General features: G+C 60.7%; 59 protein-coding genes and 3 pseudogenes. 22 read left to right on the top strand and 40 right to left on the bottom strand.

What is annotated here, in order from left to right:
* Nucleotides 1–14: 14 nt before the first annotated feature.
* The 22 genes from ARUE_RS23070 to ARUE_RS22970 all read right to left on the bottom strand — a co-directional run bounded on the left by ARUE_RS23070 (nucleotide 15) and on the right by ARUE_RS22970 (nucleotide 14,490).
* On the bottom strand, nucleotides 15–296 hold the full coding sequence (locus tag ARUE_RS23070) for a hypothetical protein (protein WP_011928031.1): 282 nt from the start codon (nucleotides 294–296) through the stop codon (nucleotides 15–17).
* Nucleotides 297–628: 332 nt separating this feature from the next.
* The gene (locus tag ARUE_RS23065) at nucleotides 629–865 is read right to left on the bottom strand and encodes a helix-turn-helix domain-containing protein (RefSeq protein WP_043472081.1); all 237 of its coding nucleotides are present in this window, start codon (nucleotides 863–865) and stop codon (nucleotides 629–631) included.
* 128 nt (nucleotides 866–993) lie between these two features.
* On the bottom strand, nucleotides 994–1,323 hold the full coding sequence (locus tag ARUE_RS23060) for a hypothetical protein (RefSeq protein ID WP_011928029.1): 330 nt from the start codon (nucleotides 1,321–1,323) through the stop codon (nucleotides 994–996).
* Nucleotides 1,324–1,507: 184 nt separating this feature from the next.
* Entirely contained in the window at nucleotides 1,508–1,825 is a 318-nt protein-coding gene (locus ARUE_RS23055; protein ID WP_011928028.1) for a hypothetical protein, read from the bottom strand.
* 30 nt (nucleotides 1,826–1,855) lie between these two features.
* The gene (locus ARUE_RS23050) at nucleotides 1,856–3,154 is read right to left on the bottom strand and encodes a Y-family DNA polymerase (protein WP_011928027.1); all 1,299 of its coding nucleotides are present in this window, start codon (nucleotides 3,152–3,154) and stop codon (nucleotides 1,856–1,858) included.
* A 35-nt stretch (nucleotides 3,155–3,189) separates the two neighbouring features.
* Nucleotides 3,190–3,621 carry a LexA family protein gene (locus ARUE_RS23045; RefSeq protein ID WP_011928026.1) on the bottom strand — a complete coding sequence of 144 codons (432 nt, stop codon included), beginning with the start codon at nucleotides 3,619–3,621 and terminating at the stop codon, nucleotides 3,190–3,192.
* Between the two features lie 72 nt (nucleotides 3,622–3,693).
* Nucleotides 3,694–4,437 carry a hypothetical protein gene (locus ARUE_RS23040; protein ID WP_043472078.1) on the bottom strand — a complete coding sequence of 248 codons (744 nt, stop codon included), beginning with the start codon at nucleotides 4,435–4,437 and terminating at the stop codon, nucleotides 3,694–3,696.
* A 43-nt stretch (nucleotides 4,438–4,480) separates the two neighbouring features.
* Nucleotides 4,481–7,156, bottom strand: coding sequence for an HNH endonuclease (locus ARUE_RS23505; protein WP_011928024.1), 2,676 nt, complete (start codon nucleotides 7,154–7,156; stop codon nucleotides 4,481–4,483).
* Nucleotides 7,157–7,337: 181 nt separating this feature from the next.
* Nucleotides 7,338–8,033: a hypothetical protein gene (locus tag ARUE_RS23030; RefSeq protein ID WP_011928023.1), complete on the bottom strand. Its 696-nt coding sequence runs from the start codon at nucleotides 8,031–8,033 to the stop codon at nucleotides 7,338–7,340.
* 12 nt (nucleotides 8,034–8,045) lie between these two features.
* Nucleotides 8,046–8,375, bottom strand: coding sequence for a hypothetical protein (locus ARUE_RS23025; protein WP_011928022.1), 330 nt, complete (start codon nucleotides 8,373–8,375; stop codon nucleotides 8,046–8,048).
* Nucleotides 8,376–9,159: 784 nt separating this feature from the next.
* Nucleotides 9,160–9,327, bottom strand: a complete 168-nt coding sequence (locus ARUE_RS24390; RefSeq protein WP_162486287.1) for a hypothetical protein — start codon at nucleotides 9,325–9,327, stop codon at nucleotides 9,160–9,162.
* Between the two features lie 102 nt (nucleotides 9,328–9,429).
* Complete coding sequence (locus tag ARUE_RS23500; RefSeq protein ID WP_162486286.1) at nucleotides 9,430–10,194, bottom strand: hypothetical protein; 765 nt, start codon at nucleotides 10,192–10,194, stop codon at nucleotides 9,430–9,432.
* A gap of 164 nt (nucleotides 10,195–10,358) precedes the next feature.
* Nucleotides 10,359–10,823 (bottom strand): HNH endonuclease family protein, encoded by a 465-nt coding sequence (locus ARUE_RS24895; RefSeq protein ID WP_502691488.1) that lies wholly within the window; start codon nucleotides 10,821–10,823, stop codon nucleotides 10,359–10,361.
* A gap of 235 nt (nucleotides 10,824–11,058) precedes the next feature.
* Nucleotides 11,059–11,370, bottom strand: a complete 312-nt coding sequence (locus tag ARUE_RS23495) for a DUF6884 domain-containing protein (protein WP_502691487.1) — start codon at nucleotides 11,368–11,370, stop codon at nucleotides 11,059–11,061.
* 128 nt (nucleotides 11,371–11,498) lie between these two features.
* Nucleotides 11,499–11,906 carry a hypothetical protein gene (locus ARUE_RS23000; protein ID WP_043472075.1) on the bottom strand — a complete coding sequence of 136 codons (408 nt, stop codon included), beginning with the start codon at nucleotides 11,904–11,906 and terminating at the stop codon, nucleotides 11,499–11,501.
* A 68-nt stretch (nucleotides 11,907–11,974) separates the two neighbouring features.
* Nucleotides 11,975–12,328: a single-stranded DNA-binding protein gene (locus tag ARUE_RS22995; protein ID WP_011928016.1), complete on the bottom strand. Its 354-nt coding sequence runs from the start codon at nucleotides 12,326–12,328 to the stop codon at nucleotides 11,975–11,977.
* A complete protein-coding gene (locus ARUE_RS22990; RefSeq protein WP_043472072.1) occupies nucleotides 12,325–12,570 on the bottom strand; it encodes a hypothetical protein in 246 nt (81 codons plus the stop codon). Before ARUE_RS22990 ends, ARUE_RS22995 begins: the two co-directional genes overlap by 4 nt.
* Nucleotides 12,571–12,639: 69 nt before the next feature.
* Nucleotides 12,640–13,113, bottom strand: coding sequence for a hypothetical protein (locus tag ARUE_RS22985; RefSeq protein ID WP_011928015.1), 474 nt, complete (start codon nucleotides 13,111–13,113; stop codon nucleotides 12,640–12,642).
* A gap of 67 nt (nucleotides 13,114–13,180) precedes the next feature.
* A complete protein-coding gene (locus tag ARUE_RS22980) occupies nucleotides 13,181–13,414 on the bottom strand; it encodes a hypothetical protein (RefSeq protein ID WP_043472069.1) in 234 nt (77 codons plus the stop codon).
* 33 nt (nucleotides 13,415–13,447) lie between these two features.
* Entirely contained in the window at nucleotides 13,448–13,612 is a 165-nt protein-coding gene (locus ARUE_RS24385; protein WP_162486284.1) for a hypothetical protein, read from the bottom strand.
* Nucleotides 13,613–13,708: 96 nt separating this feature from the next.
* Nucleotides 13,709–14,119, bottom strand: coding sequence for a DUF6573 family protein (locus tag ARUE_RS22975; RefSeq protein ID WP_011928014.1), 411 nt, complete (start codon nucleotides 14,117–14,119; stop codon nucleotides 13,709–13,711).
* Nucleotides 14,120–14,184: 65 nt separating this feature from the next.
* Nucleotides 14,185–14,490 carry a hypothetical protein gene (locus ARUE_RS22970; RefSeq protein ID WP_011928013.1) on the bottom strand — a complete coding sequence of 102 codons (306 nt, stop codon included), beginning with the start codon at nucleotides 14,488–14,490 and terminating at the stop codon, nucleotides 14,185–14,187.
* Nucleotides 14,491–14,659: 169 nt separating this feature from the next.
* Here ARUE_RS22970 and ARUE_RS24380 point away from each other — a divergent pair, with 169 nt between their 5' ends.
* Both ARUE_RS24380 and ARUE_RS22960 read left to right on the top strand, forming a co-directional pair.
* Nucleotides 14,660–15,040 (top strand): hypothetical protein, encoded by a 381-nt coding sequence (locus ARUE_RS24380; protein WP_043472066.1) that lies wholly within the window; start codon nucleotides 14,660–14,662, stop codon nucleotides 15,038–15,040.
* Nucleotides 15,041–15,533: 493 nt separating this feature from the next.
* Nucleotides 15,534–16,073 carry a hypothetical protein gene (locus ARUE_RS22960; protein WP_043472063.1) on the top strand — a complete coding sequence of 180 codons (540 nt, stop codon included), beginning with the start codon at nucleotides 15,534–15,536 and terminating at the stop codon, nucleotides 16,071–16,073.
* Nucleotides 16,074–16,439: 366 nt separating this feature from the next.
* Here the strand turns inward: ARUE_RS22960 and ARUE_RS24375 are convergent, their stop codons facing one another.
* Both ARUE_RS24375 and ARUE_RS24545 read right to left on the bottom strand, forming a co-directional pair.
* Nucleotides 16,440–16,970: a hypothetical protein gene (locus ARUE_RS24375; RefSeq protein ID WP_043472058.1), complete on the bottom strand. Its 531-nt coding sequence runs from the start codon at nucleotides 16,968–16,970 to the stop codon at nucleotides 16,440–16,442.
* A gap of 184 nt (nucleotides 16,971–17,154) precedes the next feature.
* A complete protein-coding gene (locus ARUE_RS24545) occupies nucleotides 17,155–18,336 on the bottom strand; it encodes a hypothetical protein (RefSeq protein ID WP_011928009.1) in 1,182 nt (393 codons plus the stop codon).
* A 103-nt stretch (nucleotides 18,337–18,439) separates the two neighbouring features.
* On the opposite strand from ARUE_RS24545, the gene ARUE_RS24890 reads away from it, so the two are divergent.
* The 5 genes and pseudogenes from ARUE_RS24890 (at nucleotide 18,440) to ARUE_RS22925 (ending at nucleotide 23,139) form a co-directional block, all read left to right on the top strand.
* Nucleotides 18,440–19,405 (top strand): DUF3560 domain-containing protein, encoded by a 966-nt coding sequence (locus ARUE_RS24890; RefSeq protein ID WP_011928008.1) that lies wholly within the window; start codon nucleotides 18,440–18,442, stop codon nucleotides 19,403–19,405.
* A gap of 133 nt (nucleotides 19,406–19,538) precedes the next feature.
* Entirely contained in the window at nucleotides 19,539–20,210 is a 672-nt protein-coding gene (locus tag ARUE_RS22935; RefSeq protein WP_011928007.1) for a hypothetical protein, read from the top strand.
* 139 nt (nucleotides 20,211–20,349) lie between these two features.
* Nucleotides 20,350–21,707, top strand: a pseudogene (locus ARUE_RS22930) (type IV secretory system conjugative DNA transfer family protein); the annotation flags it as partial.
* A gap of 259 nt (nucleotides 21,708–21,966) precedes the next feature.
* Nucleotides 21,967–22,221 (top strand): annotated as a pseudogene (locus ARUE_RS24885) (DUF4913 domain-containing protein); the annotation flags it as partial.
* A 321-nt stretch (nucleotides 22,222–22,542) separates the two neighbouring features.
* Entirely contained in the window at nucleotides 22,543–23,139 is a 597-nt protein-coding gene (locus ARUE_RS22925; RefSeq protein WP_043472052.1) for a toll/interleukin-1 receptor domain-containing protein, read from the top strand.
* 396 nt (nucleotides 23,140–23,535) lie between these two features.
* On the opposite strand, the gene ARUE_RS24360 is transcribed toward ARUE_RS22925, so the two are convergent.
* Nucleotides 23,536–23,754: a hypothetical protein gene (locus tag ARUE_RS24360; protein ID WP_043472049.1), complete on the bottom strand. Its 219-nt coding sequence runs from the start codon at nucleotides 23,752–23,754 to the stop codon at nucleotides 23,536–23,538.
* Between the two features lie 285 nt (nucleotides 23,755–24,039).
* Nucleotides 24,040–24,474, bottom strand: coding sequence for an acyl-CoA thioesterase (locus ARUE_RS23950; RefSeq protein WP_286140418.1), 435 nt, complete (start codon nucleotides 24,472–24,474; stop codon nucleotides 24,040–24,042).
* A gap of 330 nt (nucleotides 24,475–24,804) precedes the next feature.
* Between ARUE_RS23950 and ARUE_RS22915 the strand changes: the two genes are divergently transcribed.
* Entirely contained in the window at nucleotides 24,805–25,671 is an 867-nt protein-coding gene (locus ARUE_RS22915) for a PaaX family transcriptional regulator (protein WP_011928003.1), read from the top strand.
* A 214-nt stretch (nucleotides 25,672–25,885) separates the two neighbouring features.
* On the opposite strand, the gene ARUE_RS22910 is transcribed toward ARUE_RS22915, so the two are convergent.
* The 5 genes from ARUE_RS22910 to ARUE_RS22890 are packed head-to-tail and all read right to left on the bottom strand — an operon-like array spanning nucleotide 25,886 to nucleotide 32,282.
* Nucleotides 25,886–28,279 (bottom strand): bifunctional salicylyl-CoA 5-hydroxylase/oxidoreductase, encoded by a 2,394-nt coding sequence (locus tag ARUE_RS22910; protein ID WP_011928002.1) that lies wholly within the window; start codon nucleotides 28,277–28,279, stop codon nucleotides 25,886–25,888.
* Between the two features lie 12 nt (nucleotides 28,280–28,291).
* Nucleotides 28,292–29,947 carry an AMP-binding protein gene (locus tag ARUE_RS22905; protein WP_011928001.1) on the bottom strand — a complete coding sequence of 552 codons (1,656 nt, stop codon included), beginning with the start codon at nucleotides 29,945–29,947 and terminating at the stop codon, nucleotides 28,292–28,294.
* Between the two features lie 35 nt (nucleotides 29,948–29,982).
* Nucleotides 29,983–30,888, bottom strand: a complete 906-nt coding sequence (locus ARUE_RS22900; protein ID WP_011928000.1) for an acyl-CoA thioesterase — start codon at nucleotides 30,886–30,888, stop codon at nucleotides 29,983–29,985.
* Nucleotides 30,889–30,893: 5 nt separating this feature from the next.
* Nucleotides 30,894–31,376: a cupin domain-containing protein gene (locus ARUE_RS22895; RefSeq protein ID WP_011927999.1), complete on the bottom strand. Its 483-nt coding sequence runs from the start codon at nucleotides 31,374–31,376 to the stop codon at nucleotides 30,894–30,896.
* A gap of 6 nt (nucleotides 31,377–31,382) precedes the next feature.
* Nucleotides 31,383–32,282 (bottom strand): fumarylacetoacetate hydrolase family protein, encoded by a 900-nt coding sequence (locus ARUE_RS22890; protein WP_011927998.1) that lies wholly within the window; start codon nucleotides 32,280–32,282, stop codon nucleotides 31,383–31,385.
* Between the two features lie 118 nt (nucleotides 32,283–32,400).
* Here ARUE_RS22890 and ARUE_RS22885 point away from each other — a divergent pair, with 118 nt between their 5' ends.
* The 3 genes from ARUE_RS22885 (at nucleotide 32,401) to ARUE_RS22880 (ending at nucleotide 34,199) form a co-directional block, all read left to right on the top strand.
* Entirely contained in the window at nucleotides 32,401–32,799 is a 399-nt protein-coding gene (locus ARUE_RS22885) for a RidA family protein (protein ID WP_011927997.1), read from the top strand.
* 282 nt (nucleotides 32,800–33,081) lie between these two features.
* Nucleotides 33,082–33,222: a hypothetical protein gene (locus ARUE_RS24355; RefSeq protein WP_162486283.1), complete on the top strand. Its 141-nt coding sequence runs from the start codon at nucleotides 33,082–33,084 to the stop codon at nucleotides 33,220–33,222.
* A gap of 113 nt (nucleotides 33,223–33,335) precedes the next feature.
* Nucleotides 33,336–34,199 (top strand): PaaX family transcriptional regulator, encoded by an 864-nt coding sequence (locus ARUE_RS22880; RefSeq protein ID WP_011927995.1) that lies wholly within the window; start codon nucleotides 33,336–33,338, stop codon nucleotides 34,197–34,199.
* Here ARUE_RS22880 and ARUE_RS22875 read toward each other — a convergent pair.
* Nucleotides 34,196–34,855, bottom strand: a complete 660-nt coding sequence (locus ARUE_RS22875) for an adenylate kinase (RefSeq protein WP_011927994.1) — start codon at nucleotides 34,853–34,855, stop codon at nucleotides 34,196–34,198. The two genes, ARUE_RS22880 and ARUE_RS22875, sit on opposite strands and share 4 nt — an antisense overlap.
* A gap of 659 nt (nucleotides 34,856–35,514) precedes the next feature.
* Here ARUE_RS22875 and ARUE_RS22870 point away from each other — a divergent pair.
* Nucleotides 35,515–36,141 carry a superoxide dismutase gene (locus ARUE_RS22870; RefSeq protein WP_011927993.1) on the top strand — a complete coding sequence of 209 codons (627 nt, stop codon included), beginning with the start codon at nucleotides 35,515–35,517 and terminating at the stop codon, nucleotides 36,139–36,141.
* A 223-nt stretch (nucleotides 36,142–36,364) separates the two neighbouring features.
* Here ARUE_RS22870 and ARUE_RS22865 read toward each other — a convergent pair whose 3' ends face one another.
* The gene (locus tag ARUE_RS22865) at nucleotides 36,365–36,847 is read right to left on the bottom strand and encodes a molybdenum cofactor biosynthesis protein MoaE (protein ID WP_011927992.1); all 483 of its coding nucleotides are present in this window, start codon (nucleotides 36,845–36,847) and stop codon (nucleotides 36,365–36,367) included.
* Nucleotides 36,848–37,250: 403 nt separating this feature from the next.
* On the opposite strand from ARUE_RS22865, the gene moaA reads away from it, so the two are divergent.
* Complete coding sequence (gene moaA / locus ARUE_RS22860) at nucleotides 37,251–38,381, top strand: GTP 3',8-cyclase MoaA (RefSeq protein WP_011927991.1); 1,131 nt, start codon at nucleotides 37,251–37,253, stop codon at nucleotides 38,379–38,381.
* A 7-nt stretch (nucleotides 38,382–38,388) separates the two neighbouring features.
* Nucleotides 38,389–38,652: a MoaD/ThiS family protein gene (locus ARUE_RS22855; protein WP_043472133.1), complete on the top strand. Its 264-nt coding sequence runs from the start codon at nucleotides 38,389–38,391 to the stop codon at nucleotides 38,650–38,652.
* 235 nt (nucleotides 38,653–38,887) lie between these two features.
* Here ARUE_RS22855 and nboR read toward each other — a convergent pair whose 3' ends face one another.
* The 5 genes from nboR to ARUE_RS22830 form a co-directional block, all read right to left on the bottom strand.
* Complete coding sequence (gene nboR, locus ARUE_RS22850) at nucleotides 38,888–39,508, bottom strand: nicotine blue oxidoreductase (RefSeq protein ID WP_043472046.1); 621 nt, start codon at nucleotides 39,506–39,508, stop codon at nucleotides 38,888–38,890.
* A gap of 817 nt (nucleotides 39,509–40,325) precedes the next feature.
* Entirely contained in the window at nucleotides 40,326–41,540 is a 1,215-nt protein-coding gene (locus ARUE_RS22845; RefSeq protein WP_162486282.1) for an MFS transporter, read from the bottom strand.
* Between the two features lie 124 nt (nucleotides 41,541–41,664).
* Nucleotides 41,665–42,546, bottom strand: coding sequence for an alpha/beta hydrolase (locus ARUE_RS22840; RefSeq protein WP_011927988.1), 882 nt, complete (start codon nucleotides 42,544–42,546; stop codon nucleotides 41,665–41,667).
* A gap of 7 nt (nucleotides 42,547–42,553) precedes the next feature.
* A complete protein-coding gene (gene meqE, locus ARUE_RS22835) occupies nucleotides 42,554–43,384 on the bottom strand; it encodes a 3-hydroxy-2-methylquinolin-4-one 2,4-dioxygenase (RefSeq protein WP_011927987.1) in 831 nt (276 codons plus the stop codon).
* A 90-nt stretch (nucleotides 43,385–43,474) separates the two neighbouring features.
* Nucleotides 43,475–44,641: an FAD-dependent monooxygenase gene (locus ARUE_RS22830; protein ID WP_011927986.1), complete on the bottom strand. Its 1,167-nt coding sequence runs from the start codon at nucleotides 44,639–44,641 to the stop codon at nucleotides 43,475–43,477.
* Between the two features lie 700 nt (nucleotides 44,642–45,341).
* Between ARUE_RS22830 and ARUE_RS22825 the strand changes: the two genes are divergently transcribed.
* From ARUE_RS22825 to ARUE_RS22810, 4 genes are all read left to right on the top strand, one after another.
* Nucleotides 45,342–47,729, top strand: a complete 2,388-nt coding sequence (locus ARUE_RS22825; RefSeq protein WP_011927985.1) for a xanthine dehydrogenase family protein molybdopterin-binding subunit — start codon at nucleotides 45,342–45,344, stop codon at nucleotides 47,727–47,729.
* Nucleotides 47,726–48,598: an FAD binding domain-containing protein gene (locus ARUE_RS22820; RefSeq protein ID WP_011927984.1), complete on the top strand. Its 873-nt coding sequence runs from the start codon at nucleotides 47,726–47,728 to the stop codon at nucleotides 48,596–48,598. The genes ARUE_RS22825 and ARUE_RS22820 overlap by 4 nt, the downstream gene beginning before the upstream one ends.
* Nucleotides 48,599–48,600: 2 nt before the next feature.
* Nucleotides 48,601–49,125, top strand: coding sequence for a (2Fe-2S)-binding protein (locus ARUE_RS22815; RefSeq protein ID WP_011927983.1), 525 nt, complete (start codon nucleotides 48,601–48,603; stop codon nucleotides 49,123–49,125).
* Nucleotides 49,126–49,698: 573 nt separating this feature from the next.
* On the top strand, nucleotides 49,699–50,856 hold the full coding sequence (locus tag ARUE_RS22810) for an XdhC family protein (RefSeq protein ID WP_011927982.1): 1,158 nt from the start codon (nucleotides 49,699–49,701) through the stop codon (nucleotides 50,854–50,856).
* A gap of 19 nt (nucleotides 50,857–50,875) precedes the next feature.
* Here the strand turns inward: ARUE_RS22810 and ARUE_RS24350 are convergent, their stop codons facing one another.
* Entirely contained in the window at nucleotides 50,876–51,043 is a 168-nt protein-coding gene (locus ARUE_RS24350) for a hypothetical protein (protein WP_162486281.1), read from the bottom strand.
* A gap of 169 nt (nucleotides 51,044–51,212) precedes the next feature.
* Here ARUE_RS24350 and ARUE_RS25055 point away from each other — a divergent pair, with 169 nt between their 5' ends.
* The 3 genes from ARUE_RS25055 to ARUE_RS22795 all read left to right on the top strand — a co-directional run bounded on the left by ARUE_RS25055 (nucleotide 51,213) and on the right by ARUE_RS22795 (nucleotide 52,589).
* On the top strand, nucleotides 51,213–51,509 hold the full coding sequence (locus tag ARUE_RS25055; RefSeq protein WP_353580120.1) for a hypothetical protein: 297 nt from the start codon (nucleotides 51,213–51,215) through the stop codon (nucleotides 51,507–51,509).
* Nucleotides 51,510–51,600: 91 nt separating this feature from the next.
* Complete coding sequence (locus ARUE_RS22800; protein WP_011927981.1) at nucleotides 51,601–51,909, top strand: antibiotic biosynthesis monooxygenase family protein; 309 nt, start codon at nucleotides 51,601–51,603, stop codon at nucleotides 51,907–51,909.
* 71 nt (nucleotides 51,910–51,980) lie between these two features.
* A complete protein-coding gene (locus ARUE_RS22795; protein ID WP_286140415.1) occupies nucleotides 51,981–52,589 on the top strand; it encodes a site-specific integrase in 609 nt (202 codons plus the stop codon).
* A 135-nt stretch (nucleotides 52,590–52,724) separates the two neighbouring features.
* Here the strand turns inward: ARUE_RS22795 and istA are convergent.
* Nucleotides 52,725–53,888, bottom strand: a pseudogene (gene istA / locus ARUE_RS22790) (IS21 family transposase); the annotation flags it as partial.
* 199 nt (nucleotides 53,889–54,087) lie between these two features.
* Here istA and ARUE_RS22785 point away from each other — a divergent pair.
* Nucleotides 54,088–54,336 carry a hypothetical protein gene (locus ARUE_RS22785; protein ID WP_043472038.1) on the top strand — a complete coding sequence of 83 codons (249 nt, stop codon included), beginning with the start codon at nucleotides 54,088–54,090 and terminating at the stop codon, nucleotides 54,334–54,336.
* Nucleotides 54,337–54,934 lie beyond the last annotated feature (598 nt).

Genomic DNA, 54,934 nt, shown 5'->3' with positions numbered 1-54,934 from the left:
GGGATTCGACGCGGTCAGCCTGGCGTTGAATGCCGTCTGTCTCCACGTTTGTCCGTGGTGCGCAGGGAGGTGTCGATCTCGGTGGCGACTTCGAGGCCTGCCCGCTCAAGGCTGGCGATGGTGTGGTTGATGGCGGAGGTCTTAGGCGATCTGTCGCGGGATTGGGGCAGATACCAGCCGCCCAGGTTCCGAGAGAAGCGCCAGCCGCAGGCTTTCAGGACGGTGTCCGGGCCGTCGCCGCGGATGGCGCCTTCGATGAATGTTCCGTTCAAAGCGGAGTGGGTGATTGTGAGCATGGTTGGTCCTAACGTCGTGCCGCCTTGAGGCGGAGGTGAGGGACGGTTGGCGGCTCCGGTAAGAAGTCTGGAAGTGCCTCAATGGGCCGCTACGTCGCGCTAGGAGAGCAATTCATGAACATAGAGGACTCCTCAAGGTATCTATTAGTAGATCTGACATCTATTAATCTAGGAACAAAACACAAGCGTGTCAACTAACTTGGAAAAGTGAATGTGGGCAACTGGCCCGAGCGACAAAAGGCGGCACCCGGGCGGAGGAGAGTGATTGTCAGATCTACTTACCTTGGAGGCCCGGGTGTCGCCTGTCTCATTGTAGGGGAGGGGAGTAGGGGTCAGTGAGAGGGTTTGCCGGTATCCCCGCGCCCGCCGTAGCGGTTCACGATTTGATCTACGGTCTGTCTGGAGACGCCGGCCGCCTCGGCGATCTGAGACTTGCGCACACCTTCGGCGGCTGCAGCAACGATGATCCGCAGGTACTCATTCTCCGCGGCCTGTTTTGCCTGGGAGGCAGCAGTGACTTCAGCAAGTCGTTGAATCGCGGCGCCGCTGGGCTTGCGAAGTCGTGGCATTTCACCTTCCTGGAGTCGCCCCTCAGGGCTCGGGAAATCCCGATCATCTTGTCAGGTCTGCCTGACTTTGGGCAATGCGGCACGCAGCGGGCGTCGGGCCAGAGCGGGGATGGTCTGTGGCAGAGGGCTTAGTGATCCGTCGTGGTCGACATCACCAAGGTGTCCGAAATGAGTCCCGCGGCAAAGCTCTGGATTTGGCCCAGGGCCTCGGTGTCAAGGCTCGATGTTCCCGTCTCAGGATCCACCAGAGTATTCACGCGATGGGCAAGTGCGCCAATGAAATCCAACCCCTGAAGGGGAGCCAAGGAGTTGAGGATGTGGACGAGGTGATGTTCGACCTTGGTGCGTGCGGACGGGGACTTGGCCTCGATGATGTCTGCGAGCGCGAAGCAGTTGATGCGGTCCAGTTCTATGTGGAGTTTGAGCAGAGTGGGGTCGGTGTTGTTGAGGTTGAACATGGCTGTCTCCTCCGTTTGTGAGTAGATCTGACTCATCAAACATTACACGGTGTAATGTTGAAGGTGAAGGCTCAATGGCGTGGAAGGCCGTTTTTCCGTGTGGCGGGGCATGGTTGAATGCCCCATGACCAAGAAGAAAGAAGAAGAACTCAGTGAACCCCGGGCCGCCCGTCTTCGTCGCAGCCTATTCGTCGTCGGTAATGGATTCGAGTTGCCATTGTGTGGACAGCGGGGCCAGCCGGAGCGTGAAAGTCCTTAGTGCGGCGTCGTTGGCGCGTACCTGGACGCGCCAGAACTCAATGTCCACCACGTTCCCGACGCCCAGAGGGGCCGATCGTCTGGTGTCCCACCAAGCATCCCTGGCGAACCAATGCGCGGCATGAACGTCGGGGTCAACGGCCCAGATGCGGCCGTCGTGACGGACGGCCAACGGTGTCCCGTCGGGGCTAAAGCGGACAGCGACTTCTTGGAGGGTATGGGGTGCTTCTGGTGCCAGAGTCATCTGGGGGTCCTTTCGATGCAGGGCGCCGGGTTAGGCGGCTTTGACGAGGGGGAGTTCATCCCAGTGGGTGGTGTATCTGGGGGAGAGCATGTCGCGTTTCATGGTCCAGTCCGGGCCGCCTTTGATGCCGGCGTGGCCCAGGCCGATGGATCCGCGGCCGTAGCGCTTGCTGACGTCTTCCAAGAGGGTTCCGATGCCGCGTTCTTCATGCGCGTTTTCGAAGATTTCCAGGGGTTTCTGGTTGCCGGACGGGCGCAGGTCGGTGACCATGATCCCGGCCCGGACGTACTTGACGCCTTCGTAGACCTGGGGGAGCAGTGCGTGGGCTGCCTTGGTTAACAGCACGGGATCCGCGGTGGGCATCGGCAGGGCAACGCAGACCGAGGGGAAAGATTTCTCATTCGGGTTGTAGTGCGACGTCGCAGCGAACGCTGTAAGCAGTTTTGCTTGGAGATCGTGTTTGGCCAGGCGGGCGCTGGCCATTTGGGCGTAGACGCTCATGACCTGGCGCAGGCCGGCGGCCGTGGTGATCGGGGTCGAGAAGGAGCGGGAGAAGATGAGTTGGTCTCGTCCGATCCGTTCCTCCTCCATGGGGATGCAGGGTGTTCCTTGCAGTTCCAGGACGGTGCGCATCATGACGATGGAGAACTTGTCCCGGATCGCTACGGGATTGGCGCGAGTGAGGTCCAGGATCGAGAAGATCCCCATGGCGTTCAATCGCTTGGTGAGGCGGGTGGCCACGCCCCAGATTTCGATCACTGACAGCCGTTCCATGAGTGCTTCGCGCTGCTCTACGGGTACAGAATCCCATCGGCAGACGCCCTTGAAGGCCGGGTTGTTTTTCGCCCACTTGTTGCAGAGTTTGGCGAGGGTTTTGGTTCTGGCAATGCCGACACAGACGGGTACGCCGACGTGTCGCCGGCACGCCTCCTTCATGGCGCGTCCGAGCTGCAGCAGCTCGTCGGGGCTGCCCTTCACGCCGAGGAATGCCTCATCGATGCTGTAGATCTCAACCCATGCCGAGTACCGGCCCAGGAGCTCCATGACGCGCGAGCTGACATCGCCATAGAGCTCATAGTTGCTGGAGAGGGCAATGAGCCCCCATTCCTTGGCGCGGGGTGCCAGCTTGAACCACGGCTCGCCCATGGCGATGCCCAGGGCCTTGGCCTCGCTCGATCTGGTCACAGCGCAGCCGTCGTTGTTGGACAGCACGATCACCGGTTTGCCCTCCAATGCGGGATTGAAGGCCCGCTCGGCGGACGCGTAGAAGCAATTGACGTCGACGTGCGCGATCTCCTGCATCCGGCGCATCAGTGCCGGCTTAGACATTAGGACCACCCAGGATTCGCAATTCCGGCGCCCCGCTACACATGGTGAAGGCACCTGGTGGCCACGCCCCAGATCGTCAGCTCTGAGAGCGCCGGAACTTTGATGTCGGGAAAGCCTGGGTTGTCAGCCTGCAGGACCACGCCGGATGCGGTGATTCTGAGCCGTTTGATGGTCAGTTCACCATCCAGCACCGCGATAACTACGGATCCGTCCTTGGGCTCCAGGGCACGGTTGACGATCAGCTCGTCGCCGTCGCTGATGCCGGCTTGTTCCATTGACTGTCCGGTAACCCTCACGATGAAGGTGCTGGTCACGTCTTTGATTAGATATTCGTTGAGGTCTATTCGGCCGTCAAAGTAGTCCTGGGCAGGCGACGGGTAGCCTGCTGCCACTGCCACCGGTGCCATCAGCACAGCCACCAGAGAGAGTCCCGCATCTATCACACGGGGGCCAACTATCACGCCCACAACACACCTCTTATTCGAATATATCTTCGAATAAGACTATACGGCTACCCCACGACAAAGTAGCTTTTGGTTCTACGCCCGGTCCTGGAACCACCGGTTGGTAGTGGCGACGTCTGCGAGCGGCTTCGTCCGGTTCCCCTGACGAATGGTCAGCCGATCAATAGCCATCTGGACTAGGTCAGTCGGCCAGTTCCCGGGGTCTGCAAGGATTTCTCCCGCTATCGTCTGGGGCATAGCGGCAAGCGCCGATTCGTCAGCCCATCCTCCTGGAGGGAGGGAACGACGTGCCCCTCTAAAGATTTCGAGCTTGAGCTTTCTGGCGGTCCGAGCGGCGGCTACGGCCTCACGTCCGTCATTAACACCAGCTTTGAAAACATCGTCGAGTTGCGGCTCTAGAAGCGGTCCTACTCGATCTCGGGTTGAGGCTGTTCCGATGATGTGTATGAGCCACAGTGTTCTGCCAGAGAGGTTTATCTGTCGTAGTCGCAGCGCTTCCTGCAGCGCGAGGGGTCGGATGCGACGGGCAGCAACGTCCATCTGCAGGGCGTGTTCCACGGCTAGGTAGCGTTTCGGTTCGAGTTGTTGAACCAGGGTGTCAAAGGCACTGGCAAGAGATATGACCACGCTCGGGTGAGCTTGCTCTAGAAGAGCGACTATGCCGAGCATGAGATCCCGAGGAGTTGCTATTGAGGCAAGATGCTTTTGCCACCATTCCTCGTCCCCACGGTTGCTGCGGAAAGCGGCCTCAGTGGCTGCTGCGGCTGCCAGGGCCGGACTTTTGGCGCGAACCGACGTAGCGATGGCGGAAATCTCCACGTCTGAGGGGATGGTCGAGACGGCACGTCGCAGAATCCACCCGTCACCCCATGTTTCCGCCACAGCTAGCAGTCTCGTTCTGCCATGCCTCCCGAGAGGAGGGGTCGAACGAGCGGTTGGAAAAAGCGGTAGCCCCCCTTCGGATTCGTGCAGTAATGGTGGCCTGTTGCCGATCAATGGGTTGGTTGTGGCCCATGCTTTCGTACAGGGTCGAGCGCCGGATAGCGCCTGTGGCGGCGAGTTCTGCGGATTGGACGATGGTGGCCAGGTTATGGCGGCCAGAGGAAAGTTGGACCTCTCCTGACGCCCCGTCATTAAGATCTTCTACTAGGGCAAGGAGCACGTCCTCGTCATTACCGTCGTATCCACCGCGTGCGAGAAGTGCAGCCTTCCAATCAGTACTCCGATCGTATTCAACGAGCGCCTTGTGGAGCTGGGCAGTGCGCTCAATGCTGAGCGACCTTAGTACTCCAAGAGTCGATGCCACCTCGAACCAGTTTGGTGCCGATTCGAAGCGGGTCCACCACCATGTTGTTACGTCATCTCGGGGAATAGCGTGGCGTGCCAGACATGCGGCTACTGCTTCCTGAACTGCGGTGGATTCACTTTGTTCAAGCCGAGCTTTCAGATGGGCTACAGCCTGCGAACGGCCTGCCCGTTCTCCCAGGCGCAGAGGCGTTCCGGCAGCTTCGAATACGCCGTCCTCGGCGAACACCACGCCTGGACCGTCGAGAACGACGTCAACGACGTCCCGTATCGAAGTGTCGGCGAGTCCGTCGTAAACCCGATCGTTGAGAAGCAGAACAGCCATCAAACGAACCATTGGATGCGGTGAGACTCGTTTGTCAACGTTGTGGAGGTTGTCTTTGAGCGCGCGAATTTCGCCCCTGGCGAGCATCCCGATATAGAAACGGCAGACGTTTGCCCAGTAAGGGCGTTCCATCAGGGCATTCAACCCGTCGTCCCGGGAGTTCCCCACTCCCTTCGGTGTGAGGTTTTCGAAGATGTAGAGGGCTGCAAAGTACTCCCTGAGCGACTGAACTTCGAATTCGAATGCGTCGTCCCGCTCAACCAGACAGAGCACGCGGGTCGTGATTGCTGAATAGAGCTCCTCTGCAAGTGTTAGCTCGTCGGCGTGGCCTTCAAGGTGGTGGCGGAGGAGTTGGCGAAGCTCGCCGCGAGTGATAGATCCTGAGCTCTGGCCCTGCTCGGCCTTGGTCTGAAGGTACCAACCAAGATATGCGTGCGTGTTTTCCACGACGCGCCGCTGTTCTGCGAGGAGAGGCTCTTTGTCCTCTGTCTGTTCGCGGTCGAGGAAGGTCTTGAGGTATTCAGCGTAGAGCTCGGTGCGTTGCTGCGGCAGGAGTTGTCGTCGGTGGAGCAGGTGGAGCAGGATGGCGAGTTGCATAGGGTATGAGGCCAACTCGTTGATATGGGGCACGTGCTGGTTATCCATGAAGGTGGATTGCAGTCTCTCGGCGGACTCCGTTGAGAGTCCCGAGACTTCAACCCAACGCTGGAGGTACTGTAGCCGAAGCCCCTGGGTCAGCCTCTGCAGGTGAAGGACGGGGAAGGCGCCAGTCGCTGTCAGAGGCTGCAGTGAGCTTCCGGGGCGGGTGGCGACCAGGATCACGAGGTCTGCGGCATCCGCATTGAGGCGTCCACGGACGCGCGCGATTTCCTCGGTTACGCGAGCACGCACGGGCAGGCTGGCTACTTCATCCAAGCCATCGAGCGCCAACAGGACTGGCTCAGTGGCGATCAGGACAGCAAGGTCCCGGTTCTTGAACTGGTGCGCCCCAATGTGCCGGCGTATGTCGAGGACGATGTATTCCTCAAGGCTGCGCCATTCGCCCTCATTTTCGGGCTTATGGCCTGACCGTTTCTTCTTGCCAGAGTCGGGCGATGGCTCGATGGCTGCCCACTGTGCGTACTTCCGCAGGTCTACGCGGATAGGAAACCTCGCTGTGGACGTCGCACGTACAAGTTCGGACGTTCCCGCCGAGTAGGCAGTCTCGCCGAGGCGTCTCGCGCGGTGGAACTGACAGACGTACTGGAGCACCGTTGACTTGCCTTGCCCCGGACCTCCCACAAGAACCGCGTTTCCAGTCCAGTCAGGGTGAAGAAGTGCCTGAGTTGCGCCGGTAACAATGAAAGCGGAGGTGGCTTCCAGATCCGATGTATCGCCCGGTGCTGATTGCGCGATCTGTGCGAGCAGCTGTGCGAGCTGAGAGTTGTCACGGCGACAGCCGACAGGCACGTCCACGAACAACGAGTCGACCGATGGACCGCGCAAGTCTGCCTGTTGAAACTGAACTGTGTTTTCGGCGTGGTAACGATCTCCTAGGTAGGCGCCTAGAGCCCCTTCGAGTTCGACGCGTCTTCCTTGCTGCCGCTCGTGGTCTTCTTTGATCTTGAGTAGGTCTTTGAGCGCGTGTCCAGCACCATTTTTTGAGTCGATGAGCGTGTGGTGCGTAGGGCACATCAGCACAAGGTTCTCGTAGCTGTCGACTTTGTCGCGAGGGTAGTCCCGCTCGTAGCGGGGACCGCCGGCACTCTGCGCCCGAATGTGGGCCTCCTCACCAACGACGATGAGTTGGGTCTCGCCAGAGGTGGCGTCGTCAATGTGGAGCGTGAGGGCCTGAATGCACCCTGGGAAGGCACACTGATTATGCGCACGACCCCAGAGCATCTTGCGGGTGGCCCCTGTGATCGCCATGTATCTCCCGGAGTGAAAGTGAAGGTGAGTCCATCCTTCCAGATGCGGTTGACGTGTACTTGCTGGGCCTCGCTGCCTTTTACGTTGTCGTCCACGGATTCCGCATTCAGGGCGAGAAGGCCGGCCACCTTCTTGTAGAGCTTGGGAAGGTCATCATTACGTGTGTTGTGCCGCCGCGTGACTAGGCGCCGGCCGTGGCTGAAGTCGACGGTGGGGCGGTCTGAAGCCGGCTCTTTTCAGCAGGGGAAAGAGCCTTGATCTTGCTGGCGAGTTGGGTGATTCGTGCGGTGCTTAGTCCAAGAATCGGAGCGATTTCTTCGTGGACCAAACCGGCGTCGCGCATCTTCATTACCGCAGATAGACGCTCGTCTTCGCTCTCCTTGGTCAGCGCGTCAATCTGCGCCGAAATCTGGCGCATGCGCTCCAGGTGCGGCCGCGCTGTGAACGGAGGTTCGATTTCCAGCTCGACGACCACGTCGCGGACTTCCACGTTTAGCTTCTCGGCCGCGAGTGCGGCGAGGGAGCGGCGTAGTTCGGGCATTTTGCTGGCGGCTGTTGTGACAGGCGGTTCGTGGATGGTGCCGGTCCAGCCGTTGCCGCCGAGGGATGCGGTGCCTTTGATGACGGTCGTGCTGGGCGTGTGGGGGTAGGAGCCGCCTTGGGGTTTGCCGGATTTGATCCATTGTGCGAGTTTGTTGCCGTCGTAGCGTCGGGCGCGTTCGCCTGGGGTGCGGGGGGCGCGTAGGTCTCCGGCGGTGTTGTTGAGGCCGCTCATGACTGATTTGAAGTAGGCCTCGGAGAATCCGGTGATTTTGGCTGCTTCTTCTAGCGTGAGCGTGCTGGGGATGTCCTCGAAGGGCACGTTTTCGAAGGTCATGGTGCTCCTGGGTTAGGTGGTGGGCGTGGTGTGGCGTTGAAGGGTTGCGGCTGCGGGTTCCCTGGCGTTGTGTGCGGCTCTGGTGGCTTGGGAGGAGCAGTTGGTTACGGCGGTTATTTCGTATCCTGTGGCGGCTTCCTGGCCGTCGAGGATGTGCCGGGCGGCTGTCGCTATGTAGTCCGGGGACGCGGCGATTGTCAAGAGTGCGCTGTCGGCGGTCGTTGCGCCCGGGCTGATTTTTCCGGAGGTGTTCGAGAAGGCGCGGACGGCTTGGTTGGCTGTCCCGGCGGCGACGTCGAGTGGGCCGGCAGGGGTGGTGCCGAATCCGGTGGAGGATTCCATCAGGGGCTCCTAGTAGTTGCCGGAAAGGAGTTTCCGGGCTCTGGCTATCTGGGCTTTTGTGTAATGGTCCGGGATCCTTCCGGGGCAGATGTCGGGGTGTGTGCCGGCGCTACTGAATGCCTGTTCTTCGGGGAGGGCGTGGCCTGGATTCCATAGGCATGTCTCGCAAACAACCTGATAGACGCAGGGGGTGTTGGTCGAGAGGATTCTCATCGCGGCCGCCTATCGGGTCTTCCGGGAAGGCTCGGGAGTTCGCCGCGGGATGCGACCTTGCCGGAGATCCGGTTGACCTCGACGGTCAGGGCGAAGTGCTGGGCCAATTCAATCTCTTCCTGCTCGGCGGATCAGTGAATTGATCCTAATCAGATTTTCAAAACTTTTGCCAACCGCACGCCTCGGACGGTCGGCGCTCACTGGGCCGCCTCCATGGCGAAGGCTGCAATGACGGCTTTTGACGGTGGCTGTGTGCAGCTGCTTGGTTTCCTCGTCCTGCGCCTCCCAAGGGGCCGCGCCGTCGATGAGTGCATCCCAGGAATCGACCGTGACCTTCTCGACCACGGCCGACTGTTCCGGCACAGCATCAGCAGCCCTAATGGACTCTGCTGCCACGTGGTCTGCGAGCCGGGCCACCCACGGCGCATACTGCATCGGCATCGCGGCCGCCGCGAGCGCGCGGGCTTTGATGGTCGCGGCATTGGTTCTGGTTTCCGTGGATCACGGCGGGTTCCTTCGGTGGTCGGGGCGGCCGATGTGGCGGGCATGGTCGGGGAGTCGTTCTGGGTGGTCAGTGGGCGTGGCCTTCGATGCCGTTGGCGCTGAGTCCTTCGGTAAGCATGGTCCGGGCCCAGGAGCGCACATCGGCCTCGATGGCGTCACGGCCCTCCAGTCCGAAATTCAGCGTCCAGTCTTCTTCGGAGATGACAACTTCGGTGTTCAGGTTGATGATGAGCATGCGGGCTCCTGTAGTGCTGGTTGTTGGGGTGGGCCGCGCCCGCCGTGGTGGCGGGCACGGCCCAGATTCCTTGGCCGGCGGGGCGGCCGGGGAGTCTAGGGGTCAGCCGGTTTTGATGCCGTGCTTCTTGTTCACCTTCGCCTGGAAACCGTCGATGATTTCCTGGGCGGGCTTGCCGGTGCGCTCCTGGAGCTTCGCGGCCATAGCCTGGATGGCGGCGGTGCCTTCTGCCTTTGCGCCGTAATAGACCTGGTTATCCATTTCCCGCATGATGGTCAGCTCCACGGCGCGGATCGTCTTGAAGTTCTCCCACATGCCGTGTTCGCGCATCTTCCATTCGCTGCCGTCTGCGTTGATGGCCTTGACCAGCTTCGCGGCCCGAGCTTCGGCTTTCGCCTGCTCTTCGGCGGCTTTTTCTGCGCGCTCCTTCTTGTGGATCGGAAGCTGGGACGGGCGGTCTACGGGGGCGGACGGGTAGCAGACTGTACAGGCCTTTTCGCCTGCGAGCGCCACAATGTCAGCTTCGGTCTTGCCGCTGTACTCCGGGAGCCAGTACAGGACTGTGTTCCAGCGGAGGGTGGAGCATTTGCGGGAGCGGTGGAGGTGGCCGCCGGGGACCAGGAAGAAGCGGGTCCAGGGTTTTGCGCGGTAGATCGCTTCCAGGGGTTCAGCTTTCTTGTCCAGGATGGCGATGACGGCTTTGGCGTCGGTGATGGTCTTTTCCAGTTCGACGCGGCGTGTGGGGTTGCGCTTGACGTAGTCCATGTCGAGCTGGCGGTTTGAGCGTTCGATGGCTGCGATGGCACCGGAATATGGTTCGTAGATCTCAGCGAGTTTGGTGTCGATGTCGCGGGGCGTGTTGTTCATGCTGTCCTCCTGGGGCGTTCCGTCCTTGGCCATAAGGAAACCATAACAGCATTCCTAAAATTTTTACCAATACCATTAGGGTAAATTTTTGGTTGTCGATCCGCCCCGAGCACACGACGTTGGCCAATTGGGAGCTGGTTGGGCATGCCTTCCCCGGTTCACTCCTACCCTGGGGTTGTCGTGCAGTCCGTGAGGATTTGGCGGGCGCGGTCGTGTTCAGCCGGGGTCATCCAAAGCCCGTAGTTGGCTTTCACGGTGACGATGCCGACGGCGTAGTGGCACCAGTTATCACGAGCCGGGGGGAGCCAGGTGGCCATGTCACTGTCGCCTTTGGAGCGGTTCGCGCTGGCGGATGTCGCGGCGAGGTTGGCGGGGTCGTTGGCGAGCTGTTCCCGCTTCGCCTGCTCCCATCCCTGTGCGCCTTTCTGCCAGGCGTCCCCGAGGGGGACAAGATGGTCGATGTCCACCTCTGAAGCGCCTCCGCGTTCGAAGTGGATCGTGGTGCCGGTGTAGGGGTCAGCGAGATCCCCGGAGAGAACGACGCATTCATTCGTGCCGGCCTTGAACGTCTTGCCCGTGAGGTCGCGGGTCAGGATGTCGTTGCGCTGGTCGCAGCCGTCCCGGTCAATGTCCTTCCATGCCGGGCCGAACTGCGAGCGCTCGTATCCGGTCTTTGGTGCCCGCCCTTTGGTGGCAATGGTGTCCAGCTGCGCGAGCGCGGCGGCCGTGACGTCGGCGCTGATGGCGGGTGTGGCCGGCGGCGGGTTTGTAGAGGCGGCGGGAGGGGCCAGAGCGGTGTTCAGGGAGCAACCGGACAGCGCGAGCGCTGCCGCTGCCAGAAGGGGGCGAGGCGTACTGCGCGATTCATGGCTGGTTCTTCCTGGTCGCTGCGGGTTCGAGCTGCGGGAGCTGCTTGGTGAGCCAGGCGAGCTGCTGGCCGATGCCGAGTCCTTGCATGGGAACCTGAAAGGGCCACTGGCAGGGGTGTAAAACAGTCTGGTACCGGGCGCCGGCCAGGGTGACCAGGGGGACGCGGGGTGTGTCGTCCAGTTCGGCGGCGAGCTGTTCGCGTACCTTGTCGGCCCATTCGTTGGCCTGGGTGGTTGTGGAAAGTTTCAGGTCGTAGGGCTTCACCACCTGATCCGGTCTCAGCAGCCCGTGCTTGGCGCTGAGGATGTACCAGGATTCGCAGGGTCAGTTCGGCGTACGCGGATGCTTTGCGGAACAGCTGGGATGTGTAGAGTTCCCGGGCCGGTGCGGGTGGGGGAGTTTGGATGAGGCGCAGCTGACAAGACCGATCCGGTTCATGATTCCTTTTCGCCTTCGCTGCTGCCGGTGGTTTCGAGAAGGTGCGCTGCGTACAGGGCCTGATAGGCCCGCGCATTCTCGTGTGCCGTCCGGATGAGGGTTTCGAGCTTGCCAGGTTTCGCATGGCGCTTGATGGCATCGGCCAGCTCTGTTGCCGCGTGGGCTGATTCGGTGCGGGCCTTCAGAACATCGCCAAGGGACGTTTTCAGGGCGCGTGCCGTGAGCTTGCGGATCTCATCGGGAGTGGCCCACCTGTTCGTGTAGCCGTCACCGCCCGCCTTGGACATGTGGAGCTGCTTCGGCGCGCCACTCTCGTCGTAGTCGATGTGGACGATTTCCCATATGGTCTTGCCGCTGCCATAGGTGCACGTCATGCCAGTTGCGGGGGTGAGAGTCTGAGTCATTGGTTTGCTCTTTCTGTTCGGGACGGCCGCGCTCACCGGGGGCTGCGAGCGCCGCACTGGATTGATTGCTAGGTGTTGGTGAGTGTTGATGTCCCCCACGTCAGGTCATGGCCTACGGATATCGCCTCCAAGGCCAGTTCCGATCTGATCCGGCCGTGACTCTCCCACTGACGGTGGGTGAAGGGGCCGAATGCCAGGATGCGGTCTCCCTTGCGGAGGCTGGCGGCGGCGTTCGTGGCGAGTTTTCCGGTCAGCTTCACGGTGAACCACTGGGTTGGTCTGTTGGGGGGTGAGTCCGTGGCGGGGTTAAAGGCGCGTCCGGTGCTTCCCATCATGAATGAGGCTGTGGCCTCCTGAGAGTGGTTTTCCGGTGTGCTCTGCACGTCGCTGGCTATGAAGCCTCTGAGGGTGACGTCAATCATTCTGTGCTTTCCGTTCCGGGATGATTTGGGGCGGTGGGCTCCTGGTCTGTGCTGCTGGGAGGTGCATCGAGTTCGTCTCGGATGGCCATGTCATAGCCTTTGGTGAACTCGCTCATGACGCGGAGGGCTTTGGGGTCGCCCACCTGGAGGCCGGCGATTGCTTCCTGGACATGTGCATTGAGGGCCGGGGCGCGATGTTCACCGTTTGCGTGGGCCGCCTTGCCGAGATTGATAAAGTTCATTTCCCTGGCTTTCGTTGTTCCGATGTGAGGAGCTGGGCGGCGGGCGTCGTGCCCGCCGCCGTGAGGGTCTTAGATGGCTACCTCGGGGTAGAGCGGGGCGAGCCGTTCGCGCTCAGGGAGGCTGAGCAGGTGGGGGTAGGAGCGGATGATTTCGGCGGCGTCCATCATGTAGTTGTCCACGAGTTCGGGCTCGACATCGGCCCAGCTCGTCATCCACGGGTAGGGGAGCTGGGCCAGTTCGAAAGCGAGTTCGGCTACCTTGTCCCCGTATTCGGTGCCGAGGCCGATGCCGCCGATTTCCTCAGCCGTTGCGGTGGCTTCCGGCAGGGGTGAGCGGGTGTCGTAGGCGGAGCTGAAGCGGCTGTACGTGACGCCTTCGGCCGATGTGCTCATGCAGTGCTGGCCCGTCTCCAGAACGGTCACGGATACCCGTGTACCGGGAGGGAACCGGCGGCCGTCCCCTCCGAAGGAGATTGCCCAGAAGGTCAGGGAGCGGGTGGTGACTGCCGGGAAGGTGGGGGTCTGGGTTTCGGTGGTGGCCATGGCTGTGGTTCCTCTCGGGTCGGGGGCCCCGGGCCCTTGCCGGGCCGGGCGGTGGTTCTGTGGCGGGTTAGGCGACGTGGCGGGCGGCGAGTGCGGCGGCGGCGTTGACTGCGGAGCTGAATGAGGTTTCCCAGTTGTGGCCGTCTGCGGGGAAGGCGTAGACGACCATGGAGAGGCTTTCCACGATGTGGCCCGCGGTTTCGCCGTTGGCGGTGACGGTGCCGTCTTCATCGACGGACCAGTCCACGCGGATGTTCTGGAGGATCGTGTGGGCGGTGGTGGTGCCGGTGATACGTTCCATGGTCTTCGTCCTTCCCTCGGTGCTTCGGTGTGCCTAGACGGCGCTGGGAGTGTCGCGGAACTGTTCTGCCTTGCGCTGGCAGGCATACAGTGCGGACTTGTAACCGGTGGAGCCGGGAGTCTTCTCGGCTTCCTCCAGCTCAGCGGCGATGTCTGCGGCGATCGCGTCCAGCTCCTCGGTGGTGAAGTGCTTGCTCATGGTGTCCGTCCCTTCGGTCTTCCCTGCTGCTAAAACAACGATAACGTTATTTACAAAAATTTTGCAAATAGCGTTATAGAAGATTTCTGGATAGGGTTAGTCCTCGTGCGGGAGCATGATGGTGATGACCGGTTCACCGGCATCCCCGGGCCCACAGTGGGCCACCAGCTCCAGCTCCGTGGGTTCCAGTGCGTCCGGATCGTTGGGCACGCGGTAGAGGTTGAACGGGAGGCGGTCGCTCGGTTCGGCGTGGCGCCCGCGGCTGCGGCGGATGGCAATCGAGGCCATAAACAGCACGTCCCACAGGCGCCCGTCTTCGTCCTGAATGCCGTGGTTTTTCTCGTCCCAAGTGACGGCCTCGGCCCATGCTGCGGAGGTCAGGGCTACGGGGATAGTGAAGCGCGCTTCCGTCGCTTTGGCGCCCGCGTCAATCAATATGCCGTCTGCGATGGCAGCCTCCCGGGTGTAGCAGTGGATGACATCGGCGGCGGTAAACAGTTCGTTCATGGCTGGAGTCCTTCGTGTGTAGCGGCGGGTGTGTAGGGGAGAGCCGGCTACCGGCCCTCCCAGGACTACTGGGCGACGGGGGCGAAGCAGATGGCCAGGTTGCGGCAGTGTTCGGCCGCGAGCAGACGGATCCGGGCTGACGCGGAAAGTGCCTGGATAACCAGGGAGTCGGAAGCGGCCGCAAGGCGGGCTTGGGCCTCATTCACCAGACCTTCGGCAAGCTCCGTGTTCCGGGCGGCCAAGCTGCGGTACAGCTCGGACCGCTCACTCTTGGGAGTGAGCGGGGAGACAGCCACCATGGCTGCGAAAGCTTCACCGTCGTAGCCCGGCAGGCTCCTGGCTTCTTCGTGGATCTCGGGGAAGCTGCGCATTTTCTCTCCTTCGCGGGCTGGTCCGTAGCTGATAAACCAACACTAACATTATTAATAAAAGTTTTACAAGCCTGATTTGCAAAATTGTATTGAGCTTGGCTAGGCTGGATCCAGAAGGGCAAGGGAACGGCATAAGGCTGGAGCCGCCCACCAGCCAAAAGGGGAAGCAATGCGGGCATTTATCCGACACGAACACGGACTCGTTGACGCCGGCGAAGTCATCGAAATCGACAATGCGTCCAGCTATGGCGGCGTCGTCATGGTCAGGACTTCCGCAGCCCGGGCGGACGTCGACGGCCACGTAGTGGCCTGCATCCTGAACCCGGAAGCAGCACTGGAGCGGCACGTGGACCACACCACGGACACTCATGACGCCGACCTGAAGGCGTCCGCGAAACTGGCCGAAAACCTCGCCCACGCCATCGGCAGGGCGCTTCGGTTCGCCAAGTACAACGAAGAACCCACCGTCATTGACTACAACCGGGAAACGCACGGCTGGACGGTGACGGCACTTTCACTCACGGCCTCAGAACCCGCCATCATCAACTAGCAGTCAGGAGGGGTGGTCTCGGGCCCGGGGACACCATTCCTGCCCGTCGCCGCACACATGAACGAGGACAGGCGCATGCGGCCGATTCTGCCCCCGGCCGGTACTGTCCAACTATCGGGGCGATTGGGGAAGGGAACCGGGTAGGCCATGTTCGACGCGGAAGATCACAACGGCAAGCCAGTGGAAGCCGACAAGCTCTATACAGCGAGTCTGCGAGAAGGTAAGGATTGACTGGCAGAACGAAAGGCCGAGGGTTTCCGGTGCCCGGAGTGTAAGACGCCGGTTTTTCTTTGTCAGCAGCGGACTGTCTGGCGGCGGCAATTCCCCATATTTCCGAGTCGGCAAAAAGAGGCCCCACACTCTGAGTTCCTGCGGGGCAACGATCCAGGGAAGCCAAGGAACGAGCAAGGCCGGCCCGACAACGCTAACGCCGGGTGTTCGAAACACCGGGCGGGTGAAGGCCGTCCGATACGAACCGCTTCAACCCTTGTTTATGTCAGGGACCGTATCGGGAGGCGGCGGCGGCACAACCGGCGGGACCGGCGGAACCGGGGCCGGCACCAAGTACACCGACGGCGGCGGAGCCCCAGGCAACCAGCAGACAACCGGCCTCCGCGCCCACCTCCGAAGCCTCCGGAACCTCCCGGACTACCCCAACCCGGATATGAAGTTGGACGTCGCAGGGCGTGGCGAGGTCAACGCTGCGGAATACTTTTGCCGTTTTGAAGATGCAACCGATGCACACGCCACTCCAGTGCGCGACGGCAAGGCCCGGCTCATGGCCTATTGGGGGGTTATCACTTGGCCGAACGAGGGAAACAGTCTGTTCCTGAACGGGCAGGGTATGGCCGTCCTCCTGCCCAAGAAGACGGCGAAAACCTTCCTTGAAGCGTTGGGAGTGTCCGATCCAAAGCAACTTAGGAACTGCCACGTGATCGCCGAAGGCCGACTAGAGCTGGGCCAGGGCGGGACTCGGTACGTTCGCGTTGACGACACAACCCGGATGGCTGTTCTGCCCCCGAAAACCCCGTAGGCCCCCTGACTGAGTTGGCGGTCCACGGTCCTTCTGCTGAACCGCGTCCGGGGTGGCGTACGAGTCAGAAAGTTCTGACCTACCAGTTCGGAGCTTGGTACGAGTCTGGAAACACGCCCGCGACACGGCGGGACAGCTTATTTAGGTCCGCCTCCGTTTCCCTGAATCGGATCACGTGTGGCCCCAGTTGGTTGACCCCTTCCGGTCCCTTCGCCACGAGGGTGCGCGCTATGATCCTGCCCAGCCGATCCAACTCTTCGTTGAGTCGCTGCCACTCCGCCCGCTCGAATTTGAAGTGCTTCATCATTTCGGGGTCAGTGCCGCATTGTGTGCAGCGTCCCCTCGGGCCCACATCAGTCATCATGGTCACATAAATGCCTCTTTGGCCGGCCCGCCACTGACCATCCATGATCGAGCACCATTGAGTGTGGAACGGTTTCCCGGTTCGCGTGACGTCCACCTGCCCGTCACCTGCCACAGGTGAACCGTCGTCACGGTGGCTTTGCGGATCAGCACGAACGAGCGGACGTTCCTTCGCCCGGTGCTCGGCTTTCGCTTCTTCCTTGAGTCGCCGACTTTCCACCCGCTTCTCCGCCCGTTCCAATTTAGAGCGCTTCTTCCCTTCAGGGTCTCCTGGTCGCATTGCGGGCAGCGTCCCCGCAGGCCCACATCAGCCATAATGGTCACGTAGATGCCTCTATTGGCGGCCCGCCAGTGGCCATCCATGGTCGGGCACCATTGAGTGTGGAACAGCTTGCCCGACCGGGTCACGTACGCCTGCCCTTCACCGGCGACAGGTGACCCGTCGTCACGGTGGCTTTGCGGCTCAACGCGGACGAGCGGACGTTTCTTTGGCGCGCTGTGGTCGGCTGTCACTTCTTCGTGCGTGGTGCTCACAACCCGTTCCTCTCCTCATGACCCCTGCCATATTTTTCCATGACGGGGAGGTGTACCTCCACGACGCCCTCCAATGGCCTGCAGGAGCCTCTTTGGCGCCTAGGATCTCCTTCAGCTGGGCCGTAGTTCACGATGGCAGCTTCTCCTCCCACTATTCGTAAGCGAACTCAAGACAGCTAAATCCCTACTCGACCATTTTGGGACGGGTGAGCACCGTCTGCTTCACACCGTTGTACTCCTCGTGATCCTTGACCTTGGCGGTAAGTGTGATTTCCTCGCCCTGCTTCACTTCCCACGCCCAAGCGGCCGTGGTGAACATTTTGGCTACCGTGGCGCCGGACTCCACCACGACAAGCATTGACGTTCCATAATCAGTTTCGACCGGCAAGAGAGTGGCAACTGTCCCCGTAACCGTCAGCTTCTCGCCCACAGTCCCCGAATACCGGGATTCGGCCCGCGTCTTCCCCTGGGCTTCCTTGCGCGCGCGCTCGCCAATCATCTTTTCGTAGGCCGCGACGGCGGATGCCACGATGCCCATGTGGCGGGCTTCCACGAAAGGGGCACGGAGGCAGATTTTGAGGTTCGTGACGTAATCGCCCTGCCCTTCCAGGTTCTCCAGGAGAGCGGGAATGATGGTTTTGGCCATGTCCGTTGCTGCGGGGATTTCAGCGGCTACGTCGTGGCGTACCTCTGCGGCGGACTTGTCGCGGCCGTAGAGGTACTTTTCCACCAGGGAGCGGGTGCTTTGGCGCCCTTCCCACGCCGCCGAGGCCGGTACCCAGCCGTAGATCCGGCTGATGGCCCATGCCAGGGCAACCACGGTTTCCGGGGTGTCCTCCGGGGCCGAGGCCAAGCCGCCGATGAAGCCGCCCAGGTCTTCGGTGAGGTTATCAACGCTGATGAAGACGGGCTTGCCGGCCCATCCTGTGAAGTCCTTGATGCAGCTGGAGCCGACCTGCACAGTCTCGCCGGTTTCGACGTTGCGCACCAGGTACGTGTACTTGCGGTTGCTGCGGATGGACTTGCAGTGCTGGCACCGGCCGGCTTCCAGGGCAGCACGGTCCACTCCTGACTCTTCGATGCCGGGCGCTGAGCGAATGACGAAGTCAGCCCCGTCTACGGTCTCCACGGTGTCTACCGCGGCCAGGAACGTCCAGCCGTTGTAGCAGGGGGCCTCTCCGGTGATTTCCGTGTCCACGACGAGGTGTGTCCGATTGAGCCCGGCCTGGTCAGTCTCGGTGACTTCACGCGTGCTGCCAGTGACCTCGATGCGGCCGGTAAAGCCGCGCTTGGTGACACGGGCGTTGATTGACGCAGCGCGCTCTGCGGTTGCGGCGTACTCGGCGGGTGTGAGGATCCAGGACATATTCAGCTCCATTCCTTCTAACGTAACTCTAATCTTATTTATAAAAGTTTTGCAAATGGCGTTAGAGTATTCTTGGAATGAACCGAACGGAGAGGAACCTGGAATGCTGACCATCACTCACACCCACGCCGAAGGCACCATGATCGAGGGCACCACCAAGGGCGACGGAACCGCCGCCGTCCTCAAGAGCTGCGGCTGGCGCTGGGGCCGCTCTATCGCCTCCTGGTATGTCCCGCACAGCCGTGACAACCTCCCCAAGGCCTTCGTCATCCGCCGCACCCTGACTGCCTTGCGCGAAGCAGGATTTGAGGTGACAACAGACCTCAGTACCGACATTCGCACCACGGCAGAAGTCGAAGCCGAGAAAGCTGCCCGCCAGGAGGATCGGGTGGAGGCGCTGAACGCGAAGGCTGACCGCCGCTCTGCCAAGGAGGATGCTGCCTGGGAGCGGCAGCGCCGTGACATCGCACGCCTGCCCGAAGGCGGCGAGCCGATCAAGGTCGGGCACCACTCCGAAGGCCGCCACCGTGCTGCCATCGCCCGCGCGGACCGCAGCATGCGCGCAGCCTCCGAGGCGTACGCAGAGGCCAAGGAAGCTGCAGAGCGCGCCGAAGCCGCCGCCCACACCACGGCGGCCCGCCACAACCCCACGACCGTGGCCAACCGCATTGAGCGTCTGGCCGCCGACATCCGCCGCGTAGAGCGCGCCATCGTGGCAAACACCTACGACGCAGAGCACGGCTACCGCCCCGCCACAGAAGCCGAGAAAGAGGCACGTGCCAAGAGGTACGCACCCCGCCTCGCCGAGATGAAAGACCAGCACGCCTACTGGGCCGCCATCCGCGCCAAGCAGATCGCCAGCGGCCGCGTGGCCGACCACGGCAAGGACACCATCAGTGTCGGCGACTACGTGAAGGTCAGCGGCCAGTGGCACAAAGTCGCCAGGACCAACGCCAAGACCGTGGCCCTCGAAACCGGCTACTCCTGGACACAGAAGGCCCCCTACGCGCACATCCAGAAGCACTGCACAGCCAAGGAGGCAGAGAAAATTCTGCAGAAAACCAAATAGGACTCCACGGGAAGGCCCGACGATACCGGGCCTTCCTGCCGCCTCTTCCCTACAGTGCACACACAATAGGAGGGGACAATACTCCCGAGTTCCCATCGAGGCTGAGCGGGAACAGGAATGTCAGACTGGGCGCATGGACTGGTTGTCGTGGTTGTCGTGGTTGCCTGGCGGAGTGGTGTTGGAGCAGATCCTGAAGTGGACGGGCGTAGTTCTCGCGCTGCTGGGAGCCGTGTTGTCCACGCCCCACGGCACGAAGCATCTCTTTAGGGACATGCGGGAGGGTTTGCGGAGGGCAGTCCATGGTGCGTGGGACTTCATCGGCAGAATCGTTCCTCCGTGGCGGCGCAGAGTGCCTGCGACGGTGGTGGCGCCCACGGCTATTGCTAGTGGCGAAGCCTTCGGTACGCTCACGACTTCAATGTACAGCTGGACACCGGAGGCAGACATCGAAACTCGGGTAGATCAGCTCAAGAAGCGAATGGATAACCTCACGGCAGAAATGGAGGCCCGATTTGAACGTACCTTCAAATCCATCAACGATCACAACAGTGAGCTAGTACGGCTGGAACAGCTTTGGAGGGAGACCAAAGCTGAATTCATGGAGCGCCTGGCGGACAACGACAAGAAATCCGCTCTTGTCGACGCTGCAGGTTTGCCCGTAATTGCTGCGGGTGTGTTCTTGAGTGGCGTACCCGCGGAACTGGCCGTATTTCCCGCTGTTGGATGGGTGTTTTGGCTCGTGGGTATCGGAGTGTTGATCTGGGCGTTTGGCAAGAGTAGAAGAGGTGGGGCCTGGAAGGGATGAGTTGAACTCCGCATAGCGTGAGCGACGACGGGCACAGGGCCTTGAATGCAACAATGCAGCATGGCTTTCACACCACTGCACCGCGCCCTCGGGCTCGAACCCTCAACTCTCGACTATGGCGACACCCAAAGGCCTGAAGGCACAGACCCTGCGCGGTGCGACGGAAAAGGCCAAGAGCCTGGGTGTGGAGGGTTCACCGGGCATCCCAGTGGGTAAGACTGTGCTTGGTAAGCAGATGGTCTTCGGGTCCTGGAAGACATGCACATTGACATCTGGGGCCCACGAACGGGTAAAACCACCTCCCGTGCGATCCCCGCCATCCTCTCCGCACCCGGTGCCGGGTCACCTCGAACAAGCGCGACATCGTGGACGGCACCCGCGACGTCCGGGCTGCGGACGGCCCGGTATGGGTCTTTGATCCGCAGGCCGTCGCCCTGGAAGAACCGACCTGGTGGTGGAACCCGCTGTCCTACGTCACCGACGAAGTCCGGGCCGCCCGCCTCGCTGACCACTTTGCCTCCGGCTCACGTGGGCCCGGAGCCCAGACCGACGCGTACTTAGACCCTGCCGGGCAGGACCTGCTGGCCGGCCTCCTGCTCGCGGCCGCCCTCGCTGACCTTCCCATCACCCAGGTGCACACCTGGCTGACCGACCCCACCGACGACGCCGCGGTGCCGATCCTGATGGACCACGGCTTCACCCAGACCGGCAACGCCGTCCAGTGCGTGATCAACCTCCACGACAAACAGCGCGGCGGCATCTACGGCACCGCCCTGCAGATGGCGTCCTGCCTGACCAACCGGCAGGTCTCCCGCTGGGTCACGCCTCTTGGCCCGGCTGATGACCGGCCGCAGTTCGACCCTGCTGCTTTCGTCCGATCCAAGGGAACGCTGTACAGCCTCTCCAAAGAAGGCAGGGGCACTGCCGGCCCTCTGGTCACCGCCCTGACAGTGGCAACCGTGGAAGCCGCCGAAGAACTCGCCGTCCACTCCCGCGGGGGCCGCCTCGAAACACCGATGATTGGCGTCCTCGACGAGGCAGCCAACGTCTGCCGCTGGCGCGAACCCCCGAACCTGTACAGCCACTACGGCTCCCGCGGTGTCGTCCTGATGACTATCCTCCAGTCCTGGTCCCAGTGCGTGGAAGTCTGGGGCCGGGAAGGCATGCGGAAACTCTGGTCCGCGTCCAACATCAAGGTCTACGGCGGCGGCGTCGCCGAAGCCGAATTCCTCAACGAGGTTTCCCAGCTCGTGGGGGGGGGGGGGCCGGTACTCCAACATGACCAAGAGCCGGTCAAGGCAAGGGGTCTCCTACAACTACGACAACGACCGCAAAGAACGCACCCTCGACGTCTCCGACCTCGCATCGTTCCCCCGCGGCCGCGTCATCATGTTCGCCTCCGGCGCACCCGCAGCGTTCCTCGAAACAGTGCCCTGGATGGGCGGCAAACACGACGCCGAAATCCGGGCATCCATCGCAGCCCATGACCCCTCCTAGAGGACAACGACCAAGACAGCCGACGCAGAACCGGTCAATCCCTGGGTTACCGCCGCAGCCTCAAGCAAAGGGATCAGCCAGTGAGTGATTTGGGGGAGTGGGACGACGACCCGGAGCTGCCTCTCGAACCATCAGGATCCCCGGAGCCGGCAGAAGCTGAACCCGAACAGGGGGCGGAACTGGTGTACCCGGACCTGGTCACTTCGTCCAGGAAAAGCTCTCCCCGGCCTACCGGCGCAGCCTCAGCGGAACAGACCGAACATGGTGCCCATCCTGGTGGAAACACGAAGAAGCCATCAGTCGCCTCGAAGCACTCTGGCGGTCCTGGGAATTCCTCCGCCTCGACGGCTCAACGGGCATGAGCACCTGGTGGCGCGACCATGCCGACCACCACATGGGAGTCCTACTCTCCGCAGACGGGCCGTTCAAAGGATGTAAACCCGTCACCGGCGGACACGCAGCAAACAAACTAAAGCCGCTCCCGTGCGATGCACCCCCCGCGGGGCTCTTTTGAAGCAAGCCAGTTTCCAGGGGGTTAAAGGACTCTAGCTGTTTCCGAGTTTATGGCGGCACAACGAGCTGTCCACAGTTGGGGTCAATCCGGGTTATCCACGGCTGGAATTCGGGAGCCATTGGGGTAGCTCCCTCAGCAGCGGTAGCGGTGGATAACCCATCAGGATTGTCCCCTGCTGTGGCCATTGACAGGTCCTACCTTCGGCCAAGGACACGTCACCCGGCCAAGAACAATGGACATTTTGCCAACGGCACTCGGTTGGCAGTCTCTGGTTGGTCGAGGATTCAGCGAGACAGGGTAAGCCGACATAAAGTCTTGCTTATGACGAGCCTATTTCTCTCGCACTCAAGCGACGACAAGCAGTTGGTCCGACAGGTCATGTCGGAGTTGACCTTGATGGGAGCAGCGCCTTTCTTCGATGAGGTTGGCGTTGCCAACGGAGCATCCATCCCTGGCTGGATTGAAAGCGCCCTTGCCGTGACCGACAAGTTCGTCATCTTCTGGTCGTCAAACTCTGCAGAGTCAGACTGGGTGAAACGGGAACTGGAAGCTGCTCAATGGGCTTTCAAGTCTGAACCGGAGCGGCTTCTTATCGTTATTCTGGACGATACGCCTCGGCCGCCGATGCTGGCCCCGAAGAAATATATAGACGGCCGCGAGGGCGTCGATGCGGTAGCCCAGGAACTCTTGGACTTAGTGCGGCCAGCAAAAATGCTCATGGCAATTCAGCAGACTTTGGAGACCTGGGGCATCGAAACAACGCTAATACCCGGTTACGGCCCAATAGTAGGCTGCCCCTTCTGCGGTGCGGACTTGCGTCATATAAAGGCCTCCAGCGAGTACATCTTCGACGACGAATATGTGACCGTCTACTGCACCAATTCCCCTTGCACTTGGTCAGACACCAACGAAGTGTAACCCTGCAAAAGAATTGAAGCCCCAGGGCTGCGACATCTAGCGATCAGGGATGCGTCGCACTTGTCGACAGACTCTTGTAGCCGGGCTCTTCCAGACGATCCACTGTCAAATATGGGTCTGAGTCTCGTCACTAGTGGTGTACGAGAATGGCCATCTGGCCCCTATTCTGACAACGTTCAGCTGCTTCCATGACGTCAGGTTGGGGTGTGCCCTAGATAGACAAGCTTCCCGCCCATGAGCCGAGTTCTCCAGTTCGTTTGAGAACGCTCTAATGTTGTGCAACAGATGCTTTGGGTGGTTAGCGGCACTAGCGGTTGGTTAAGAGCTTGGTACACTGTGCCCGCCCGGCTCTGGCATGGTTATGACTCTTGCATAGCCTCTGAGCGCTGGGCGGTGCTACCAGGATTGTTGTTCGTAAATCATCCCGAACGGCACCGAGGAGCTGAGTTCAACGGTGAAGTTGTCCGGGCTGTTCCTGGTGACGAGGATTCCACATCTGCTTCCGGCTAGGGACTCCGCTTTCAAGGTGTTCACTGCGTCCCAGAGTTGTTGGTCCATGCTGGCGCGGTTGATTGCAGTGACGGCTATGGAGTTAGTCTGTGTGGGGGTTGTCATTCCTGTCCTTTCGGGATGCATTGTGATGATGCGAGCCGGTGTGTTGCGGGAGCGGGGTAAGCCAGGTCAGCTCAGAGCCGGTTCCCAATGTGGCCGGTCAGCGATGAACACGCGTCCGTACTCGGCGTTGATGTGCTGGCTAAGGCCGTTCTGGTGAGAGAAAGAGTTTGATTCTTGGTTCCAGCCGCACCGGCCGGGAAAGCTGTCCCTAGCTGTGGTGGCGCAGAATTAAGGCGGTCCACGTCTTCGACCCCTCGCCGCCTCTGCTGAGTAAGGCAGGCCGGGCTACTTCCGGAGTCTTCCGTGCGAGGCAGTCATGACTGGGCAGGGCTCAGCGCTATTGGTTTGTTGCGATGGAAGAGAGCTTATGGCAGCTAGAAATTGAGCTGGCCACGGTTGTGCAGTTGCCGAGCTCTGGGGAACGTTAGCAACGGTGACGGTACCGAATGCAGCCACCGCTCCATTGCTGTCTTTGTGGGCGTGCCCGTAGACCTCAAATGCATAGGTAAGAGACGATCGGCCCATATGTTGGATGCCGATAGAAGCAGTTATGCGCTGTCCGAACCACAGCTTTGCCGTGTAGGTAACTGACTGGTGCACACGGGGGGCGCCGGGAAAGTACCCGGGCAAATTCACCGAACGTGAAAGCTCCGCCTCTGCCGCTTCCACCCAGCGGATGACCGCAGAATTGTGCTGGTGGCCTGATGCGTCCGTGTCCACCCACTCCACCGTCCGTTCAACCGCAGCGTCGATTGGTTGTGCGGCAATTTCCACCCTGACCTCCAATCCATGAGTGTAGCTTTAGTGTTTCTAGAGGGGCGTTCCCGAGAAAGCCCTCAGTGCTCATTCCATGACGACCGTCATCCTAAAAGTATATGCTTGTTTTGATGAAGCCTTAGGGCGCGGGAAGCGCGTATTTTGATCGCTTTTGCGCGGCTGCTGCGGGTTTCCTCGAGCGGTGTGTCGGTGAGCCTTGTGCAATTGAATCGTTCAGCCTGCACTGGAGCGGTACCGTGAGGAGAACGAATTTCGAAAGGTGGGGGTCGAACTATGCCTGACTCTGCGAATGACTTGGCGCCTATGCCGCGGCATCAACACCTCATCGTCACGGTCTACGGGCTGTACTCACGAACCCATGACGGCGGTTTCGCTGTATCCGATCTCATCCGGTTGCTGGGAGATCTGGGCGTCGAATCGGCCGGGGTCCGATCGTCGGTTTCGCGGTTGAAGAAAAGAGGAGTCCTCTCCAGCTTCCGTCAGGGGGGTGTCGCTGCCTACAAGTTGGCGCAAGGGCTTGAGGATGTGTTTCGCGCCGGCGATGAGCGTATCTTCGCTAGGCGACGAGCCAAGAAAGGCGATGATTGGATTCTCGTCTCCTTTTCTGTTCCCGAGGCGCACCGCCACCTCCGGCACAAGCTCCGGACGATTCTTACCCGAATCGGCTGCGGGCAGGTTTCCCCTGGTTTGTGGATAGCGCCGGGCAACCTTTCGGATGAAGTGAGTCAGCAGTTGGATCGCGCTGGACTTATGGAATACGTGGATCTGTTCAAAGCGGCGCCTCTTACGGATGATCAGATCCGGGCGAAGGTCGGGCAATGGTGGGATCTTGCGTCACTCGAGGCGCTTTATAACGAGTTCATTGAACGCTATGAAGCAGTACTTGAGCGTTGGCTGACCGTTGACGTCACGACGGATCAGTCCATCCAGGAGAAATTGGCTTTCTCTGACTATGTACCAATGGTTACCCAGTGGCGGCGACTTCCCTACCTCGACCCGGGATTGCCGAGTGAGTACCTGCCGGAAGGGTGGAGTGGATTGGCAGCCGAAACTCTTTTTGCTGAGCTGCATGCGGCACTCGCTCCGATGGCAGAAAAGTACGCCAGCTCTGTGGTGGGTGGATCGTGGGCCGACGATTAGCGGAGCGTGACAGGGGTGCTGCAGCAGGGAAGATCCTGAGCCCTCCTGACGTGCTGAACCGGTGAACCGGGAAAACCGCTAGTTTCAAAGGTCACGTGATCTCGAAAGGATTGCACAATCATTTCGTCCGCCGCGGGTGCGCTTTACTGCTGTTGAATTACCTGTGCGGTGGCTGGTTGCCCCGGCGCCACTAGGGCTGCCGGGGCAACGACACTTACTGGACCAGTGCAGGTGTGCCGGCAACGACTCCCGGGGTCCAGCGCAGGTGACCGTCGGGAACGACGGCGTCGGGTTCCTTGAGGAGGGAGAGTCGCGGCCTTACTGCGTCCGTCCGGGCGCTTGGCGGCTTCCGGCTGCCAGCTTTGAACTGGGGAATCCAAGCGGCACCGGGACCCCTGTAGCCTTGCTCGGCGGCGGCGTGCAGTGTCCACTGGGGGTCGTAAAGGTGGGTGCGGCCGAGGGCTATGAGGTCGGCACGTCCGGCGAGCAGAACGGAGTTGACGTCGTCATAGGTGGAAATGGCGCCAACGGCGATGACGGCGACCCCTGCAGGGGCTGCTACTTCCTGGCGGATGCGGTCAGCATACGGTGTCTGATAGCTACGTCCGAAGGCGGGTTTCTCCTCTTTGGCTACCTGGCCGGTGGAAACGTCGATACCGTCAGCTCCGTGTTCGACAAAAGCCCACGCAATTGCGACTGAGTCATCCGAGTCGTTGCCGCCTTCAATCCAGTCGGTGGCTGAGAGGCGTACGACCATGGGCTTGTCCGCGGGCCAGACGCACCGGACGGCGTCGAAGACTTCCAGGGGGAATCGCAGCCGGTTTTCCAGGCTGCCACCGTATTCGTCGGTCCGCTGGTTAGCGACGGGTGAAAGGAACGACGACAGAAGGTATCCGTGGGCGGCGTGGAGTTCAAGCAGGTCGAAGCCTGCTTCGTGGGCACGCCGGGCCGCGTCAACGAAGTCGGCCTTGGCTTTGTCCATGCCCGCACGGTCGATTTCCCGCGGGACTTGGCTGTTTGGGCCGTACGGCAGTGGCGAGGGCCCGACGGTTTCCCAGTTCCCTGTCTCCAGGGGTTCGTCGATGCCCTCCCACATGAGGCGGGTGGAGCCTTTGCGGCCGGAGTGGCCTATTTGCGCCCCGATTTTTGCAGTGGAGCGGGCGTGGACGAAATCGACGATGTTCTTCCAGCTGTCCCGTTGGTCATCGGTGTACAGTCCGGAGCAACCTGGGGTGATGCGTCCTTCCGAGGAGACGCACACCATTTCTGTCATGACCAGTCCGGCGCCACCCAGGGCTTTGGATCCGAGATGGACGAGGTGGAACTCGCCCGGGTTGCCCTCGGAGGCCGAGTACATGTCCATCGCTGAGACGACGACGCGGTTTTTCAGTTCCAGACCTCCGATACGGTACGGCTGGAACATGGCTGGCGCAGCAGCGGGCAGTCCTTGGAGCTCGGCGAATTTCCGGTCGACTGCGTCGGCGAATTCGGGGTCGCGGAGGCGAAGATTTTCCTGAGTGATGCGCCGGGACCGGGTTAGCAGGTTGAAGGCAAACTGTGTCGGGTCCTGGTCCTTGTACTGGCTTATCCGTTCGAACCACTCCAGTGATGCCTGGGCAGCGCGTTGGGTGGACTCAACGACGGGACGCCGTTCGCTTTCATAGGCAGACACGGCATCTTCAAAACTTGGATGCTCGTGCAGGCATGCTGCCAGGGCCAGAGAATCCTCCATCGCCAGCTTGGTGCCGGAACCGATGGAAAAGTGCGCCGTATGGGCAGCGTCACCAAGCAGGACGATGTTGCCGTGCCGCCAGCTCCGGTTGCGGACAGTGGTGAAGTTAAGCCACTTGGAATTGTTTGCGAGTACGTCGTAGCCCTTGAGTTCCTCGGCGAAGATGGAGAGGATCTTGCTGATCGCCTTCTCGTCGGAGACGCCTGGAGGGAAGATTTCATGTGCTGTCTCATCGAAACCAGCGGCCTGCCATACGTCTTCGGACATTTCCACAATGAAGGTGGATCCTTCGTCGGAGTAGGGGTACCCGTGGATCTGCATCGTGCCGAATTCGGTCTCTTTGACGAAGAACTTGAAAGCCTCGAAGACCTGGTTCGTGCCCAGCCACATGAACTTGTTGGGGCGCTGATCGAGGCTGGGACCGAAGGATTCCGCGTATTCGCTCCTGATTTGGGAATTGATTCCATCAGAGCCCAGAACGAGGTCATACCCTGCTTCAAGTTCAGCGATGGGCGGTGCAGGGGTGCTGAAACGGACGTCTACGCCAAGTTCCAGGCAGCGCCGCTGCAGGAGTTCAAGGAGTTCTTTCCGGCTCATGGCTGCGAAACCTTGGCCACCGACGGTCAGTGTTTCACCGCGGAAATGAATGTCTATGTCAGACCAGCGGGCGAACCGGCGGCTCATGTACTCGGCCACGACAGGATCTGCGTTGCATATGCCACCGAGTGTCTCGTCTGAGAAGACGACACCGAATCCAAAGGTATCCGAGGCTGCGTTCCTCTCCCACAGTGTGATGTCGTGGGTGGGGTCGAGTTGTTTCATCAGTGTGGCGAAATACAGGCCGCCGGGGCCGCCGCCGACAATTGCGATCTTCATGGCATTACTCCTTTATGGCTGGGCGGACGCGCCGGCCAACTGGTCTTTCTCGTGGTTGACTTGGTCGCGCAGCTTGTAGTGCTGCAGCTTGCCGCTCGGGTTCCGGGGCAGTTCGTCAACAAACCTGACGTCCCGCGGATACTTGTAGGGGGCGATGGTGGCTTTGACGAAGTCCTGGATTTCTTTGCGTTTGGCGTCGTCGCCGGTGACGGATTCGCGCAGCACGATGAAAGCACAGACGATGCTGCCGCGTTCAGGGTCCGGCCGGGCAACCACAGCGTTTTCAAGCACATCGGGGTGCTGATCGATGGCTGCCTCGACTTCGGGCGCACCGATGTTGTACCCGGAGGAAACGATCATGTTGTCAGACCGGGACTGGTAGATGAAGTAACCATCCTCGTCGCGCAGGAAAGTGTCCCCGGTGATGTTCCAACCGTTCAGGATGTATATTTCCTGCCGCGGATCATCCAGATAGCGGCATCCGGTAGGCCCGATGACTGCAAGGCGTCCGGGTTCACCGGGGGCCACCTCCCGGCCGTCATCATCCAGGATGGTTGCCCGGTATCCCGGGACCGGCTTTCCGGTGGCGCCGGGGCGGATGTCTTCCCCTGCAGCGGAAATGAAGACGTGGAGCAGCTCGGTCGAACCGATGCCGTTGACCAGTCGGACGCCTGTGGCTTGGTGGACGGCTTCCCAGGTTTCCTTGGGCAGGTGTTCTCCGGCAGAGACAGCGAGGCGAAGTCTGCTGAGAAGATCTCCCCGCTCAGCCTTGAGGATGGCCCGGTAGGCGGTTGGCGCCGTGAACAGGATGGTTGCCCCGGCAGCTTCCGCGTTCTCGGCCAGTTCCACGGGCGCGGCACGCTCTGTCAGCAGGGCAGAAGCGCCGAACCGCAATGGGAAAATGACAAGGCCACCCAACCCGAAAGTAAAGGCAATGGGCGGTGAGCCGGCGAACACATCGTCGTGAGTGGGCGTGAGGATGTGACGCGCGAACGTGTCCGCGATGGCGAGGATGTCGCGGTGGAAGTGCATGGTCACTTTAGGAGCCCCGGTGGTGCCCGACGTCGGTCCGAGGAGGGCGACGTCGTCGGCCGCGGTTTGCACCGCGGTGAATTGTCCGCTCTTGGCCCCGCAGCGGGACAAGAGGTCTGCGTCGTCTTCGCCGCCGTAGGCCAGAACAGCGACGTCGTCCCCTGCCGCTACGGACAATTCATCGACGAATCGGTGGTCGGATATGGCGACGGTGGGCTTGGTCAGATCGATCAGGGTGCTGATTTCGCTTGACCGGAGCATCGGCATGGTGGTCACGACGACTGCGCCTGCCTTTAGCACACCTAGCCAGGCAGCTACGATCCATGGATTGTTCGGTCCGCGCAGTAGTACCCGGTTTCCGGGCACTACTCCGAAGTCCTCGGTGAGCACTTGTGCAACCTGGTTGGCGCGTTTCTGGAGGTCGCCGTAGGTCCAGGTTGTGCCGTCGGGTGTGTGGAGTGCGGGTCGGTCCCGCCCATGCTCTACGACTGCGTCGTCAATGAGCACGCTACCCGCGTTAAGGTTCTCGGGGTACTGAAGTTCGTCGAGGGTGAATTCGAGGGTCGGCCACAAGTGGGCCGGTGGAAGGTGGTCCCTGGTGAACGTATCCACGTGGGCCGATGATGTGGAGGTCATGGCCGGTCCTTTCGATGATGGGGAGTGGTGCCGGGTCAGGAACCCGAGCGGATCATGCCTTCTTGGGCTACAGTGGCCAGCAGACGGCCGTTGCGGTCGAAGAACCGGCCTAGAGCCAGTCCGCGGTTTCGCTGGGCGGAGACCGCCTCCTGGGCATACAGCAACCAGTCATCAGCCCTGCCGAAGCGGTGGAACCACATTGAGTGGTCCAGGCTCGCGGTTACTAGGCCCGGCGAAGACCAGTGCAGGTTCTGAACGCGAAGCAGTGATTCGAGGATGGTGTAATCGCAGACGTAGGCAAGGGCTGCCCGGTGCAGGTCGGCGTTGGCGTGTTCATCCGCGGCCGCGGGCAGGCTGGCGAAGGCCTTCACCCACACCGCTTGGTGCGCCTGGACACCTCCGTCAACTGATACGTAGACCGGACCAGGAACATGGCGCATATCGAAGCTTCGGCCCGTGGCCCAGTAGTCAGCTGCGGCACCGTCTGCATCGGTGAGGACTTCGGCAGCGCTTCGCAGTTCTTCCGGATCCAGGTGCGAAGGTGCGGCGGGCTGGTACTCAGTGCCCTCTTCCGGTACCTGGAAAGATCCCATGCCTGTAAAGACGATCTTTCCGTTCTGGAAGCCGCGGACACTCCTTGTCGAGTACCCGCGGCCATCGCGGAGTTTTTCGATCTCGTAACGGACCGGCACTCCGATATCGACCGGACGCATGAAGTAGCTGTGCATTGAATGCAGCACACGGTCGCCCCGTACGGAACGCATCATGGCAGCAGCTGACTGGGCAACCATGTCTCCGCCATAGGCTTTGGGCCATGGAACATATTGCGGGGTGGCCTCATATGCCTCGTCGAAAACCTCCGCAGGGGCAGGGGTGAGGTCCACTGCGCGGAGGAAGATCTCGGGAGTGGGCTTCTTGACGTCCGGGTTAGTGGAAGGCACGGCTACTAGGCCCGACGGAAGTCAGCGAGGGTCTGGTCAGGAACGTCTTCGAGGTTAACGACGATGTTCTCGGGGGTGCGGGTGGTGAGCCACACCAGTTCCTCGGTCACGGACATGTTGGCCTCGACATGCGGCATGAAGGGAGGGACGAAGACCCAGTCGCCGGCCTTCATGTCCTGGTACTCGGAGTAGTTCTCGCCATAGTAGATGCGTCCGTGGCCGCGCAGGACGTAACCACCAGTCTCAGCTTCGCCGTGGTGATGCGGCAGCGAACGATAACCCGGGGTGTTGGATACCTGGCCGAACCAGATCTTCGTCGCCGGGGTGTGCTGAATGGAGACCCCTGAGACGCGGATGCAGTCACCGGACTGGGCCGTGTTGGTATCTTCCTGGCCGGCCCGGGTGATGACGGGGACGACCTTACCGCCGGGGCCGGCGTAAGAGGAGTTGTCGCCTTCGGTCAGGTACTCGGTGGTGGTGTTGGTCATGGGTGTTCACTCCTTGGTAGTTGAGGTGGTTGACAGAGTCGGGGCGGTAGTGCCCGGATCATTGGTGGAGGAAAGGTAGATGCGGTTTTCGAGGCGTCCGATGCCGGGAATTTCGGTGGTGAGGACGTCTCCGTCGCTGAGGAAGCGAGGGGGGTTCATGCCCATTCCCACGCCGCCGGGGGTGCCGGTGAGAACGACGTCTCCTGGCCGAAGCATCGTGAACTGTGAGATGTAGGCGACGAGTCTTGCAGGGCCAAAAACAAGGGTGGATGTATTGCCCTTTTGTACCTGCTCGCCATTGACGTAGCCGTAGACGTCGAAATCAGCAGGTGCCTCGTCTGCGGTGAGCATCACTGGCCCCAGCGGAGTGGTGGCATCAAAAGCTTTTCCTTGAAACCACTGAAGGGTGCGGTTCTGCCAGTCCCGCATCGAGACGTCGTTGGCTACGGTATAACCGGCGATTCCGGCCAAGGCCTGATCCTCATCGACGCGGTACAGATTGGAACCAATAACGACCGCCAGCTCGGCTTCCCAGTCGACTTTGTCGCTGCCGTGAACATAAATGGGATCAGAGGCCCCAACCAAGGTGTCGGCGTACTTTGCAAACAAGGTTGGGTAGTCGGGCAAGGCACGGCCCATCTCCTGGATATGGTCCCCATAATTGAGGCCGCAGCAGATGACTTTGGCTGCCGCGGGCAGCAGGGGAGCCAGGTCCGCTTGGGCGCCGTGCAGGGGCACCGCCCCTGCCTTCCTTCCGGACGCGGCATCCTCGGCTACTTCCCTCCAGCCATTGTCCATGAGCATTGATCCAACGCTGGCGTAGGGCAGCGGGATGTAAGTGTCCTCGCCAACCGCCACGGCGGCAGTTGTTCCGCGCCGTCCGGACCTGAAAGTGGCCAGCTTCATTGGTATTCCCTTCAATTGAATATGTCGACTTTCTTACGATCGTCACATAAGCTCAAGGTAGCACGACGAAAATCATCTGAACAGATGCTTTCCAAAACATCCAGTAGGAGGACCCGGCATGACCAACAGAACAATTAACCCCGCAGCGCTCCCTAAGCCGTCCGGGTACGCGCATGGCGTACTTTCCGGCAACGCCGTCTTCCTTGGAGGCCAGACCGCCCTCGACAAGGACATGAACATCGTTCCTGGGGGGATCGTCGCCCAGTTCCGTCAGGCCTTTTCCAACGTCCTCACGACCTTGAGGGAAGCCGGCGGGCAACCCCAGGACCTCGTCAACGTCACGATCTACCTCACCGATGTTGACGACTACATGGCCAACGGCACGGAAATCGGCAAAATCTGGCGGGAAATGGCCGGCACCGAGTACCCGGCAATGGCTGGAATCGGGGTGACACGTCTGTGGCAAAAGGAAGCACTAATCGAAATCCAGGGAATTGCTGTTATCCAGACCGCCTAAGCCTCCAGCGGCCCGCCACCGCCCCGCCCTACTATTAGGCGGGCGGGAGCAAAGGGACGGTAGGCAGTATTTCGGCTGCCGAGGAGGAGTGACAGGAGGTGGGCCTCGACCGTAATTCCTGCGTCGTAGAACCGGGCGACCAACGAGGCAGCGAGATGGGTTCTCCCATTGCCTATCCACGAGTGTGGGAAGGCTGGTGGAAGCGGGCGGTGATACCCGCGCTGTTGCCGCCATTTTCCACTGCAGGCCCCGGTACTCCACGTGAACATAGCAAGGAGACTGATGTTGGACACGCCCTTTAACGAAGACAGCGATGCCTCCCTCGATTTCTCAATGCGGGGGCTGCTAGAAGAAGAGTTCAGGGCGATTTTTGGGGGCACTGAGCCCATCGCCACTGCTTGGGCCGGTTTGATGTTCACCTAGCACGGCCAGTCACGCCAATTCTCTGGGCCAGGACAAGGAGCTTTGAACACAAGTATGTGCGGGGGCTGTAGCCTAAGGCTGTAATTAATCTGAGCCAGTAGAGGTGGTGTCTGATGGCCGAAGCCGCCACCGTCCTTGATGTTTCCCCTATGCCGCGCCATCAACACCTGATTGTCACCGTCTACGGGCTTTATGCCCGACAGCAAAACGGTACCTTCCCCGTTGCCCAACTCATACAACTCCTAGGTGACTTAGGAGTGGAATCCGCAGGCGTGCGGTCTTCGGTTTCACGTCTTAAGAAACGCGGGGTTTTGGTCAGCTTGAGGCATGGCGGATCGGCGGCCTACAAACTCGCACCTGAGCTGGAAGAAGTGTTCACGGCAGGCGACGAGCGCATCTTCGCTCGTCGTCGCGCGAGAAAAAATGACCGATGGCTCCTGGCATCGTTCTCCGTTCCCGAGGCACAACGGCACCTCCGGCACAAGCTGCGCACAATATTGACGCGTGTCGGGTGTGGCCAGGTATCGCCAGGATTATGGATAGCACCCGGCAACTTGGCCAGTGACATAGAACAGCAGCTTCGGCGCGCCCATTTATTGGATTACGTTGAGCTATTCAAAGCAATCCACATGAACGAAGATCAGCTTCACGAAAAAGTAGGGGAATGGTGGGATCTTCCGTCATTGGAGTCCCTCTATGCAGATTTTCTGCAGAGGCACGAGCGTGCCCTCCAGCGCTGGCGACAGTGGGACGGAGAGGGGGCAGAATCCCCGGAGCTTCTGAGACAAGCGTTCGCTGATTATGTCCTCATGGTTACAGAATGGCGTCGGCTGCCCTATATGGACCCAGGTCTTCCCGAGGAATACCTGCCCGATAATTGGCATGGCATTGGCGCTCAGGAACTTTTTACAGAGCTGCACAAACTGCTGGGTCCGAAGGCCCAGCGGTACGCATCCTCAGTCATCGAGGCGAACTAACCGAAGTGGGTTAGGTCCGGCCATACGTACCGTTTCTTTTCCTGATACGCATTGGTAGGGTGCAAATTGCGGGCAGGAGTTGCTGACTCGATTGCGTTCAGAGCCTGGAGTGCACTGTCTCTGACTTGAGTGACGGTTCCCCTGCCGTCAATCCGAGCCAGGACACCGCGGTCCGCATATGCGGAGACCATTGCTTCAGTCTGCTCGTGATAGAGATCAAGGCGATGGTGAATGACCGGCTCTGTGTCGTCGCTGCGCCCTATTTCTTCTGCTCGCCTCCTCAGGCGCCTGACCAGTTCCTCGTCAGGCGCTGAGACCTGCAGAACGGCATCGATCCGCTGATTGTTTTCGGCAAGTATCTCGTCCAGATAGGCAACTTGGTCAATGGTGCGAGGGTAGCCGTCCAGGAGGAAACCGCCCCGGATATCCTCCTCGCCAAGGCGGCCGCGAACCATCCTATTGGTCACGTTGTCGGGAACGAAGTCGCCGGCGTCAATGTACTTCTTCGCTTCCACGCCCAGTAAGGACTGGTTCTTCACGTGAGCGCGAAAAAGATCACCAGTAGAGATTGGGACAATCCCGAAGTGGTCTGCGATAAATTCCGCCTGCGTACCTTTGCCTGAGCCCGGAGGTCCAATTATTAGCAGTCTAACCATGCCAAAAGCCCTTCATCATTGATTGGTCTGTTTCACGACAGGGACACTTTTCGCCGGCGGCCTTCATGGAAACTCCGATCACCTGACCGACAGCAGTTGAGGAGCGTAGCCGTTCGCCTCCAGAAAGCGCCTGCCCCGCTTACCCTCGTCGACGCACAAGGCGTTGGACGCGAAGAGGCAACCAATGTCGCTGGAGGGATCGTCTACATCTGGAAGTTCCTATTCCTTGCCAGCTACGCTCGTGCTCAACTTCCTCTGCCTGACCGAATAGCTCTTGTTCATATCGAAGCCGTCGTGCTAGCTTGAGCATATGTGACGATCGTAATTAAGTCGATATATTTGAAGTGTCTTCACTCCGCGAGGAAGAGCCGCATGGTCCGGGTGCGCAGCTCTCCGGCCAGCGCAGCTGAATGGCTTCTTCACTTGCGCAGGTGCCGACGTGCTTCATACACTTCCGATCTTCCCCGCAGACCGGAACTTGAAGCGGGCGTTTGTCAACGCCCGGGCAGGACCGCCGACTGTTAGGAAGGACCCATCGACGTGCTGCAGCCAGAGGTTTTGCTGCACGAGCCCGATCAACCAAAACTTCCGGGCGCCACCCGGATGTGCAATCCGAGAATTACCAACCGGACCGAGTGTCCACGATATTGGAGGAATTTGTGACCGAATACGTACTGCCTGAACTCAGCTACGACTACGCTGCCCTGGAGCCGCACATCTCTGCGCGGATAATGGAGCTGCACCACAGTAAGCACCATGCGGCATACGTTGCAGGCGCCAACAACGCCCTCGCCCAGCTGGCCGACGCGCGCGAGAAGAATGATTTCGCCAACATCAACCGCCTCTCCAAGGACCTCGCGTTCCACACCGGTGGGCACATCAACCACTCCGTGTTCTGGAACAACATCTCCCCGGACGGCGGCGACAAGCCCGAAGGCGAACTGGCTGCTGCCATTGACGACGCTTTCGGCTCCTTCGATGCTTTCCGTGCACAGTTCAGCGCGGCTGCACTGGGCCTGCAGGGTTCCGGCTGGGCCTTCCTGGCGTACGAGCCCATCGGTGGAAACCTGCTCATCGAGCAGCTCTACGATCAGCAGGGCAACGTGGCAGTGGGCACCACCCCGCTGCTGATGCTGGACATGTGGGAGCACGCCTTCTACTTGGACTACGTCAACGTCAAGGCCGACTACGTCAAGGCATTCTGGAACATCGTGAACTGGGCTGACGTCGCCCAGAGGTTTGAGGCTGCACGCGCCAACGCGACGGGCCTCGTGACCCTTCGGTAGGTATCTGGCGCTTCAGGCGCGTGTGCAAACCGCATTGGCGCTGACGAAGAATGTTCGAAGTCCGCCCCCGCAGCCGCGAGGGCGGACTTCGCTGCTTCAGGAGGGCTATCCAGTATGGGCGCGTCAAGGCAGAGGAACGTTGCTGCGCCTAAGCTGATACTAGGTCCGGGCCAAACGGCGCATAACGCTTAATCCAATTTTGCGGCCAGGGTCGAGTAAACTACTAAGCTCCCGCCCCCACCCATTCGACAGTTCCGTCGCTGAAGTGCTGTTCTTTCCATATGGGCACTGACGCTTTTATCCGGTTAACGAGCTCCGCGCATACCTCGAATGCCCGGGCGCGGTGAGATGCGGAAACAGCACACACCAAAGCGGGATCGCCGATCTGCAGCAAGCCAACCCGGTGCGCGACCCAAATCCTGACTGCTTCACCGTTACCCTCGCCCGCGTGCTCGGTCACCAGCTGCGCCGCGACGTCCGTCATTACCTGCTGTGCGGCGGGATGCGCACTGTAGCTGAGCCGTACTACTGACTTCCCGCCGTCATGGTTCCGCACCACGCCACTGAAGCTGGCCACGGCGCCCGCCGTGTCAGATTCCACCGCTGCAATAGCTTCCGCCACAGAGATAGGCTCTGCGCTTAGTACGGCATTTGTTATTTCGAACCGGGCACTAGCCTCGGTTGCGGGGCCCTCTACGCTATCCATTCAGTTCCTTCATGTGGTCCTAAGGCGGCCGACCGCCGAAGTCGCCGATTACAAGTTGTACATAAGCTTGGGCGATGAGGAGGAATCCTCCATAGGGGTCGATCCCACGGTTGACTTCAGAGCCGTCAAAAAATGCGCGGGCTGTCGACAAAATCGACTGCCGCCCGCTCCACCCCGGGGTATCTGTTGAACCTGGCCTCTGCGCCTTGCTGCCCACAGAAGCATTCTTCCATCGACTCCATCCGGGCAGCCAGCGGCTGGTCCCAAAAATCAGGGCTGTTGGGGCAGTTGCGGAATTGAAAGTGGTCACAGGGTCAGAACTGTCTAAAGGTGTGCACGTTGCGTTGATAAGGCGATCGTAAAAAATACGGCATATCCGGCAAATATAGCGTAGCCTGACTTAATGATCGTACAGCTGGGCATACCGCAGCCGCGAGGAACGGGTAGCACGGGAACGAGTGCATCCGCGCCGCCGGGCCGTCCCGCCGGCGCGTCTGCCGGGCTGGTGGACCGCTACGGACGACGCGCCACTGATATGAGGCTCTCCCTTACCGACAAATGTAACTTGCGCTGTACATATTGCATGCCGGCCGAGGGTATGGAATGGCTGTCAAAGCAGGCGGTGATGTCTGCGGAGGAGATCCAACGGATCGTGCGGGTCGGAGTGCACTTCCTCGGCGTTCGGGAGTTGCGGCTTACCGGTGGTGAGCCACTGGTCAGGGCCGACCTGCTGGACATCATCAGCTCCCTCCGCCAGGCCCACCCCGAACTGCCAATCTCTATGACGACCAATGGCATCGGCTTGGACAAGAAAGCCGCGGGGTTGAAGGCCGCGGGGCTGTCCCGGATAAACGTCTCACTTGACTCCCTGCACGAGGAAACGTTCGCCCAACTGACGCGTCGCCCCTTTCTGGCCAAGGTTTTGGCGGGCGTGGACGCGGCTTGGGCTGCTGGTCTCGGGCCGGTGAAGATTAACGCAGTGCTGATGCGCGGCATTAACGACGTAGAGTCCCCGGCGCTGCTGGCGTGGGCCTTGGACCGTGGGTACGAGCTGCGCTTCATAGAACAGATGCCCCTGGATGCCGAGCACGGATGGACTCGTGAGAACATGATCACCGCGGCTGAAATCCGGGAGCTCCTCTCAGTAGACTATGAACTGGCCCAGGATCCTCGGAACCGTGACGGGGCACCCGCAGAGCGCTTTCAGGTCCGTCGCCGGATCCCCGACAATGCAGGCTCTGCTGGTCCCGTGCTGGGAACTGTGGGAATTATTGCATCAGTCACCGAGCCTTTCTGTTCCGATTGCCGCCGCACGCGCATCACGGCGGAAGGCAAGATCATGAGCTGCTTGTTTTCCCACGAAGAGGTGGACCTGCTGGGACTGCTCCGCCAAGGCGCAAGCGATGAACAACTAGCTTCACGCTGGCAGGATGCAATGTGGATCAAGCCAAAAGCCCATGGCATGGAGCACGTGGGCTTGGATACCCCGGATTTCAGGCAACCGGACAGGAGTATGAGCGCCATTGGTGGCTGAATCACTTGTGCATGTGCGGTACTTCGCTGCCGCGTGCGCTGCCGCGGGGACGGAAGGGGAATACCTCGCTGTGTCTGGCGGAGACACGATAGCCTCCCTCGTGACGGCGATCCTTGCCGTGGATCGGCCTGCGCCTCCAGTGGGGGTACCCCCGCTGGCCAAGGTCCTGGACCGTTCCAGTTTCCTTCGGAATGAAGTTGCCGTCCGTGCCGCAGCCAGCGTGCAGCCCGGCGATGTCATAGACATTTTGCCGCCTTTCGCTGGCGGCTGAGCTACTGGCAAGGTTACTGGCCCAGAGAAACCCGGCCCGTTGGTTTGCGGTCATGAGCAAGAAGGGGTTGCCCTGCTTCTCAAGTCCCGCAGGGCCGGCGACGGATGGCTGCCGCCGTGCTCGATCCGGGCAGGGCTCGGGTTGAAATCCATCGGTTACCCGCATGTAACTTAAGGGTGCTGCAAGGTTCCGATTTCCATTGGCAACAACCGCTGTCCGTCCGAACTGGTACAGATCAATCGAGCAAGTAGAGCTGCTCCCGGGTGTCCAGGTCTTCTCCGGTGGAATGATTACTGCAGTCCACCAAGTCAAGAAGCCTCGGGTTGGTTTGAAGGAACATTCGGGCACCGGAGTCGCCCGTGGCGCTTTCAGCCGCTGGCACGCGCAGGCATGCATCCAGTATCAACGGATGTCCGCGACGGAGCTTTCCGGATGCGTTGGCGTAGGCTGCAGCAGTTACCCTGCCTGGACGGTGTGCGGCCAGCAACGCCCTCACGGTCTTGGCGTTGAGTCCGGGTTGGTCTACAAGGGCTATGATCACGTGGTCGTCGGGCGGGGCCGCCCCGAGTCCCAGCCGGAACGAGCCCGCCATCCCGCTTCGCCACATGGTGTTCACCACCACCCTGACGTCGTGATCTTGGCTGGTCAGGTTGGTGGACGTTAGCACCCGTTCTGCCTCCGCGCCGAGCACCACCACCACCTCCCGGCAGCCGCCGTCCAGCAGTACCTCTGCGAGTACCTCCACCAAGACCCGCCCGCGGAAAGGTAGCAGGGCCTTAGCCCTCAGCCCCAGCCGTGTGCCTGCGCCGGCGGCAAGCAGCACTGCAGTGGTGCGTGGTTCCAGGGGCACATCCATTGCTACACCCTTCGGTTGAAACTGCATGCAAGGCAAAGCCGTTATGAAAGCAACGGTCGGGCACAAGCCAGTTCCAGCCAAGTGGAGCTGGAGCTGGGGATAAGAGGTGACATCGCAATCTGGAACTGCAGCGTGGACGCGTGGCCAGTCTTGTTGGTGCTTTGCTGTCCTACGGTGCACCCTGCATCTCTGCCCAAAGAATCCGTCGTATCACGGACCCGTCATCACGGTGGATGAGGATTCTCTCATAACCAGGGTCAAGATAAACCCAGAAAACTGTTGCCTCTTCGTTGATGTCGTCAATCCATCCAGTGCTGGGAAACCGTCCTGGCCGTTCTATCAGCACTCGCTCACCAAGGTTCAAATAAACCCAGTCCTCACTGCTCAGCGGAGCAGATGTGCTGATTTTTCTCGTCACGCTTTACTCCTTCTATGGCGGGCCGCCGGGGGCCTAGTAGCTGGTGAAGTCGGACGGCATTGTGGAGAGCTACTCGCAGCGGAAGGTTGTGCCCCTGCCAAGGAAGCTTCTCGGCAAGGTGGGACGGCGGCAGGGCGGCCAGTAATGCGCTAAGTGAGGCAACCATCGGCAGCTTCCGACGAACCGCCGTAAGTGCGCCGCCTAACTAGTGTCAAATATTCAGAGTTGCGCCATGCCGGGTGGGGTCCAGGCGTCAGGAGAGGCGGTCAGGGATCATGTCAGCAATGTCCGTTAATTTTGGGGGCATCATTGTCGCATCGCCAACGTTGGTGCTGCCTTCAGGAATCGCGAGACAGTCACGGGACAGAGGCACGTCGGCCAGTGAGCTGGTGATACTTTTCAGACGCCGTCCCTGGAGACAGCAACCGGTTTGTCCACCTGCTCGCCGTGGGAGGTAGCGGCCGCGTTTGCCGCAGGCCGGGCGAAAAGACATATCACCGACACGACAGCGGTGCTTATGCCCAAGAAGATCCATGCCGCCGTATAGCCGCTTTTCTCGACCAGCTGGCCGAATGCCCAGGGAAGGATAACTCCACCGATGGCTGAGATGCTCAGCATCAGGCCCACGACCGTGCCGATGTTTTCTGGTGAGATGCCTCGACTCCTGCCTGGTACTGTCGCCCAAATAGCCAAGGTGAAGTTGAGGATGAATCCTAGGCCGAGCGCGAGGAGCCAGAAGAGAGTCGGACCCGCGAAGGGCAGGAGCGCCAAGAAGAGCGCTTCAAGAAGCACACCGGTGAGGAACAACGCGCGCAGGTTAGCAATGCGGTCAGCTACCAAACCAGCCACAACGCTACCGGGAACTCCGGCCAGGCCGATCAGGAGTGCGGCCAACGCGACCACGTCACCGCTGAAGCCACGGGTTCCGCCGTAACCACTGATCAGTTGGGTAGCAGCAAAGTAGGATCCGTAGGCCCCGAGGAAGGCAATACCGTACAGCCAGGCGTTCCTGGCGCCAAGGGCTTCTTTCAACCCCTGTTTAGTCAGACGCGTCCCGGCGAGGGAGTCAATACCCGTCGGGACCCGGAACCAAATCGCGATGATCACCGCGATAACAAGGCAAACTCCACCGCCAATGGCCATCGACGTACGCCACCCCGTCAGGAACGTGATCTCGGCCCACGTGTACAGCCCGAGCGCGAAGCCCCCACTGAATGCGCCGACAACGATGCCGACCGCCAATGCATGATGTTTGCTCTCGCGGAACCAAATGCTTGCGGCGGCGATGCCCACGGCAGCGAGCACGGCCGCGCCTGCACCAGCCACGCCACGCCAAAAGATTAGCCAGACAAACGATGTGGATGTCGCTGACATCAGTACGCCGATTGCCTCGACCGTCAGACCCCATGCCATCGCACGCTTTAGCCCCCACCTGGTGGCAACGAAGCCTCCGGGAACGTGGAGGATTCCGTAGGTCAGAACAAAGACGGAGATAAGGAGTGCAACGTCTGAGATTGCAAGCCCGAATTCGGCGCTGATTTCACCGAAACCTGTTGAAATATTCACTTGGTTAGCGGCCATGGCGATGAAGGCCGCCGAGACGATAGCAAGCATGCCCCATTTAGTGCTGGGTCGATTTGGGCTGATGGAGCCGGGAGTAGGGTATGACATATCGACGCTCCTGGGAAGGATGCTAAGCGAAGTGCTCTGGTGGGAGCATCCGCAAGGACTAATGGATTTAGGGGTGCGAGGGGTTCACCAGATGCAGCAAGGTCCGGGTCAGGGTCGATTCCGGATTAGCAAGATCGAGGAAGACATCAAAATGATTGCGGTCTGGGACAACAATCAGCTCGCTCTCGTGATTAACGCCCCACTCGCGCTGAAAGTCACGGCCCTGCGACGTGAAAGCTGACGCTTCAGTCTCGGCAAGCGCCACGATAACCGGCGTATCTGAGCTGGGCGCAAGGAGTATTGGGCTGAGGGCGGCAGCTCGGGTCTGGTCGAGGGACAACCACTCATTGGGAAACGCGTCGACCAAGGGCCGAAGGTCATACAGCCCGCTTATCGTCATGGCGCCTTTCACTACGTTGTCGGGCAGTCCGAATTCGGGCTGCCACCCCGTGGCTGCGGTCATCGCCGTGAGGTGCCCTCCAGCCGAGCTGCCGATGACGTAGATCCGCTCCGGATCCAGCCCATGGCCAGCGCCATGGCGAAATACCCACGCGACCGATGCCCGTACCTGCCGAACTATTTCTTCGAGCGTCGCATGGGGGGAGAGAGTGTAATCCACCGTGACCGTAGCGATTCCGTGTTCGGCCAGGACCTCGGCCATAAAGGCGGTGTCGTGGCGTGACAGCATACGCCAGTAGCCGCCGTGGATTGCAATCACCACGGGCCGCAGGGTCCCTTCCTTCACCCCCCAGACATCGAGGCACTCGTCGCTGTTGGGGTCGTAGGTGATGTCGCGGTGTCCGGCGAGCCCAGCAATGGCGCGCAAGGACTCCGCGCGGTACGCGTCCATGATCGCGGTGAAGTCATCCTGGCTCACGGTGCCGCAGGCGTTGTACTCCTCATCGAGTGAGGGATCCCTCGTGGCGGTGTCCTCCCGTCCTGTCGTCATCGGGAAGTTACTGGCCTTGGCGGATTGCCGTGGCAAATTCACGGATATGGACTGCCGCTCGGTCCGGGACGTCGATGGCGGGGAAGTGGGTCGGCCCGCCCAACTTGGCGTAGGAGAACCAGGGATGCTGCTCGGCGAAATCGGAGTTGATTTTCTCGTATTCAGGCTCTGTTGGCTGCGAGAAGATGTGCCGGATCGGTCGCGTCTTGGTGAGGTTTGCCATCATCTGCATTGGTGACCCGTTCCTGCCGTAAGCGTCCTCGATGACCCTTCCGGATCGTCCCCAGCAGTCGTAGCCGTAGTCTGCCATCTCCTCCAGGAGGTGATGACGGACTCGTTTCTCGTCATGCCCGTCAAGCCAGACGTCGAACAGGCCGTGCGTTCCCTCGCGCCACCGCTCGGGGTCTTTTAGTAGGGTCAAGCTCTTGGCGAAGTCCGGCTTGGGTGCCCACATTAGCCAGTCCATGATGATGCCTCGCGGCGCCCGTTCGGGGCCGGCCTGCTCAAGCAGCTCTACAAGAACCCAGCCGCCGTGAGAATGAGATACCGGAAGAAAGGTCTCCACGCCGAGTTGGTCGAGAATCTCCAACGCGTCCTTCACCTGTTCCTGATAGCCAAAGTCTGGGACCTCGCAGGGCGAGAGTCCGTGACCCCGCCAGTTAGGGACAATTACCCTGAAGTCTGCGTCAAGCTCCTGGATCAGGTACTTGTAGACGCGGTGGTCGTGGCACCACCCGGGTAGGAGGAGGATCGCGGGGCCGTCGGTGTCCCGCTGATTGTCGATATAGGAGAGCTTGTTGTCGAAGACTAGCGTTTCATGCAGATATGTGTCGGTCATGATGAATCTCCTTCGTGAATGGAGTCGAGGTGGATGACGCCGGAGTCACGGGCTGGTCCTCAGTTCGTGAGGTTGGTTAGCCAGGCCATGTCAGTTGGTTGAGAGACCGACAGCGCCTACTCCGTGTGGTCTAGAGGATGCGGCGCGGAGGCGGGAGCGGCCAAATGCAGCGGAGTGTCCCAGCGCGCGGAGGATTGTTGTTCTGGGGGTGTCGGGAACGTTGTTCATACGTCCCAGCCAGTATGAGAACCGCTGTGTGTGCTCAATCAGGGGACGCTCCCGGCGTTCCCAGTCGCGAAGTTGGGTAGTCAGGGCGCCGGGGCTCTGGAGCGCCTCCGCGAGGCCCAGCGCGGCCCCCATTGCGCATCCGCCGCCCTGTCCCAAGTAGGGGGGTTGTGCATGAGCCGCGTCACCGATCACAGCAACCTTTCCCTTCGACCACGAGTGCAGATCGACGCGCTCGAAGTCATCCCACCGGTGGATCGGGGCCGGGCCGATGGTGGTGAAGAGGTTCTCAAGTTGGGGGAAGGAGTCGATCCATGAACGGAACGGAAGGGTGTCCCCCAACGCCTGACGGTCTGTGCTTGGCGCCACAAGCGCAAGATACAATTCGTCGGCGCTGGTGGGGGTGTAGAGGACGAAACGCTTTCCGGAGTAGAGCTCTACGTAGTCGTCTTCCCATTCCTTGGCCACCAATCCGGGCTCACGCCGGATCATGACGCGTGCGCAGCTCTGCCCAAGGCGCCGGCGCCGGTGCACCAGGTCCAGCTGGTCACGTAGCCGGGAGTTCACGCCGTTGGCTACCACTACAAGGTCCGCCGCCGATTGCGTCCCGTCCGCGAACTCCAGGTTACCGTCGGGATCGACGCGTGAAACAGTGGAGCTGGCCACCACATCGACCCCCGCCGTGGTCGCAGCCGAAAGCAAGGAACTAATGAGGCGCTCTCGCAGGATCGTCACCACCTGTGTCCCGCTGTTCGTGTTTACCGGGTGACGGCCCAGGTCTCGGTCCCGATGGTCCCGCGTCCTGAACGCGCGGCCATAGTGGGCACCTTCAAGAGCGAAGTCAAGGACACCAAACTCCCCAAGGACGGCTAAGCCGTTTCCCCAAAGGTAAATTCCAGATCCGCTGGCGCGCACTTCAGCGGATCGTTCATGGACCCGCACTGACCATCCGCGACGTGCTAACGCGGTCGCCGCCGACAGGCCAGAAATACCTGCGCCTATCACTTCTGCGTGCCGTGGCTTTGTACCCATATAGTTATCTCCGGTCGTGAGGGGAAGCGGTTGGCTAGGGTGCTCTAGCTCGTCAATCTAAAGCCGAGGTATCCGTAACCTATTCGGATTAAACACTGTCGAGAGAAGACCAAGTGTTGTCCAAGTCACTTATTTATATACCCGATTTGTGACGGGCGTCAATAGTAGAACACAAACCAGCTCTGCCGATCGGCGGGACGCCGCAGCGGCGGAGGCGCCAGCGCCAAGATGCCTGCACGTACAGCCGCCGTGACGAGGGCATCGCCAGAATCTGGCGATTGTGTTTCTATGCTCATGGGTGCAGTCCCGCCTCGTCCGTGCTCGATTTCCCATGACTGCAACCACCTTCCTCCCCGATGCGGCTCGAACTTCCGGCGCAAGTACGGGCGACGACTGCTTCGCAGCCAGAAGCTGGCCCTTGGGTTCGATTCGCGTCTCTGAGTTGCGTCGCGGGGGGCATGCCTTGCATGGGAAAACATGCAGGGGATCCGCGGGTCCACTGATCGATTGCGGCCGGCATAACGGCAGGCGAGGACAAGATGAAGAACAATTGCTTGACGTGCGTCACATAAGCGCGACATACTTCCAAGAACTCATCGTCTGATTCGTCACGCCATGGGAAACAGATCAGAGATTCAAGTTACCAACCTTCGCATCGGCGCGGTCGGGCCGTGCGTGGCGAAGTTAAGGAGACCGAGAGATGGTTGAATCCATTAGCGCACCAAAGATGGTCGGCCAAGCGATTCCTCGTAAGGAAAATGCTGGCTTATTGACCGGCGCTGCCCTCTTCGTGGACGACGTGGTCTTGGAAGGGATGCTGCACGCCAAGATTCTGCGCAGCCCGACTGCGCACGCGAATCTTTTGTCAGTCGATGCTTCGCGGGCTAGGACCATGCCTGGGGTTCACGACGTTGTCACCGGTCCCGAGATGACCGGTGTCCTGAAGCGATTCGGTGGACTGGTTAAAGGTCTCCCGTTCAACGACCGCATTGTGATGGCAGACGACAAGGTTGTATTCGAGGGCCAGGAAATTGCAGCCGTTGCTGCCGAGTCCCCGTATGAAGCATGGGATGCTGTTGAGGCGATTAAGGTCGCTTACGACGAGCTCGAGCCGGTCGTTGACATTGAGTTCGCCGCTTCATCCGAGGCTAAAGCAATTTGGGATTACAACGGCACCAACGTCTGGGAAAACTACAAGCTCAAGATAGGCGATGCGCAGTCCGCCCATGGTGCCGTGACGGTGGGAGGCAAGTTCCGCACGAACCGTCCGGCAGCTGTTGCCATGGAACCCCACGTATGTATTGCAGACTTTGACCGGATAACGAAGAGCCTCACGCTCTACACCTCCACCCAGTTCACCCACCTCTTGGCCGGCATCATTGCTGACGTGCTACAAATACCTCCTGCAAAAGTCAGGGTTGCTACGCTCAACGTCGGTGGTAGCTTCGGCTCGAAGGGAGACCTGTTCCCACACGAAGTCATCGCCTGTCTGCTCTCACTGCGGACCGGTCGGCCAGTTAAGCTCGTGCTCAGCCGTGAGGAGGTCTTCAAGGCCGTGGGTGGGCGGTGCGCCCAGGTAACCACAGCCGAACTAAAGATGGACCAAGACGGCAGCATCGTGAGTTACGGAGCGAAGGTGCTACACAATACCGGGGCTGTGTCGCCCTTCGGGGGCCAGATCATGAAGATTGGCCTTCATATCGGAATGCTGCCCTACCCCATACCGAACATTGATATTAATGCCTCTGCAGTCTCCACGACCACGATCAGTGGTGGCCCCGTCCGGGGGTTCGGTGTCCCACAGGTGCTTTTCGTCAAAGAGCAGCTCATTGACATGGCGGCAGAGGAACTCGGACTGGACCCGATCGAGGTGCGGCTGAAGAACATCCCCGCAAATGCGGAAGAGGGTTACGTTACGCCCTCCGGCATCAGGATTGACAGCACGACGGCTCACTTCTGCTTGCGGAAGGTGGCCGACGAGATCGGGTGGTGGGACCGCCACGAGAAGCGGGAAGCCTACGTCGGCTACGGCGCCGGCCTGGCAGTGAAGTACACAAGCGCCCGACACCCCTCCCTTGACACCGACCTTTCCACAATCCGACTGCTCCTCACACCCGACGGACGAGTGACCATCTTCTCTGGCGACGTGCCCCACGGACAGGGACACCACACGATGCTGTCGCAAATCGTGGCCGATGCGACCGGCGCCAAGTTCGACGAAATCGGCCTTGTCGCAGCGGACACCGCTACAACGCCGTTCAGTCTAGGCACGTTCGGCAGCCGATCAGCCGCAGTTCTTGGCTCGGCGGCGATGCGGGCAGGCGAATTACTGGCCGAGCGGATCCGCACCGTCGCAGCCAGCATCATGAAGTGCCCGGCGGACATCTTGGAGCTGCGCGAGAGCATGGTCTGGGTCAAAGGCAGCACCGAGCCCGCTCTTCCGTTTGAGGCCGTCGCCGCGGTGGCGCTGTTCGCCACGAGCGGGTTATCCGGTGGCAGCGTGGCCGGTCCCATCGAGGCCCAGGCCACCTATGACACCCCGACTGAGCGCGAGCGGGAGGATGGGGGCGGCAATTGGGCGGCAACTTACTCCGCTGGGGCTCATGCGGCCCGTGTAGAGGTCGACCCTTCTACAGGCCAATTCAAAATTCTTGACTACGTCATGGCCCATGACTCGGGTAACATCATCAACCCCCTCATAGTTGAGGGGCAGCACCATGGAGGCTTTGCCCACGGCTTAGCCATGGTTACCGAGGACCTCCAAATTGGGTCCGACGGCAAACTGCTCAATGCCAGCCTGGCAACGTACGGGGTCCTCACCGCGCACGACGTCCCCAATCTCCACCAACTCTACGATGTTGATGTCCCCTCAACCGTCATTCCGATCGGTTCCAAGGGTGCAGGAGAGACGGCAACAGGTGCGGTACCAGCAGTGATTGCGAACGCGTTGGCGGACGCGACAGGTATCCGCTTCACCCGGCTTCCCATCACCCCAGAGGACGTCGTGCTCGCACTGGCCGAGAAGGAGCGCCAGGGCGTCGACCGCCTTGTGTGGCCGCTCACTGAGACGCAAGGAGACACACAATGAGGCCGTTCCAGTTCATCACGCCGCATTCAGCAGCGGAAGCCAGGGAGCACCTGGCTACGCACGGTGCCGAAGCCGCCGTCTTGGCAGGTGGGCAGACGCTCCTGCTGCAGATGAAGCCCCGGCAGGTAGCCCCGGGTTTCCTCGTGAACATCGGCCGCCTCGCTGAGTTGCGTGGGTGGAAGTATGAGGGCGGGCAACTGCTCTTGGGGGCCACAACAACCTATGCCGATCTGGAAGACGCGGACCCACTAAATGGTGCACACGATCTCCTGAGATCAGTGGCGAGCAATCTGGCGGACCGAGCTGCCCGCAATCTCGGCACAATTGGGGGAGCGCTGAGCGCAGCCCTGTCCGTGTACGACGTACCCGCCGCGCTGCTAGCACTCGACGCCGAATTAGTGCTGCGCAGTTCAACGGGCGAGCGGAAGCTGAAAGTCGACGAGTACATCGTCGGCAACGGCGTCACCGCCAGGGGGGCCGATGAATTACTCGAGGCGATCATTATTTCACCGCAGGACGGCTGGCGATGGTCCTTCCAAAAGTACCGCCGGCGGCTGGCCGATCCCGCAATCGCCTCCGTAACAGTAGTAGCTAGTCCCTCCCCGGACGGTGCCATAGCCGATGCCCGCGTTGTAATTGGTGCCGTCACCGACGTGCCATCACGTCTGCCGGAAGTAGAGGCTGCCTTGGCCGGAACGAATCTCGATGACTCCAGTATCACCCAAATCGCGGCGCTAATCGGTACCGAGGCCCGAGCGCGGCTCGGTGCAGCCTTCAAGTACAAGCCCGACTATGCCGAGCGCCTGGTCAGCGGACTGGCGTCGAAAGCACTTGCGCACGTTTCGCAGGAATGGACTAAGGGAGTATAGGAATGCGTGAAGTAACCATCAGTGTTAATGGGCGGCCTGTTACCGCAGAGATTGACGAGCGAACACTGCTGGTCGATTTCGTAAGGAGAACGGCACAGCTCACCGGGACCAAAGCCGGTTGCCTTGAAGCGCGGTGTGGCAGTTGCAGCGTCCATGTCGACGGCCGGCTCATCAAGGCCTGCAACGTACTAGCGCTGCAGTGCGACGGCACATCAGTGACGACAGTAGAAGGTTTGACGGGTAACTCCGCCGAAACCACCGAGGTCAGTCTGGCGCACATCGTTGGCGTGCAGGAGGAGCCTGAACTGACCCCGCTGCAAAAGTCATTTCATAAGCACGGCGCGTTGCAGTGTGGCTACTGCACGCCGGGTATGCTCATGTGCCTAACCGACCTTCTCGCACGTTGTGAAGGGCCGTCTGAAGAAGATGTCAGGCGCGGACTTACCGGCAATCTGTGCAGGTGCACCGGCTATCAGACCATCGTCGACGCTACGCTCGCTGTGGCGCAGGCGGACGCGCAAGAATGACAGCGCCTGGAGATTAGAAACCTCCGGGAACCACACACACCTAACCGTGACGCCAGGGAGGAGCGTGCCCCATCGCAAATCTCCTCACTGCGCATTCCAAACCCGGCTCCATCCTTCCCCAGGGATCTACCACCCTTACCCACGGCGCCGCCGGGGCCAAACCGGGCACGCCGATCGACATAACAGCCAACACAGCTTCGGGGCCGGCGTTGCTGGACCTCTGCGAACTTCTTTCTAACCTGGACGAGAACACTAAATTTGCATCGGCGGATTAGCCCCATGCCCGCCTATCCGAAAGCTGTCAACGCCCTCTTTCAGGCAGGACTCCGAAGTTCGGGAAAGACAAGGCACAAAGGTAAGGCGAGCACAGCCTTGACCAGCCGTCTTGAATACGACGAGACATTCGAGACGTATGAGGAAGACAGCCGCCGGAAGACCGATCGACTTCCTGTGGTCCCAAAACGTCCCGTTGGCCCGGTACAGCCCCGGCAATTCATACAAAAAAGTTCCGTAACATCAAGCGCTCGAACTGCTCGAGGATCGGTTCCACTAATGACTTGAGGAGAAGCCCGTATGCGAGATGTTTTGCCTGAGTTGATTGAGCGGTGGAACGCGGGGGAGACGGTGGGTATAGCCACAGTTGTCGCGACGTTCCGTTCCGCACCCCGCTTGCCGGGCGCCGCTATGCTCGTCTGCCCGGACGGGTCCGCGGTCGGGTCAGTCTCAGGGGGCTGTGTGGAGGGTGCTGTCTATGACCTGGCCCAGGCAACAGTCCGGAGCGGGGCACCAGTGTTGCAACGCTACGGCGTTTCGGACGAGGACGCCTTCGGAGTAGGACTCACATGCGGCGGTACTCTCGATATTTACATTGAGGCCATGAGTCAAGCAACCTTCCCCGAGCTGGGTGATATCGCAGCCGATGCAGAGGCAGGGCGACCAGTTGCGCTGGCCTGCATCGTTGACCACCCCGAAGCGTCACACATCGGCCGAAAGATCGTAGTGAGGCCCCAGTCCGTCGAGGGCGACCTTGGCTCCAGGAACATCAACACTACGGTACGTCGGGACGTACTGGGCTACTTGGCACAGGGAAAGAACGGCATTATCGCCTACGGGCCGGAAGGCCAGCCTCACGGTGACACCATACGCGTCTTCGTTACCTCCTTCGCCCCCGCTCCACGCATGATCGTGTTCGGCGCCATCGATTTCGCAGCCGCCGTCGCACGGGCGGGCAGCTTCCTGGGCTATCACGTCACGATTTGTGATGCGCGCCCGGTTTTCACTACAAGTAGCCGCTTCCCTGACGCGGACGAAGTCATCGTCGATTGGCCGCACCGCTACCTGAAAAGTGAGGTGGAGGCCGGGCGCATCGACGACCGCACAGTCATCACGGTACTTACCCACGACCCGAAGTTCGACATTCCGCTACTCGAGGTGGCTCTCAAGTTGCCGGCGGTAGGGTACGTAGGAGCCCTCGGGTCGCGGAGGACTGATGAGGACCGACGGCGCCGTCTGCAGGAAGCAGGTCTCAACTCAGTCGAAATTGGGCGACTGTACAGTCCAATCGGTCTTGACTTGGGGGGGAACACTCCAGAGGAGACGGCAATCTCGATCGTCGCTGAGGTCATCGCAAATAAGTGGAATGGAAGTGGCGCCCGGCTGAGTGCAACAGAATTGCCAATTCACCGCTCCCATCAGGCAGGCAGCGACATGAGTGAAGTGAAGCTTCAGTAGGCCCGGCTTCTCTTCTGGGCTAAAAATATCTATGCCGATCCTTGTTGAACCAGAGCTGAGGGAAGAATATGACCGCGCCGGTCATGATGGCAAGCGCACGAATGCGGTGTGAATCGCCGTCGTGCCTGCCTGCAGGCAGAAATGCAGCCAGGCATGCCTGGGAGCCGCCTTCCTCGATCCCGGTCATTCAGCACCCCTCAATGGCGCGACAAGCCATAACAGTAGGCGTCTTGGCGAGAAATGCCGCAGCACCTCGGGGCAAAGGAGCCAGCAAGGCCGCCCGTCATTGCCTGCCACCTACCTCCCAGCCCGGATCACAAGCGCACCATGCTGCGTAGGACGGACGAGCCCTCCTGGTGGTGGATCGTGGCTGGCCTAACACTAGTGCCGGGTGCCACCGTGCAGAGGCCGTCGCACTCTACGAGGGCTACATCCAGGCGCTTGAGCTCGCGCTGACACGCCACGGGCACACCGACACGAAGCCGCTGGCGCGCGCGGTCTGCGCAGCACTCGACGGACTGGTATTTCAGCAACTCACCGTTGCAAGTGGCGACGCAGTTCGCGCCGCCATCAAACGTGTAGGCACCCAACTCGAAGCTAATCTCCCAAGCGGCCCTCCACGCCCATTGCAAGAGATAGGTGAAGTTAGCTGATGTAAGAACTCTTGCCCCCGTTGCCGGCCTGCATTTAGCCTAAGAACTTGTCCAGACCGTACTTGCACAGCCGATCCCTCTAGGAGATCCCATGATGACCGTCGTCAGCACCATGCAGCTCCAGTCGGACTCAGAGGAAGAGTGGGACCAGCTGATCCGAGAGCGCTTCAAATCAGCCCACGACAGGGACGGCTGGATCTCCGGTCAGTTACTTTCCCCTGTTGCCGAACCCAACACTCGGGTCATCATTGGGACCTGGAGAAGCCAGCGGGACTGGGAGGCTTGGCATGAGGATCCCGCCTTTCTTTCCACGCGCGCACGGCTCGACGAACTGCAGCCGGTAAACCATCAGACTGCCTGGTACGACGTCATCGAAAACGCGCAGGCCAGGGACGACTAGTACTGGCCAAGCTGGGTCTTGTCCCAGGTCCGGTGAAGGGCAGGTTCGCGGCGACGACGTGGGGCCAGCATATGAGCATTCTGTCGCTGTTCTACCGGTGGGCGATCGATGAGGGGTATGCGGCCGCCGAGCCGTTCACCTACCGGTTGGCGCGGGCGTTGTTCGCCGGCACCGGACGGGAGGTGAAGGTGAACCTGGCGGTGCGGCGTACTCCGAAGCCGCATCTGACTATCAAGTACCTGGAGCCGGACTTCATCGAGGTGTTCCGCAACGGCCTGCGCGGGCTGGCACCGGACGGCTCGCCCGACACCGGCTTCGCTGGCCGGGAGATGCCGCGCAACGCCGCGATCGGCGACCTGGCGCTGGCCACCGGGCTGCGGCTGGCCGAGTTCAACACCTGCCGCCCTGGGAGATCCCTGCGCTGCCGCCGACACCGACGACTGTGCCGATCCCGTTCCCGGTGCCGGCCGGGATCACCAAGGGCCGCAAGCCGCGCACCACGTGGACCTCCTACGATGCGCTGGCATCCGTCCACGACTACATGGGCCTTGGACCGGGAGGCCGCAACCGCCGGCTCGGCATGGCGTCCGCCGCGACGCTGGGGCGAACCGCTGCTGGTGAGCGACCCCGACGAGCGGGGCGCGTTGCCGGCGATGCTGATGCACAAAGCTATCCAGTGATCGTCTGCATCGCTGTGGATGTCAGTGGACTGTGCCCAGCGGAGCTTTCCGTTGCCGTTTTTGAAGACGATGGCACTGAGAACAACCGCGCCGAAATGGTGGGCGGCTTCGTGTCGACAGCTATCGGCGTATCTGATCCAGCTGGACCGATTGCCCCGACCGGGCGGCGACCCGCTGATGCCTGGCGGCCACGGTGCGGCCGTCGAAGACCACGAGCTCGGACGCCCGCAACGAGACCCGGACCCTCCGGCCGATGAACCGGGCAGGGACGGAGTACTTCACCATCCGGACCGTGACCATCGAGGACCTATCAACTCGAGGGTGCAGCACCAGACCCGGATCAAATTCCTCCGCCGGCAACGAGGCCAGGAACGGCCGTTCAATCTCGAAGTCCTGACCGATGGTGCGGATCCTGTCATTGATTCGCCGGCGATCGTCCTGTGCTTCCCATCCGCGGATACGGTCGTTGAGCTCGTCCAGCGATTCAGCGACCGGCATGGGCGAGAGTCTGTTGCGCCGGAACCATCCCACCTCACCCTCAACCCCGCCCTTTTCATGGGCGCCTGCGATGCCAGGCTGGCAATAGAAGGGGTCGAAACCGTAGAACGAACGGAACAACACCCACCGGTCGTTCTCCTGGCGCTGCCGGCCCTGCCCGAACACCACCGCGGTGACCGCGCTGGTGAGATTGTCGTATCGGATGTGTTTGGTCGGGATGCCGCCAAGAACGTCGAAGGCCTCGATGTGGCCTTCGAGAAAGGCTTCCTGGGCCTGGGTCGGGTAGATCCGGTGGATGGCTCTGCCCGAATGCGATAGCCGGAAGATGAACATGTGACACTTCGTCTTCACCCCGTTCAGCACGACATAGACCTCGCCGAAGTCCACCTCGGCCTCGGCGCCCGGCGCGTGTTCCTGCGGAACAAACACCTCAACGCGGCGTCCGGTCTCCACATCAATCTGGGCCCGACGGACCCTTACGTAATCACGCACCGTGGAATACGAGAGCTCCTGCACACTGTGCTCTTCTATGAGCCGGGCCAGGATCCTTCGTGCGGTATGACGCTGCTTCCGCGGAGCCGTTGTATCCTCGATCAGCATCGCGTCGATCGCGCCCTTGAACGGTTCCAGCTTCCAGGACACGCCTTGTCTCTGTTTGCGCTCCGGAGGGGCAGCTGAATCCAGTGCCTGCCTCACCGTTCTTCTATGGACTCCGTGCCGGACCGCCAACGCAAGAACGGACAAGCCCTCAACCCGGGCGTCCCTTCGGATCCGTGCGAACAACTCCACTCTCGACTCCATCCAGACCAACCTTCCGCCGCATCCATCCACTGATGAATCCAACGTTGAAGGCGGGGCCACAAATAACCGTCACAAGGTGCCCGGCGAGTCATAAAGTGGGGCCAGATATACCGCCCTACCGGGGCCATCCAAACCTGTCACAGCCACCTTCAAACGGAAATTGCCATCGCAGGCGAAACAGCCACGCTTTGGACCGGCGATGAGGGCACCCACTCCAGCCTGGACGGCTTCGAAGATTCGACTTGGCGAGATTGGGGGGACAGACACCTACGAAGCCCTCTACGAATGGGCTGAGGATATCCACGAAGAAATCCACGGTCTCGTTGAATCAATTACCATCGCCGCTCTCACTGCTGAAACCAAACTAGCCGTGATCACCACCGCGATGGCTTGTCCCACCAAAGCCGCCTCTGACACCGACCAGACCATCGGCCTTCCGGTTCAGTGAGCCGGAGGCCATGGCGGGTCGCATGCACGCGGTACACGCGCTGGTTGTGCAACATTGCTTTCGACTTCCAGCTCCAGAGTGAGGCCGGAAAAGGTGTTCGCTGCGAAGAAGCCGTTTCGTTTCTGCGAGGAAAAGCATGGCGCGGGCTTCCTCGATCTGCCGGTTGGTGGGCTCGCTGTTACCGTGTCAGTTCAATCTCCCTGGTAAGGCATTAATTAATAGATCTGACATCTAGTAATCTATACCTCGTGTTTCTAGTGTGTCAACCTACTTGGAATATGAATATCTTGAATACATAACAACAAGAGCGCGCAGCGCCCGAAAGATGATAGGCAAGCTTCCGCGGTGAAACCTCCTTAGGGGAGTGGGGCTAGCCGGTTGAGATGCCCTATTTTCTAAGAGTTGAGGTTCTGCGGGAGATGCCGGGCCCCTCCCTTGGTTGCAGGTCCTGCCGAACTGAACAAACCACCACCCATAACCCCCATAGGGAAGGGCTTTGCCAAGAGGCGCGCAGCGCCGACTGTTGCAGTCCTGCTTGACCCGGCTTGCCGGGGCAGGGGAAAGAACCGGGCGCAGCCCGGGTCACCTTCCCCGCAGG

This window comes from Arthrobacter sp. Rue61a, assembly GCF_000294695.2.
GTDB classification, from domain to species: Bacteria; Actinomycetota; Actinomycetes; order Actinomycetales; family Micrococcaceae; genus Arthrobacter; species Arthrobacter aurescens_A.
This window is presented reverse-complemented; position numbering and strand designations above follow the sequence as displayed.

Bases quoted from the DNA above. Each gene is read 5' to 3' on its own strand.
- ARUE_RS22825 (WP_011927985.1), top strand. From the start codon at position 45,342: ATGGTTGAATCCATTAGCGCACCAAAGATGGTCGGCCAAGCGATTCCT.
- ARUE_RS22830 (WP_011927986.1), bottom strand. From the start codon at position 44,641: ATGGGTACAAAGCCACGGCACGCAGAAGTGATAGGCGCAGGTATTTCT.
- ARUE_RS24545 (WP_011928009.1), bottom strand. From the start codon at position 18,336: ATGTCCTGGATCCTCACACCCGCCGAGTACGCCGCAACCGCAGAGCGC.
- ARUE_RS23065 (WP_043472081.1), bottom strand. From the start codon at position 865: ATGCCACGACTTCGCAAGCCCAGCGGCGCCGCGATTCAACGACTTGCT.
- nboR (WP_043472046.1), bottom strand. From the start codon at position 39,508: ATGGATGTGCCCCTGGAACCACGCACCACTGCAGTGCTGCTTGCCGCC.
- ARUE_RS22865 (WP_011927992.1), bottom strand. From the start codon at position 36,847: ATGGATAGCGTAGAGGGCCCCGCAACCGAGGCTAGTGCCCGGTTCGAA.
- ARUE_RS22895 (WP_011927999.1), bottom strand. From the start codon at position 31,376: ATGACCAACACCACCACCGAGTACCTGACCGAAGGCGACAACTCCTCT.
- moaA (WP_011927991.1), top strand. From the start codon at position 37,251: ATGATCGTACAGCTGGGCATACCGCAGCCGCGAGGAACGGGTAGCACG.
- ARUE_RS23030 (WP_011928023.1), bottom strand. From the start codon at position 8,033: ATGACCTTCGAAAACGTGCCCTTCGAGGACATCCCCAGCACGCTCACG.
- ARUE_RS22890 (WP_011927998.1), bottom strand. From the start codon at position 32,282: ATGAAGCTGGCCACTTTCAGGTCCGGACGGCGCGGAACAACTGCCGCC.
- ARUE_RS22800 (WP_011927981.1), top strand. From the start codon at position 51,601: ATGATGACCGTCGTCAGCACCATGCAGCTCCAGTCGGACTCAGAGGAA.
- ARUE_RS23050 (WP_011928027.1), bottom strand. From the start codon at position 3,154: ATGTCTAAGCCGGCACTGATGCGCCGGATGCAGGAGATCGCGCACGTC.
- ARUE_RS24380 (WP_043472066.1), top strand. From the start codon at position 14,660: ATGCGGGCATTTATCCGACACGAACACGGACTCGTTGACGCCGGCGAA.
- ARUE_RS24890 (WP_011928008.1), top strand. From the start codon at position 18,440: ATGCTGACCATCACTCACACCCACGCCGAAGGCACCATGATCGAGGGC.
- ARUE_RS23060 (WP_011928029.1), bottom strand. From the start codon at position 1,323: ATGTTCAACCTCAACAACACCGACCCCACTCTGCTCAAACTCCACATA.
- ARUE_RS23055 (WP_011928028.1), bottom strand. From the start codon at position 1,825: ATGACTCTGGCACCAGAAGCACCCCATACCCTCCAAGAAGTCGCTGTC.
- ARUE_RS22795 (WP_286140415.1), top strand. From the start codon at position 51,981: ATGAGCATTCTGTCGCTGTTCTACCGGTGGGCGATCGATGAGGGGTAT.
- ARUE_RS22885 (WP_011927997.1), top strand. From the start codon at position 32,401: ATGACCAACAGAACAATTAACCCCGCAGCGCTCCCTAAGCCGTCCGGG.
- ARUE_RS22905 (WP_011928001.1), bottom strand. From the start codon at position 29,947: ATGACCTCCACATCATCGGCCCACGTGGATACGTTCACCAGGGACCAC.
- ARUE_RS22970 (WP_011928013.1), bottom strand. From the start codon at position 14,490: ATGCGCAGCTTCCCCGAGATCCACGAAGAAGCCAGGAGCCTGCCGGGC.
- meqE (WP_011927987.1), bottom strand. From the start codon at position 43,384: ATGACCGACACATATCTGCATGAAACGCTAGTCTTCGACAACAAGCTC.
- ARUE_RS23025 (WP_011928022.1), bottom strand. From the start codon at position 8,375: ATGGAATCCTCCACCGGATTCGGCACCACCCCTGCCGGCCCACTCGAC.
- ARUE_RS22960 (WP_043472063.1), top strand. From the start codon at position 15,534: ATGTCAGGGACCGTATCGGGAGGCGGCGGCGGCACAACCGGCGGGACC.
- ARUE_RS24385 (WP_162486284.1), bottom strand. From the start codon at position 13,612: ATGAGCAAGCACTTCACCACCGAGGAGCTGGACGCGATCGCCGCAGAC.
- ARUE_RS22980 (WP_043472069.1), bottom strand. From the start codon at position 13,414: ATGGAACGTATCACCGGCACCACCACCGCCCACACGATCCTCCAGAAC.
- ARUE_RS24355 (WP_162486283.1), top strand. From the start codon at position 33,082: ATGTTGGACACGCCCTTTAACGAAGACAGCGATGCCTCCCTCGATTTC.
- ARUE_RS22880 (WP_011927995.1), top strand. From the start codon at position 33,336: ATGGCCGAAGCCGCCACCGTCCTTGATGTTTCCCCTATGCCGCGCCAT.
- ARUE_RS24350 (WP_162486281.1), bottom strand. From the start codon at position 51,043: ATGACCGGGATCGAGGAAGGCGGCTCCCAGGCATGCCTGGCTGCATTT.
- ARUE_RS22810 (WP_011927982.1), top strand. From the start codon at position 49,699: ATGCGAGATGTTTTGCCTGAGTTGATTGAGCGGTGGAACGCGGGGGAG.
- ARUE_RS23070 (WP_011928031.1), bottom strand. From the start codon at position 296: ATGCTCACAATCACCCACTCCGCTTTGAACGGAACATTCATCGAAGGC.
- ARUE_RS22990 (WP_043472072.1), bottom strand. From the start codon at position 12,570: ATGAACTTTATCAATCTCGGCAAGGCGGCCCACGCAAACGGTGAACAT.
- ARUE_RS23505 (WP_011928024.1), bottom strand. From the start codon at position 7,156: ATGGCGATCACAGGGGCCACCCGCAAGATGCTCTGGGGTCGTGCGCAT.
- ARUE_RS22925 (WP_043472052.1), top strand. From the start codon at position 22,543: ATGACGAGCCTATTTCTCTCGCACTCAAGCGACGACAAGCAGTTGGTC.
- ARUE_RS22820 (WP_011927984.1), top strand. From the start codon at position 47,726: ATGAGGCCGTTCCAGTTCATCACGCCGCATTCAGCAGCGGAAGCCAGG.
- ARUE_RS24360 (WP_043472049.1), bottom strand. From the start codon at position 23,754: ATGACAACCCCCACACAGACTAACTCCATAGCCGTCACTGCAATCAAC.
- ARUE_RS23500 (WP_162486286.1), bottom strand. From the start codon at position 10,194: ATGAACAACACGCCCCGCGACATCGACACCAAACTCGCTGAGATCTAC.
- ARUE_RS22995 (WP_011928016.1), bottom strand. From the start codon at position 12,328: ATGATTGACGTCACCCTCAGAGGCTTCATAGCCAGCGACGTGCAGAGC.
- ARUE_RS22785 (WP_043472038.1), top strand. From the start codon at position 54,088: ATGAGGGCACCCACTCCAGCCTGGACGGCTTCGAAGATTCGACTTGGC.
- ARUE_RS22815 (WP_011927983.1), top strand. From the start codon at position 48,601: ATGCGTGAAGTAACCATCAGTGTTAATGGGCGGCCTGTTACCGCAGAG.
- ARUE_RS22915 (WP_011928003.1), top strand. From the start codon at position 24,805: ATGCCTGACTCTGCGAATGACTTGGCGCCTATGCCGCGGCATCAACAC.
- ARUE_RS22975 (WP_011928014.1), bottom strand. From the start codon at position 14,119: ATGAACGAACTGTTTACCGCCGCCGATGTCATCCACTGCTACACCCGG.
- ARUE_RS22845 (WP_162486282.1), bottom strand. From the start codon at position 41,540: ATGCTTGCTATCGTCTCGGCGGCCTTCATCGCCATGGCCGCTAACCAA.
- ARUE_RS22910 (WP_011928002.1), bottom strand. From the start codon at position 28,279: ATGAAGATCGCAATTGTCGGCGGCGGCCCCGGCGGCCTGTATTTCGCC.
- ARUE_RS23000 (WP_043472075.1), bottom strand. From the start codon at position 11,906: ATGACTCAGACTCTCACCCCCGCAACTGGCATGACGTGCACCTATGGC.
- ARUE_RS24390 (WP_162486287.1), bottom strand. From the start codon at position 9,327: ATGCTCATCATCAACCTGAACACCGAAGTTGTCATCTCCGAAGAAGAC.
- ARUE_RS22935 (WP_011928007.1), top strand. From the start codon at position 19,539: ATGGACTGGTTGTCGTGGTTGTCGTGGTTGCCTGGCGGAGTGGTGTTG.
- ARUE_RS22985 (WP_011928015.1), bottom strand. From the start codon at position 13,113: ATGGCCACCACCGAAACCCAGACCCCCACCTTCCCGGCAGTCACCACC.
- ARUE_RS22840 (WP_011927988.1), bottom strand. From the start codon at position 42,546: ATGACGACAGGACGGGAGGACACCGCCACGAGGGATCCCTCACTCGAT.
- ARUE_RS22875 (WP_011927994.1), bottom strand. From the start codon at position 34,855: ATGGTTAGACTGCTAATAATTGGACCTCCGGGCTCAGGCAAAGGTACG.